General features: G+C 44.1%; 45 protein-coding genes, 1 tRNA gene and 2 pseudogenes (1 of these 48 running past the window's edge). 30 read left to right on the forward strand and 18 right to left on the reverse strand.

Translation table 11 applies throughout. From position 1 onward, the window contains the following. Positions 1 to 40: 40 nt before the first annotated feature. Both F7734_RS25865 and F7734_RS25870 read right to left on the reverse strand, forming a co-directional pair. Entirely contained in the window at positions 41 to 352 is a 312-nt protein-coding gene (locus F7734_RS25865; RefSeq protein ID WP_243147085.1) for a ParA family protein, read from the reverse strand. A gap of 630 nt (positions 353 to 982) precedes the next feature. After that, positions 983 to 1,216: a hypothetical protein gene (locus F7734_RS25870; RefSeq protein ID WP_155747504.1), complete on the reverse strand. Its 234-nt coding sequence runs from the start codon at positions 1,214 to 1,216 to the stop codon at positions 983 to 985. A 1,172-nt stretch (positions 1,217 to 2,388) separates the two neighbouring features. Between F7734_RS25870 and F7734_RS63870 the strand changes: the two genes are divergently transcribed. The 8 genes and pseudogenes from F7734_RS63870 to F7734_RS25910 all read left to right on the forward strand — a co-directional run bounded on the left by F7734_RS63870 (position 2,389) and on the right by F7734_RS25910 (position 12,435). Continuing rightward, on the forward strand, positions 2,389 to 2,724 hold the full coding sequence (locus F7734_RS63870) for a reverse transcriptase N-terminal domain-containing protein (protein WP_243147086.1): 336 nt from the start codon (positions 2,389 to 2,391) through the stop codon (positions 2,722 to 2,724). Between the two features lie 423 nt (positions 2,725 to 3,147). Then, a pseudogene (locus tag F7734_RS25880) lies at positions 3,148 to 3,717 on the forward strand (reverse transcriptase N-terminal domain-containing protein); the annotation flags it as partial. Positions 3,718 to 4,359: 642 nt separating this feature from the next. Further along, a pseudogene (locus F7734_RS25885) lies at positions 4,360 to 5,301 on the forward strand (reverse transcriptase domain-containing protein); the annotation flags it as partial. Positions 5,302 to 6,045: 744 nt separating this feature from the next. Further along, entirely contained in the window at positions 6,046 to 7,776 is a 1,731-nt protein-coding gene (ltrA, locus tag F7734_RS25890) for a group II intron reverse transcriptase/maturase (RefSeq protein ID WP_166482149.1), read from the forward strand. A 5-nt stretch (positions 7,777 to 7,781) separates the two neighbouring features. After that, positions 7,782 to 8,210 carry a reverse transcriptase domain-containing protein gene (locus F7734_RS25895; protein ID WP_243147087.1) on the forward strand — a complete coding sequence of 143 codons (429 nt, stop codon included), beginning with the start codon at positions 7,782 to 7,784 and terminating at the stop codon, positions 8,208 to 8,210. A gap of 490 nt (positions 8,211 to 8,700) precedes the next feature. Further along, entirely contained in the window at positions 8,701 to 9,624 is a 924-nt protein-coding gene (locus tag F7734_RS25900) for a reverse transcriptase/maturase family protein (RefSeq protein ID WP_207714209.1), read from the forward strand. A gap of 693 nt (positions 9,625 to 10,317) precedes the next feature. After that, entirely contained in the window at positions 10,318 to 11,205 is an 888-nt protein-coding gene (locus F7734_RS25905) for a group II intron maturase-specific domain-containing protein (protein WP_207714210.1), read from the forward strand. Positions 11,206 to 11,352: 147 nt separating this feature from the next. Then, entirely contained in the window at positions 11,353 to 12,435 is a 1,083-nt protein-coding gene (locus F7734_RS25910; protein WP_155747508.1) for a transaldolase family protein, read from the forward strand. An 18-nt stretch (positions 12,436 to 12,453) separates the two neighbouring features. Here the strand turns inward: F7734_RS25910 and F7734_RS25915 are convergent, their stop codons facing one another. Then, positions 12,454 to 16,068 carry a WD40 repeat domain-containing protein gene (locus tag F7734_RS25915; protein WP_155747509.1) on the reverse strand — a complete coding sequence of 1,205 codons (3,615 nt, stop codon included), beginning with the start codon at positions 16,066 to 16,068 and terminating at the stop codon, positions 12,454 to 12,456. 375 nt (positions 16,069 to 16,443) lie between these two features. On the opposite strand from F7734_RS25915, the gene F7734_RS25920 reads away from it, so the two are divergent. The 5 genes from F7734_RS25920 (at position 16,444) to F7734_RS25940 (ending at position 20,249) form a co-directional block, all read left to right on the forward strand. Then, positions 16,444 to 17,385 carry an NAD(P)-dependent oxidoreductase gene (locus F7734_RS25920; protein ID WP_155747510.1) on the forward strand — a complete coding sequence of 314 codons (942 nt, stop codon included), beginning with the start codon at positions 16,444 to 16,446 and terminating at the stop codon, positions 17,383 to 17,385. A 173-nt stretch (positions 17,386 to 17,558) separates the two neighbouring features. Then, entirely contained in the window at positions 17,559 to 18,173 is a 615-nt protein-coding gene (locus F7734_RS25925; RefSeq protein ID WP_243147088.1) for an NAD(P)H-dependent oxidoreductase, read from the forward strand. A gap of 210 nt (positions 18,174 to 18,383) precedes the next feature. Next, positions 18,384 to 18,668: a hypothetical protein gene (locus tag F7734_RS25930; RefSeq protein ID WP_155747511.1), complete on the forward strand. Its 285-nt coding sequence runs from the start codon at positions 18,384 to 18,386 to the stop codon at positions 18,666 to 18,668. Positions 18,669 to 18,851: 183 nt separating this feature from the next. Beyond that, entirely contained in the window at positions 18,852 to 19,601 is a 750-nt protein-coding gene (locus tag F7734_RS25935; protein WP_155747512.1) for an SDR family oxidoreductase, read from the forward strand. A gap of 192 nt (positions 19,602 to 19,793) precedes the next feature. Then, positions 19,794 to 20,249: a cupin domain-containing protein gene (locus F7734_RS25940; protein WP_166482150.1), complete on the forward strand. Its 456-nt coding sequence runs from the start codon at positions 19,794 to 19,796 to the stop codon at positions 20,247 to 20,249. Positions 20,250 to 20,300: 51 nt separating this feature from the next. Here F7734_RS25940 and F7734_RS25945 read toward each other — a convergent pair whose 3' ends face one another. Next, entirely contained in the window at positions 20,301 to 20,465 is a 165-nt protein-coding gene (locus tag F7734_RS25945) for a hypothetical protein (protein WP_155747513.1), read from the reverse strand. Between F7734_RS25945 and F7734_RS25950 the strand changes: the two genes are divergently transcribed. The 7 genes from F7734_RS25950 (at position 20,465) to F7734_RS66265 (ending at position 25,576) form a co-directional block, all read left to right on the forward strand. Beyond that, positions 20,465 to 20,764, forward strand: coding sequence for a BrnT family toxin (locus tag F7734_RS25950; protein WP_155747514.1), 300 nt, complete (start codon positions 20,465 to 20,467; stop codon positions 20,762 to 20,764). The genes F7734_RS25945 and F7734_RS25950 overlap by 1 nt on opposite strands. Continuing rightward, the gene (locus tag F7734_RS25955) at positions 20,739 to 21,014 is read left to right on the forward strand and encodes a CopG family antitoxin (RefSeq protein ID WP_155747515.1); all 276 of its coding nucleotides are present in this window, start codon (positions 20,739 to 20,741) and stop codon (positions 21,012 to 21,014) included. Before F7734_RS25950 ends, F7734_RS25955 begins: the two co-directional genes overlap by 26 nt. Positions 21,015 to 21,549: 535 nt before the next feature. Next, positions 21,550 to 22,731 (forward strand): M23 family metallopeptidase, encoded by a 1,182-nt coding sequence (locus tag F7734_RS25965; protein ID WP_166482157.1) that lies wholly within the window; start codon positions 21,550 to 21,552, stop codon positions 22,729 to 22,731. A gap of 108 nt (positions 22,732 to 22,839) precedes the next feature. Then, positions 22,840 to 22,912: transfer RNA gene (locus F7734_RS25970), tRNA-Arg, on the forward strand. 176 nt (positions 22,913 to 23,088) lie between these two features. Then, the gene (locus F7734_RS25975; protein ID WP_155747517.1) at positions 23,089 to 23,316 is read left to right on the forward strand and encodes a CopG family transcriptional regulator; all 228 of its coding nucleotides are present in this window, start codon (positions 23,089 to 23,091) and stop codon (positions 23,314 to 23,316) included. Further along, entirely contained in the window at positions 23,313 to 23,678 is a 366-nt protein-coding gene (locus F7734_RS25980; RefSeq protein ID WP_155747518.1) for a VapC toxin family PIN domain ribonuclease, read from the forward strand. The genes F7734_RS25975 and F7734_RS25980 overlap by 4 nt, the downstream gene beginning before the upstream one ends. Positions 23,679 to 23,911: 233 nt before the next feature. Continuing rightward, the gene (locus F7734_RS66265) at positions 23,912 to 25,576 is read left to right on the forward strand and encodes an IS200/IS605 family accessory protein TnpB-related protein (protein ID WP_155747519.1); all 1,665 of its coding nucleotides are present in this window, start codon (positions 23,912 to 23,914) and stop codon (positions 25,574 to 25,576) included. Positions 25,577 to 25,805: 229 nt separating this feature from the next. Here F7734_RS66265 and F7734_RS25990 read toward each other — a convergent pair whose 3' ends face one another. After that, a complete protein-coding gene (locus F7734_RS25990) occupies positions 25,806 to 26,456 on the reverse strand; it encodes a TetR/AcrR family transcriptional regulator (protein ID WP_155747520.1) in 651 nt (216 codons plus the stop codon). A 117-nt stretch (positions 26,457 to 26,573) separates the two neighbouring features. On the opposite strand from F7734_RS25990, the gene F7734_RS25995 reads away from it, so the two are divergent. Both F7734_RS25995 and F7734_RS26000 read left to right on the forward strand, forming a co-directional pair. Next, positions 26,574 to 27,899, forward strand: a complete 1,326-nt coding sequence (locus tag F7734_RS25995; RefSeq protein WP_155747521.1) for a cytochrome P450 — start codon at positions 26,574 to 26,576, stop codon at positions 27,897 to 27,899. Between the two features lie 852 nt (positions 27,900 to 28,751). Further along, a complete protein-coding gene (locus F7734_RS26000) occupies positions 28,752 to 29,333 on the forward strand; it encodes a WD40 repeat domain-containing protein (RefSeq protein WP_155747522.1) in 582 nt (193 codons plus the stop codon). A gap of 51 nt (positions 29,334 to 29,384) precedes the next feature. On the opposite strand, the gene F7734_RS26005 is transcribed toward F7734_RS26000, so the two are convergent. From F7734_RS26005 to F7734_RS26015, 3 genes are all read right to left on the reverse strand, one after another. Continuing rightward, entirely contained in the window at positions 29,385 to 30,023 is a 639-nt protein-coding gene (locus F7734_RS26005) for a hypothetical protein (protein ID WP_155747523.1), read from the reverse strand. Next, a complete protein-coding gene (locus F7734_RS26010) occupies positions 30,016 to 31,248 on the reverse strand; it encodes an XRE family transcriptional regulator (RefSeq protein WP_243147089.1) in 1,233 nt (410 codons plus the stop codon). The genes F7734_RS26005 and F7734_RS26010 overlap by 8 nt, the downstream gene beginning before the upstream one ends. A 215-nt stretch (positions 31,249 to 31,463) precedes the next feature. Then, positions 31,464 to 32,462 carry a zinc-binding dehydrogenase gene (locus tag F7734_RS26015; protein WP_166482151.1) on the reverse strand — a complete coding sequence of 333 codons (999 nt, stop codon included), beginning with the start codon at positions 32,460 to 32,462 and terminating at the stop codon, positions 31,464 to 31,466. A gap of 205 nt (positions 32,463 to 32,667) precedes the next feature. Between F7734_RS26015 and F7734_RS26020 the strand changes: the two genes are divergently transcribed. Beyond that, positions 32,668 to 33,582, forward strand: a complete 915-nt coding sequence (locus F7734_RS26020; protein WP_155747525.1) for a LysR family transcriptional regulator — start codon at positions 32,668 to 32,670, stop codon at positions 33,580 to 33,582. 295 nt (positions 33,583 to 33,877) lie between these two features. Continuing rightward, the gene (locus tag F7734_RS26025; protein WP_155747526.1) at positions 33,878 to 34,735 is read left to right on the forward strand and encodes an SDR family oxidoreductase; all 858 of its coding nucleotides are present in this window, start codon (positions 33,878 to 33,880) and stop codon (positions 34,733 to 34,735) included. Between the two features lie 213 nt (positions 34,736 to 34,948). On the opposite strand, the gene F7734_RS26030 is transcribed toward F7734_RS26025, so the two are convergent. Together F7734_RS26030 and F7734_RS26035 are read right to left on the reverse strand one after the other, a co-directional pair. Beyond that, positions 34,949 to 35,098 carry a PsaJ protein gene (locus F7734_RS26030; protein WP_155747527.1) on the reverse strand — a complete coding sequence of 50 codons (150 nt, stop codon included), beginning with the start codon at positions 35,096 to 35,098 and terminating at the stop codon, positions 34,949 to 34,951. A gap of 165 nt (positions 35,099 to 35,263) precedes the next feature. After that, on the reverse strand, positions 35,264 to 35,617 hold the full coding sequence (locus F7734_RS26035) for a DUF1257 domain-containing protein (protein WP_166482152.1): 354 nt from the start codon (positions 35,615 to 35,617) through the stop codon (positions 35,264 to 35,266). 1,086 nt (positions 35,618 to 36,703) lie between these two features. Between F7734_RS26035 and tal the strand changes: the two genes are divergently transcribed. Next, positions 36,704 to 37,867, forward strand: coding sequence for a transaldolase (gene tal / locus F7734_RS26040; RefSeq protein ID WP_155747528.1), 1,164 nt, complete (start codon positions 36,704 to 36,706; stop codon positions 37,865 to 37,867). A 332-nt stretch (positions 37,868 to 38,199) separates the two neighbouring features. Next, positions 38,200 to 40,146 (forward strand): amino acid transporter, encoded by a 1,947-nt coding sequence (locus F7734_RS26045; RefSeq protein WP_155747529.1) that lies wholly within the window; start codon positions 38,200 to 38,202, stop codon positions 40,144 to 40,146. Between the two features lie 54 nt (positions 40,147 to 40,200). Here the strand turns inward: F7734_RS26045 and F7734_RS26050 are convergent, their stop codons facing one another. Further along, positions 40,201 to 40,881, reverse strand: coding sequence for a LuxR C-terminal-related transcriptional regulator (locus F7734_RS26050; RefSeq protein ID WP_155747530.1), 681 nt, complete (start codon positions 40,879 to 40,881; stop codon positions 40,201 to 40,203). Between the two features lie 361 nt (positions 40,882 to 41,242). Between F7734_RS26050 and F7734_RS26055 the strand changes: the two genes are divergently transcribed. From F7734_RS26055 to F7734_RS26065, 3 genes are all read left to right on the forward strand, one after another. Next, on the forward strand, positions 41,243 to 41,947 hold the full coding sequence (locus F7734_RS26055) for a DJ-1/PfpI family protein (RefSeq protein ID WP_155747531.1): 705 nt from the start codon (positions 41,243 to 41,245) through the stop codon (positions 41,945 to 41,947). A gap of 5 nt (positions 41,948 to 41,952) precedes the next feature. After that, a complete protein-coding gene (locus F7734_RS26060) occupies positions 41,953 to 42,108 on the forward strand; it encodes a hypothetical protein (RefSeq protein ID WP_166482153.1) in 156 nt (51 codons plus the stop codon). A 248-nt stretch (positions 42,109 to 42,356) separates the two neighbouring features. Continuing rightward, positions 42,357 to 47,810 carry a filamentous hemagglutinin N-terminal domain-containing protein gene (locus F7734_RS26065; RefSeq protein ID WP_166482154.1) on the forward strand — a complete coding sequence of 1,818 codons (5,454 nt, stop codon included), beginning with the start codon at positions 42,357 to 42,359 and terminating at the stop codon, positions 47,808 to 47,810. Positions 47,811 to 48,045: 235 nt separating this feature from the next. On the opposite strand, the gene F7734_RS26070 is transcribed toward F7734_RS26065, so the two are convergent. From F7734_RS26070 to F7734_RS26100, 7 genes are all read right to left on the reverse strand, one after another. Continuing rightward, positions 48,046 to 51,279, reverse strand: a complete 3,234-nt coding sequence (locus F7734_RS26070) for an efflux RND transporter permease subunit (protein WP_155747534.1) — start codon at positions 51,277 to 51,279, stop codon at positions 48,046 to 48,048. Between the two features lie 3 nt (positions 51,280 to 51,282). Next, positions 51,283 to 52,623 carry an efflux RND transporter periplasmic adaptor subunit gene (locus tag F7734_RS26075; RefSeq protein ID WP_155747535.1) on the reverse strand — a complete coding sequence of 447 codons (1,341 nt, stop codon included), beginning with the start codon at positions 52,621 to 52,623 and terminating at the stop codon, positions 51,283 to 51,285. A gap of 149 nt (positions 52,624 to 52,772) precedes the next feature. After that, positions 52,773 to 53,459, reverse strand: a complete 687-nt coding sequence (locus tag F7734_RS26080) for a methyltransferase domain-containing protein (RefSeq protein ID WP_155747536.1) — start codon at positions 53,457 to 53,459, stop codon at positions 52,773 to 52,775. Positions 53,460 to 53,477: 18 nt separating this feature from the next. Next, positions 53,478 to 54,809: an amino acid permease gene (locus F7734_RS26085; protein ID WP_243147090.1), complete on the reverse strand. Its 1,332-nt coding sequence runs from the start codon at positions 54,807 to 54,809 to the stop codon at positions 53,478 to 53,480. A 321-nt stretch (positions 54,810 to 55,130) separates the two neighbouring features. After that, positions 55,131 to 55,724, reverse strand: coding sequence for a cytochrome b/b6 domain-containing protein (locus F7734_RS26090; protein WP_155747538.1), 594 nt, complete (start codon positions 55,722 to 55,724; stop codon positions 55,131 to 55,133). A gap of 115 nt (positions 55,725 to 55,839) precedes the next feature. Continuing rightward, positions 55,840 to 56,964 (reverse strand): AI-2E family transporter, encoded by a 1,125-nt coding sequence (locus F7734_RS26095; RefSeq protein WP_166482158.1) that lies wholly within the window; start codon positions 56,962 to 56,964, stop codon positions 55,840 to 55,842. Positions 56,965 to 57,139: 175 nt separating this feature from the next. Beyond that, complete coding sequence (locus tag F7734_RS26100) at positions 57,140 to 57,322, reverse strand: hypothetical protein (protein WP_155747540.1); 183 nt, start codon at positions 57,320 to 57,322, stop codon at positions 57,140 to 57,142. A 263-nt stretch (positions 57,323 to 57,585) separates the two neighbouring features. On the opposite strand from F7734_RS26100, the gene ftsH reads away from it, so the two are divergent. Beyond that, positions 57,586 to 57,671: the 5' portion of an ATP-dependent zinc metalloprotease FtsH gene (ftsH, locus tag F7734_RS26105; RefSeq protein WP_155747541.1), read on the forward strand. Its footprint extends 1,852 nt past the window's final position; the window shows 86 of its 1,938 coding nt (coding positions 1-86); its start codon is at positions 57,586 to 57,588; the stop codon falls past the right edge of the window.

Below are 57,671 nucleotides of genomic sequence, written 5' to 3' on the forward strand. Positions count from 1 at the left end.
TCTGGGGTTAGGGTTGTGTAAAAAATATTTGATACATCAATCATGACTTTTCTAACATCCTCTTAGGATAAAGTTTTACCTGAAGATTTTCCGCAATTTCCGGTAGATGCTCTAAATACTGGCGGTGCATGGCACCCTTCTCATCATACATACTAGGAACAAATCCCAAAATTGTCGATTTGGGGTCGAGTTGCAGTTCGTCAGCTATAGTAATGCACCATTCTATCAACTCAGCCGAACCGGAGATAGCTTTCATCTCCAATTGTACGGGGATGATAACGTAGGTTGCCCCTGCAATCGCATTGGTATTAAGCATACCCAAAGTCGAGGGGCAATCTAGGATTTGAGTCAACTTTTGGTTGAATTGTAGTAAATATACTGCCTCACCAATGCTTTGTCCAGTAGTTTTTCCTAATATCAGGAGACCGAAAAGTTTGGCGAACGCCAAAAAATAGTAGTCTGTGATACTGTTTTTTGAGAATTCAAAAAAGTTGATTGCTTTTGATAAATTATAAAGAAAATTCTTAGAAATGTATTCAAAGATACAGTTAGCTAAACAAAAGTCTGGTTTTGAGTTTGTTTTTTAGAACGATCTCAAAAGTTTTCGGTCTACTGAATGTCGTATTTCTAAGTTTGACGAAATTTATAATGAAAAATCAGTTGTGAATGGAAATTAGCTGCACTTTCAAGACCAGATTTGAAATTTTGGCAGTGAAGCTTCCTAAATTAATCAATTACGACTTACGCCAATGTTCGCTCCAGTAGTCCTTTCCCAAGCAAGATCGCGAAGAAAGCGCCCGCCGGAGGCAGATTGGCTAAAATTGATGGATTAGTAACATAAGAATAAAATTCAGCCAAAACTTGAGATGATATACACAATATTTCTCTTTCACTAGGTCTAAATATTTCTCATGCCGCTCGATACTGCGCCGCTTTGATATTAACAACATAAGCTAAAACATTAGTGTCAAGATAAATTTGTTTAGGTTCTTTGTTCATAGAGCTTACTGCGGTCAAAAGGTACTAAAATTTCACTAGCAAAAAATAAATCGTTCATATTAACATCTTCATCATGATTGGTGTAACTTGATTGTTCTTCTTTACTATTCTGATTACGAATCAGTTGATTTTTAGCGTGAAATGCCTCAATTATTGCTTTGATTTGCTCAATTTGCTCTGGAGTTAATCCAGTAACATTAAGTGTTTGATTGGTCATAGAAATTGATTGGTTATCTTCAATATTCTAATTATACCGCTTTATAAGGTGTTTTAAAAATCTAACTATTAAAGAATTAAGGTTTTAAAACCCACGTAGGTGGTGAATCCAGCCCTGTAGCAGCCCGTAGCGGATAAATTTGTACTTCGTATAGGAGATGGCTATCTGTACGTCATATAGAAGAAGGGAAAAAAAATTTTGTTTCCAATTGTTACCACATGGTTGTCTACATATTTTCAACCAGACAAACTGATTTATGTAGTCATCGATACGGCTTTAGCCGTTAAGTGCGATTCGTTCACTCGAAATGAGTATTTATACTCAAGGATGAGTGGCAGGGGATAAAAACCGGGCAACCGGAACAGAACCTTGACAACTGAATGACCAGTGCGATTCGTTCAGTCGAAACCTTTTTTTTAAGGGGGATGACTGGCTTTTGTTGGGTAACCCAAAACCGGGTTGAGTTCGCACTTTAAGCCCCCAACAAATGATAACTCATTATTCATGTAGGTGCGGAAATCTAGCCAAGCCATAAGCCAAGACAGCTAGAGGAACAATGGGAAAGACTAAGGGTCACCCCTAGAACATAACCTAATTCCGCAAGACACCAAGTCCTACTGTCCCGGTGCGGGATTAAAAGCACACAGCCTACCAAAGGTAAAACCTCGGTAGCCCCCACGCCCAAGACTGATTATCACACGGCGTGTAAGCAGGGGGTGAAAGCAGTCAATGCGGTAATTGCTGAAAGCGTACACTGCTAGCAAGAATCCCATGGGTAGAACAAGCAAAGTGTCGTCTGAGCCATCGTCATCAGTTACCAGGGGCAATAAGCAAAGCGGATTTTATCCATACCCCCTGGGTCGGAAATATCCGACAAAGGCAGAGTCCATCAGGTTCTGGTTACCGTGATGGCGCACCACTCAAAACCTCGGTGGAAAGGCACACCCTAAAGGATTCCAATATGGATAATGGGAACGAAACAACCCCTCATACTCTCCTGAAATTAGTAACAGGTAGGTATCAACCATAAGACATGAGGGAGCAGGATGGTTCAAGAAGCAAAAGCCCAACCTGAAACACAGGTAACGCCTGAAAAGGGATGGCGTAACTGCCGGGATAAGCAGACGTGAACCGCAGTGTGGGAAAAGCTAGAGGTAACAGTAGCAATTAATATGACTAAAGCCGAACAACAGTTCAGGTTGGTATGGGACAACGATATACCTGTATGCCTTGGTTTTGAAATTTCTGACTGGAAAGATATAAACTGGCGCAAAGCAGAGAAACGTGTGTTCAAGTTGCAAAAACGCATCTATGCTGCTTCCCGCCGTGGTGATATCAAGCTATGCCGCAAACTCCAAAAGACGTTGATGAGGTCTTGGTGTGCGATTCGTTGGTCGCTGAATCACGGTATAAGTCCGTACATAAGCTACCCAAGGCGAAACCCTAGAGTAACCTTGAACTTCCGGTGTGATGTGGGTGAAAGCCCCACCTACCAGACTCAGGTATGACTCCCTATCTGCCCACACTGACCGAACTCGGTTTTCGGAGGGTGAAGCTGGGAACAGGGCACAATCAGACGGCTGTTATGGGCTGACACTGGTGCTAAAGGGGCGTTCTTACGGTGAAACCGAGCCTAGAAAAGCAACCCACCTCAGAGCGGGGCATAACATAACACCCCCGACTCCACTGGAGATAATTCCCGTCGCACTTTGCCAAGGATAGCGGCTTGAGTCTAGGGGATTCAGTGGTTGAAGTGGCTACACCTAAAAGAACAAAGCAATCTCACTGGAGGAACGAAAAAAAACGGATTGAGGGTCAGAGGACAGGTCGAACCCCCTGTAGGCTAGACGAGTAGCGGAACTCCTTCAATTCGGATAGGATGCGACGTAATTGTTGCAAGGTGTTCAGAGTAAACTTGTTGGAGTCAGTGTATGATTGGACACAGCAGTAATGCTAGTGAATCTTGGATAAATCTACCGTGGAAGAAATTCCGCCGCGATTTATTCCGCCTACAAAAGCGTGTTTACAAAGCTGTTCAAGCAGGCGACTACCGGAAAGCGAAGTCCCTACAAAAGCTCATAATGAACTCCACCGCAGCGAGATTACTGGCTATCCGTCAGGTATCACAGCTAAACGTTGGGAAAAGGACACCCGGAATTGATGGTAAAGCCAAACTCACAATTGAGGAAAGGTTTGAGCTTAGTGATGAACTCAAGCACCATAGTAATAACTGGCACCACCAGGGGTTACGAGAAATTCCCATTCCAAAAAAAGATGGGAAAATCAGAATTCTGAAAGTCCCCACTATCGCGGACAGAAGTTGGCAGTGCCTAGTGAAGTACGCCTTAGAACCAGCGCATGAAGCAACCTTCCACGCCAACAGTTATGGATTTAGAACCGGACGCTCGGCGCATGACGCACAGAAAATCCTACAATTAAATCTACGCTCAAGTTGTAATGGAATAGAGAAACGAGTCATCGAACTTGATATCGAAAAATGCGTGCGCCGCGACGATTAACGCGGTATTCCCAACCAAGTTGGGAGAGACTAAGAAGAATGTCTCTAAGTCAACCAACTTACCTGGAGTCGAAAGACAAAAGGGACAACAGCATGTTGGTAAAGCCGGAAATGGAGAGAAGGCGTTAAAACCATTGTTCGGCAAGACTTGTGTGACAAGGTGAAGATTAAACTATCTGAAGCCCAATTCTGACGGTATACTCGATTACCTATTCCTACAACGCCTAAAAGGAATAATCGTTTGTGTGTAGTTTTAAGCATTTGAACCACACAACTTCTTTAAACGAAGTCAGCCACCGATGAGATGGCTTAACGAATGAGTGGGACACCTAAATCACACTGATACGTACCGAGTTGATGAAGCGCGGGATGGTCTATGGGACGCGAGTCCTATGACTACAGAGTTCCCATAGTAGTCCGAGGGCGGGAAAGCCGTCCACATGGCAAAGGGGAACAGGTATTTCTTACATTGTTACCGAGAGGTACGCGAGATGCGAAACGCCGAAACGGTGTTAAATGTAAAATACTGGAGAGCCGTGTACCTGGAAACTCGTAAGCACGGTTCGGCGGGGGCTAGTTGGAAAAGGAGCCAATAATTGGAAACCTCGCTAGCTAGCTACCCACTTTCGACAGGATAAGCCACTCGGCAATAATGGATAGGCTCATTGCTCCTGTGAGCATAAAGACCGGAATTTTCCGATGTTTAAAAGCCGGAGTTAATCCAGAATTTCCCGAACAAGGAACGCCACAAGGCGGCGTGGTAAGTCCCCTATTAGCGAACATTGCGCTCAATGGAATAGAGGACATACACCAATCGGTGCGGTACGCAGACGATATGGTTATTATACTCAAACCCAAAGATGACGCAACGAAAATACTTGACAAAATTAGTCGGTTTCTTGGCGAAAGAGGGATGAATGTAAGCGAGAAAAAGACCAAGCTAACCGCTACGACAAATGGCTTTGATTTCCTCGGCTGGCACTTTAAGGTGCAGAGCAACGGGAAGTTTAGGAGTACTCCCTCAGTGGATAACTTTAAGACATTCCGTAAGAAAGTAAAGGCGATTGTCGGCAACTCGAACATTGGTGCCACGGAAAAAGCCGCAAGACTAGCACCCGTGGTTAGAGGCTGGAGGAACTACCACCGCTACTGCAACATGAATGGGTCACGGTTATCGCTATGGCACATCAACAACAGAGCGTTCAAGGTATTTAATCAGGAAGCCAAACAAGACCGCGAATCTGTCAGAAAACTGATAAACAAAGCGTTCCCAAAGGTTCCCCACTCCGAAAATAAGCACGTCAACGTCAAAGGTGAGAAATCGCCTTTCGACGGGGACATCGCCTACTGGAGCGAGCGAAATAGCAAACTCTACGACGGTGAAACCTCTTTTGCCTTAAAACGGCAAAACCATATATGTGCCGCCTGTGGGCTAAAACTCCTGTCTGATGAACGAGTACAGCTCCACCACATTGACGGGAACCATGCCAACTGGAAGAAAACGAATCTGATAGCTGTACACGAAAGCTGTCACGATTATCTGCACATGAGCAAAAGCGAAAGCTAAGAACGTCGGAAGCTGGGTGCGGGGAAACTTGCACGCCCAGATTTAATAGAGAGGTGCGGCGGATAATACCGCCCATCGACTCTACCCTAATAAGGTTTTAGCGGTACGACGGGTCACACAGGATAACCAGGGTGTGCGACGTGAAAGTTGTACATTAGGCGCATCCGCGCCTTCAAAACTGGAGAGCCATCTCTCCCGGAGAATTCTCTCTCTCCGTCCCCACATAAAAAGGTGGTTTCACCCCGCCTACAACAAAATTAAGTAATGAATTTGTTGGAATGCAAGGCATGAAAACCTGTTAGCTGAAAGCCTAAATCAGTAATACGGGTAAGGGGAAGACCGATTCGGGTTAACTTAAAGTGAATCACTGTAAATTCCGTTATATCTGAAGAGTGAAATAAGGCTGATACACTCTAACCAAAAAGGTAAGTGAGTAGGTTATTAACAGTTCCTTGGGTTAATAACGAGAGAACATAACTCTCACCGGAGTATAGGTGGAACCCAAAGCGGTCACTAGTTAAATGTACGAAACACGGTAAGCCCTATAGATTCTCAAACAGGTCGATGATTTGAGTAGGTAGACCGCAAGGAAAACGGAACTATCTAGAGGGTAAAGGATGCTGGAGAAAGCAAAAGCTCCTAGTAACGTGGGAGATAGGGATTCAAAATTTGTCCCACATTGAAAGATGGCAAACTTCCAGCGGGTCTTCAACGATAAACAAAGTAAAAGGAATCGAACCGAAAGTGAAAGATAGAGTCAGCAATGACATCGGAGCCAAGGAACCGCTGAATAATTGGGCTGAAATTAATTGGAAGCTGGTTAAAAAGCGGGTTAGAAACCTAAGACAGAGAATTTATCGTGCCACCCAGAACGGTCGGTGGAATCAGGTTCGGAACCTGATGAAACTGATGATTCGCAGTTACTCCAACCTGCTATTGTCCGTGCGAAGAATCACCCAGGAAAATGATGGAAAACAAACGGCTGGCATTGATGGTCAGACGGCAATAACTCCAGAACAAAGGGTGAAGATGGTCAAAGAGATGAAGGAATATTCCTTATGGAAAGTTCACCCTACTAAAAGGGTTTTTATTCCCAAACAAAACGGGAAATTAAGACCATTGGGAATCCCTACAATTAAAAATCGCATAGCACAGGCAATAATCAAAAATGCCTTAGAACCAGTCTGGGAAACTAGATTTGAAGCCAATTCTTACGGCTTTCGCCCTGGTAGAAGCTGTCACGATGCCATTGAGCAAGTCTGGATTAGACTCAACGCGCAAGGAAATGACAGATGGATATTGGAGGCGGATATTCAAGGAGCATTTGATAATATTAGCCACGAATATTTACTCAATACCATAGGAGAAATCCCCGGTAAAGAGTTAATTAAACAATGGCTAAAAGCAGGATATGTAGAGGCTGAAATTCTCCACGAAACTCTCAGCGGAACACCACAGGGCGGAATTATTTCACCCGTACTTGCGAATATAGCCCTCGACGGAATGGAGAAGCTCCTAAGTCAATTTCAAAAAACAAAGGAGTACCAATATACCGATTCTAAAGGTCGGAAAAGAACAGAGAGGGAACGTAAACCTAGATACGGATTTGTCCGCTACGCGGATGACTTTATCATCACCGCAGAAAGCAGTGAAGAACTGATAGTCATACAACCCATCATCTCAGATTGGCTGAAACAACGAGGGCTGGAATTTAATACGGATAAAACCAAAATCACCCACATTAATGATGGGTTCAATTTTTTAGGGTTTAATATCCGACATTACAAGGGTAAATGCTTAATTAAACCGCAGAAAGAGAAGGTCAAAGAATTCCTAACTGGGATTCAAGAGTGGCTGAATCAACACAAAACTGTGGAAACAACAGCAGTTATCCAATACCTCAGCCCAGTTATCCGAGGATGGGGAAACTACTACAAGCATAAGGTCAGTAAGGACGTGTTTTCTTATGTAGACTACAGACTATGGCAAATGCTATGGAAATGGTCTCTCATGAGACATCCAAACAAAGGGAAAAAATGGGTAGCGCAAAGATATTTCAAAACCATTAATGGAACAGCATGGAACTTTGCTCAAACCATAAAAGACAGAAACGGTAAGGATAAATTAATCACCTTACCTAAATTGTCACACATCCCGATAATCCGCCATGTCAAGGTTAAAGGCACGGCATCCCCTGATGACCCAACACTCTCCGAATATTGGGAAAAACGACAAACCAGATACGGCAAATCATACTTTGCTCAAGGTTCAAAACTCTATCAGGTAGCCCAGAACCAAAAATGGAAGTGCCCAATATGTGGAGAAAGCTTGTTTAATGGAGAAGACTTGCACACACACCATGTAGTGAAGGTGACAGATGGAGGGAAAAATGAGGTGGACAACCTTGTACACCTCCACAAATCCTGCCACTTACACTTACACACAAGTCAACGTACTGGAAAGCAGAAGGCTTGAGCCGTATGATGCGTAAGTGTCATGTACGGTTCTTAGGGGAGAGGGACGCGGCGACGTGCGCCCTCTTACCCGACAAAAAGACGGCAGGTGTGGATGGTATAAAATCACTATCCCCAGTAGAACGTCTTGAACTGGTAGGGCAATTAAGAATCACTGGCAAATCCAAACCTACACGTAGAGTATGGATTCCGAAGCCTGGTAGAGACGAAAAGCGCCCATTAGGAATTCCCACTATGTACGACCGCGCACTACAAGCTGTAGTAAAAGCTGCACTTGAGCCAGAATGGGAGGCGGTTTTTGAACCAAGTTCCTATGGTTTTAGACCAGGGAGGTCATGCCATGATGCAATCAAACACATTAAAGATGCCATACAAAATCAGGCAAAATTCGTACTTGATGCGGATATATCGAAGTGTGTGCGCCGCGATGGTTAATGCGGTATCCCCAACTTAGTTGGGAAAGACTGAGAAGGGAGTCTTGAGGTCAACCAACCTACCTAGAGTCGAAAGACGAAAGGGACAACAGCATGTTGGTAAAGCCAGAAATGGAGAGAAGGCGTTAAAACCATTGTTTGGCAAGACCTGTGTGACAAGGTGAAGGTTAAACTACCAGAAGCCCAATTCTGACGGCATATGCGATTGCCTATTCCTACAACGCCTACAAGGAATAATCGATTGTGCGTAGTTATAAGCATTGGAACTATGCAACTTCTCCAAACGATGTCAGCCATCGATGAGACGGCTCAAAGAATGAATGGGACACCTAAATCACACTATTACGTACCGAATTGATGAAGCGCGGGATGGTCTACAGGACGCGAGTCCTATGACTACAGAGTTCCCATAGTAGTCTGAGGACGGGAAAACCGTCCACATGGCAAAGGGGAACAGGTATTTCCGACATTTTAACCGAGAGGTACGCGAGATGCGAACAGCCGAAACGGTACTAAGTGTAATCCGAGACAGAGGCTACCGGGGTTTACCATTAGATGATGTTTACAGGCAACTGTTCAATCCCGATTTGTTCCTCCTAGCGTATAGCCGCATTTATAAAAATGCAGGAGCAATGACGAAAGGAGTAACAGAGGAAACTGCTGATGGAATGTCCATCAAAAAGATTGAGAATCTGATAGAAGAGATTCGATATGAACGATTTCGATGGACACCAGTGAGGCGAATTAATATTCCCAAGAAAAACGGGAAAACTCGACCATTAGGTATTCCTACTTGGAAGGACAAATTGGTTCAAGAAGTAATACGTTTAATGCTAGAGGCATATTATGAACCGCAATTTTCCGACAGCAGTCATGGTTTTAGACCCCAACGCGGATGCCATACGGCTTTAACAATAATAGACCGCACATGGCAAGGAACCAAGTGGTTTATTGAAGGGGATATTCGGGGATGTTTCGACAACATAGACCATAAAATCTTAATGTCAATACTACGCGAGAAAATCCAAGATAACCGCTTCCTGAGATTGATTGAAAATTTACTCAAGGCAGGCTACTGCGAGCAATGGAAATACTCTTCCACCCTTAGTGGAACTCCACAAGGTGCGATTATTTCACCACTACTCGCTAATATTTACCTTGATAAATTGGATAAGTTTGTGGAAAATCATCTAATTCCAGAGTATACACGGGGTAACAAAAGGGCAGAAAATCCGGAGTACTCAAAACTCCAAAAACTTGCCTGGTATTTTCGGAAAACCGGACAAATAGAAAAAGCACATCAACTGGAAATAGAATACCAACGTATGCCTTCTAAAGATGTCCGTGACCCTGAATACAGAAGGCTTAGTTACGTGCGTTACGCTGATGATGTGCGCCATTTTACCAGGCGCTAGACCCCTTTCATAGAAAGGAGAGGTACGGAAAAAGTGACCTCTGGGTCAACAACTTACCTAATTGCGAAAGCGAGAGGGGACTGTAGCATGTTGATAAAGCGGAAGTCATTAGAAGACGCTTATGGTGTCGTTCCGCAAGACCCGTGCGATATGGTGAGAGCCAAACTGCCCAAACCTCAGTTTCCAATGATGCAAGCGTACATCCCCCGATGACAGCGTCTCAAACGCGGGGTCACAGTGATAGGGTGATTAAATCGTCGTCATCTGAATTTTCCGCACTGTGAATGGTGAGGAACGACCTCACTCAAGGAAACGGACGAGGCACCTAAGTTGCACTATATACATCTAGCATCTAGGGAATATGGGATTGCCCGACGTGTCGAGAGACACAGGGTAACGGAGCCACCGTAGTACTCCGAAAACGGGAAAGCCGTTTACATGGGGAAGGGTGGCAGGTGTTAACAAAACCCTATCAGGGAGGTACGCGAGATGCGGAACGCCAAAACTGTATGGGTGAGAAAGGTAACACTGGAGAGCCGGGTACTCCGAAAGGCGTAAGCCCGGTTCGGGGAGGGGCGGACAGAAAAGTGCTTATTGTAACTCGCTGGTCGCCTACTCTACTTTGTAATTCTCCATGATGATATAACCGTTGTCCAAAGATGCCAGATAATTATATCTGAGTGGTTAAAAGGCATGGGTTTGGAATTGAAGCCATCAAAAACACGCCTAACTCACACTTTAAATAAGTATGAAAATGAAGAACCAGGATTTAACTTCCTTGGTTTTAATGTTAGGCAGTTTCCAGTGGGTAAATACGACTCAAAACAAGGCTTCAAAACAATCATCACCCCAAGCAAAGAAAAGCAAAGGATACACTACGAACGAATAGCTAGTATCATCAACGACCATAAACAAGCGCCACAGGAGGCGTTAATCAGCCGACTTAACCCGGTAATTCGAGGATGGTCAAACTACTATTCAACGGTAATAAGCAAAGAAGCTTATATATCACTAGATAATCTCATGTATCCGAAACTAAAAGCTTGGGCAAAACGCCGTCATCCAAATAAATCAGGAGAATGGATAACCAAAAAATATTGGCGAACCATTGGCGGTGATAATTGGGTATTTGCCACACCGAACAAAGGTAACAATCTCATGCGATTAATTAATCATACGGATATGCCTATAGTTCGGCACATAAAAGTGAAAGGCGATGCCAGTCCATACGATGGCAACCTAATTTATTGGAGTTCAAGAATGGGTACACACCCCGAAGTGCCAAAAAGAGTGGCAACACTTTTAAAGCAACAAAAAGGAAAATGTGCTCACTGCGGATTGTACTTCCGAGAGGAAGATGTACTGGAGATTGACCACAAAATACCATTAAGTCATGGGGGCAAAGATGAATATAAAAATCTCCAGCTATTACATAAACATTGCCATGATGTCAAAACAACCGAGGATGGTTCGGTTGGGGGTATGCAATTGGACAAGCACCAAATTACTGAGGAGCCGGATGAATTGAAAAATTCACGTCCGGTTTTGAAGACGAGTCGCTCCGGTAACGGAGCGGCTTAGTTTAATGCGAAGCTTATCGCACTGCTTGGGGTTGTATTAATCTATTTGTAATTAGCTTAAGTGGTGGATCTTGAGTGGTGAAATTTAAAGAAGTTTCATAAACTGGTTCATTAGATGTTTAACCTTTGAGCGTGAAGGTCATCAGCGATGAATATGTTGCTATCACTCCGTCGATATGGACAGTCAGTTTGGCTCAATGGGTTTGAGCGAGGCTGGATTAGCCGTGGTGAGTTGCAACAGTACATTGAGTCAGACGGTTTAACGGGCGTTCGCTCAAACTTTCAAAGCTTGCAAGTGGCAATTGAGAGACACGAGTACGATCGCGACTTCAGTATACTGGCGCAGCAAGGGATGAGCAGGAATGCTCGCTCAGACTATAACTATTTGATTGTGCGAGATCTACAATTGGCGGCTGATTTGCTCAAACAAGTTCATTCTCAGACTCAGGGATGCAATGGCTATGTTCAAATCGATCTTCCGCCTGATGCACTGCTTTCACCTCAAACAGCGATCGCAGCAGCGCAAGACATCTGGCAGTCAGTTGGATGGAGTAATTTGTTGTTGAGAATCCCAGCGACTCAATTGCTGCTACCAGTGATTGAACATCTAATTGGCAATCGTATCAATGTGAATGCAACGTTAGTTTTTTCTCCAAGTATGTATGAACAAGTATTCGATAGTTATAAAAGAGGGCTGGAGAGCCTGATTCAGCAAGGAAAACCGATGAATGACGTTGTTTGTTTTACAACTGTCCCCATTGGTCGTTTGGATAGAGCGTTTGATCCACTTATTACCGATACAGAAACATCTTTCAGTGTGATGCAAGCCAAACTTCTGTACCAGCATTATCGAAATCTCTGTCAAAGTGTTGACGAAGCTTTTCCCCTGGAAACACGCTGGCAATCGCTCCCAGAAGGGGTAAAACCGCTGCGTCTGGTATGGGATTGTACAGATATTCCGCCTGAATCCGCGTGGCGCTATATTCCGACTCTCGTGGCTCCTGAAACCGTCATGATGCTGGAGCCGTCAACGCTCTTAAAGTATCGTGAGGTTTCTTTGCTGCCGACGAGGTTGACAGAGGATGAACAAGCTGAACAACATGTGACAAACGGATTGTCAGAGATATCTTTGGATGAACGAGTTGACCAACTTGTGAACGAGGAAATGGCGCGATCGCTCAACGCCTTTCAACAGTTGCTAGACACGATTGAGCAGAAGAGAAGGCGCTGAAGTTGGATGTGCATCACTTCAGCGGTCAATTGCTCCTAGCGCTTTAAGGGTAGCTCTTTGAGCCACTGTCAACCCGGTTACTCCTTGAATATTCATACCTTCATACAGGCGCTCGATCGTTAGCGTGCTGATACAACTTCCTGTCTTTACATCCCATAGTTTTATCGTGCGATCGTAACTGCCGCTCAGTAGGATTTGACCGTTGGAGCTAAAGAGGACTGAGGTGACCCAACTGGTGTGTTCGCACAATATTTGGAGGCAGTGTCCCGTTTGCAAATCCCACAAGCGGATGGTTTGGTCATCACTGCCACTTGCTAAGATTCGACCATCTGAACTGATGGCAAGCGTCCACACAACTCCTGTATGTCCCTGCAATAGTTTCAGACATTTTCCGGTTTGCACATCCCACAAGCGAATCGTTTGATCGTGGCCACCGCTTACCAATCGTTGACCACTGCCATCAAATACCAGCGTGAAAATGGCACCCGTATGCTCCTGCAATACCCTCAAACATTCTCCAGTTTGCACATCCCACAAGCGAATGGTATCATCAAAACTACCACTTGCCAAGCATTGACCTCTCTTGTCAAACGCGATCGCGAGAATACCGCTCTCATGCCCGCGTAACACCCGCAAACAATGATGTGTCTCCACATCCCATAGTCGCACAGTGCGATCGTAACTACTGCTTGCCAAAATCTTTCCCCCTGGACTGAACAACACTGTCCAGATGGATTCGCTGTGCGCTGACCACTCGTCGAGATGTCCGGTTTGAATATTACACACGGCGATCGACTTATCATGTCGATTGATCGCCAGCATTTGACCATCAGGACTAAAGCTGACGTTGCTTAATGATGAAATCCGACGGGTCGGGCTGGAAAAAGTTTTGTAGGGGTGAAGTTGTGGCAGATTGCTATCGGGCTGCAAACTCCACAACTGAATCGTTTCATTTTGACCACTACTGGCAAGCATTCGATCGTCCGAACTGAGGCTCAGGGAGTGAAGCCCACCAGTATATCCACGCAATGTTTTCAGGTTTCGTCCGCTTTGCAAATGCCACAGCCGCACCGTATGGTCTTTTCCTGCACTCACCAACAATTGACCGTCGGCACTGATAGCAAGCCCGTGAACATCATGCGTATGACTGTCGAGCACGTGGGTGGATTGCCCATCCTGGACACTCCAAAGGCGCAGAGTGCCATCGCGACTGGCACTGGCTAACAAAGGACCATCCGGGCTAAAGGCGATGTCCCAAACCCAATCGGTATGTCCCTGTAGCACCTTGAAATTGAGCTTTGACGAGCGCTCGCTAGCGAGATAATCGCTCCACAGTCGAATTGACCCATCACGACTTCCGCTAGCAAGCAGTTGACCATCTGGGCTGTAGCACACACACTGAACCCCGCTGATATGTCCCTGTAAGATACTCAAGCACTGACCGTTGCTCACATCCCAGATCCGAATGGTTGTATCATGACTGCTGCTGGCTAACGTTTGCTGGTTAGGAGCGAAGTGGGCAGCATAAACACTCTGGGTGTGCCCTTTCAAGACACGGAGACACTGCCCTTGCAAATTCCACAAACGCACGGTTTGGTCGTCGCTGCCACTCGCTAATTGCTGACCATCGGGACTAAAACTCACTGACCAAACACAGCTTGTATGCTCTGTTAGCACCTGCAAGCATTGCCCACTTTGGACATCCCATAAGCGCACCGAACTATCAGTACTACCACTGGCTAACGTTCTGCCATCCGGACTAAAAGCAACCGACCAAACCCACCCTGTGTGACCTTCAAAGGTGGCTAAGAGTTGGGTTATGGTGATGTTCCAGAGATAGATGTTGCCATTGGAAGTCCCAACTGCAACGATCTGAGCGTCTGAACTCAGGCCAATTGACATGGCATTACTGAGTGTTTCTGAAAAGATGGATTTGGCTAAATTGGCATTCTGAAAATTGACTCTTGCTAAATTGACTTGTCGTAAGTCGGCTTGTTGCACTATGAGATTAGAAAAGTCAGAGCCGCGCAAATCCACTTGAAACTGTACCAGCAGGTTAATTAAGTTTCCTGCAACGTACCCTGGTTTCTTCCCCTGTTGCATCAATAAGTGCCTTGCTTGCGCCTCGATTGCCGCCACACTGTCAAAGCGAGACAGAAGCCGCTCCATCACGGGTTGCATAATTAAGCGCGTCTGAATCTCTCGAATGTAATCTTTTGCCTGTACTCGCAATAAGGGATGCGTTTGCCAAAAGTTAAGCTGCTGCGTCTCAAATTCTATGCAAAGAAGCTGCACGAATCGTTCTGTGACATATTCCATCACTACAGGTTGCAAGAAGAATAACCCATCGGTTTTTTCAATTAGCGATCGCCTCAGCAGTGAGTTGATCGAATTAGGTACACTTTGTTGAGCAGCAGGATCGATCGCGTTCTCTCGAATATCTGCCATTGAGACTGGCTCCCGATAAATTGCAAACCAGGACAGTGTTTTCTGTTCAGCTTCAGACAAGCGATCGAACTGACGGTTTAGCAAATCGCGGATGTCTTCGAAAACAGCCAATCCCTGACTGAGATAGGGCAGCACCTCGGTAATACTGCCGTTAAATAAATCTTTAATTGCGGCAGCCACCAGTTTTAGCGCCAAAGGATTGCCGCCATAGTGATGGATCAAAGTCTGCCATTCGGATTCCGATCCTGTAAACGCTCCTTTTTGCCGAAAGATAGCGCGTCCGTCATCAGGTGTCAGCCCGCTCAAGGTCAACGATCTTACTAGCACCTGTGTACCTTCCATCAGTGCTATTTCGCGTGGCTTTTCTCGACTAGTAACCAACAAACAACTTTGGTGGGATGCTTCGCCAATGGCTCTGAGCAACTGCCCGTAACCTTCGTAACCCGTGAGCCATTGTCCCACTGGCTCACGCTGCAAAATGGTTTCAGCATTATCCAGTATCAATAAACACTTACGTGACCGCAGATATTGCATCAGTTTGGAGATCTGTCGATCGAGCGTGGAGGGAATGATAGGATCTTCCCCATAAAGCGGCATGAGAAACTTCAGCAGGCTTGACAGGAGTTCATCCAGTGGTGGTGCATTAGCCAAGGAGCGCCATACGACAATCTCAAATTCTGTTTGCATTTGAAGCGCAGCCTTGACCGCGATCGTACTTTTGCCAATGCCGCCAATGCCCAATACTCCAACCAAATGACAGCGCTCGGACACAACCCACTGCCACAGTTGCGTTAGTTCTGCCTCACGCCCATAAAACACTGAGGCATTCACCGCTGTGTCCCAGTCGAGTTGGGGATTTGTCCATCGGATCGGAGTCTCTTCAGATAAGGCAGGGGATATCAGGTCTGTTTTCGTCAATTCCAGCCCAAACGCCCGGAACAGATACTCTATTGACTGACGATCGACCCCCAGGTCGCGCTTGAAAATGCGAGCGAGGGTATTGAGGGAGAGTCCGGTGCGATCGCTGAGAGCTTCCTGAGTGAAGCGCTTACCCCAGGTTTCGTCGGATTCCGCCTGCTGTTTTGCCGTCTGAAACTTTTGCCACCCTTGAGGCGATAGGATAACTCCTCGCACTCGAAAAGAAGTGGAGTGACCTCGTCTAGATTTTGATGGGTTGGAATCCATAGAGCAGCCAATGGTACAAAGGAACTGGCAAATCTTTTCTTGAAATATCGAGCGTTTCTTCAATCTTTGACTGACGGGGAGTTTCAGCAACACAGATTGACAGGCAAAGGATTTTATGTTGGTTAAAGTATACCAGGTTTTATTGCTTGTGGCTCACTAGTGGTAACGTTCCTCAAGTACAGAACAATTAAATTGCGTTTTAACTCAAATAACTTGAGTGGTCTAAATTGAGCGATCGTAGAAGAATGAAGTTAACCGAGGTGGATATTAAAGAGGACTTCCGGGTGGTGCAGTTTACCCCTCAACCCCCTTACCCCTTCCGCTATTAACGCAATGCACTGCCGTACTAGCCAACAAGTCTTAGAGGAGTCACAAATGAGGATTTTTGTTGCTGGGGCAACAGGAGCGATCGGTCGCCCGCTACTCGACCAATTACTTGCCAAAGGACATGACGTTGTAGCTATGACCCGCTCTCCAGAAAGAGCACAGTCATTAGCGGCACAGGGAATAGAACCTGCGAACGCGGATGTATTCGATGCAGATTCAGTTAAAGTAGCGATCGCCCACACTCAACCGGAGGTGGTGATTGAACAACTCACCGCCCTACCCAGGACTTACACTCGCGAATCTATGATTGCAGCAGCGCCTTTGAATACGCGAATTCGGTTAGAAGGGGGAGCCAATGTGCTGGCAGCAGCGCAGGCAGCAGGGGTGCGCCGTTTTCTAAGGCAGTCCATCGCCTTCTGGGGAATTCCCGGTGCTGGATTGGCAGATGAGGAAACACCGTTATCGCTTGATGCCTCCCCCGCCGTTGCCGCAGATGCTCGTCTCGTCACTGAGATTGAACGTCGTTTATTGGAAACGTCAAATCTCGAAGGAATTGCCTTACGCTATGGTTTCTTCTACGGACCGAGCACTTGGTTCAATCCGGATGGTGATGTGGGGCAACAAGTACGGCAGCAACAGTTTCCGATCGTCGGAAATGGTGATGGCGTCTGGTCATGGTTACATATTGAGGATGCAGCGATTGCCACCGTTACCGCTGCAGAGCAGGGCAATCCTGGTGTTTATCTGATTGCCGACGATCGCCCTTTAGCAGTGCGCGACTGGCTCCCTGCGTTTGCTCGATGGCTGAATGCTCCACCCCCACCACAGGTATCGGTTGAAGACGCTTTGAAAAGGGAGGGTGGTGCGGATATTGTTTACTACGGCACTCAGATGCGAGGCGCATCGAATGCCAAGGCAAAACGCGAACTGAATTTTCAGCCTCGACCGTTGGAATGGCTGGTTGGCACCACCGTGGCTCATACCGGTTAACAAGTTAAACTGAACTTTTACCATTCAAATGTACTATAAACCTCTGAAACTGTTGAGATATATGGTTTTGAGTGCATGTGGTTTTGAGTGAAAAACACTGCCCAGCAAGGTAAGTTCTTGTGTTTTCATAACTCACTGTAGATAGCTCAAAACTCAACAACCATAAACTCATCATGAAAAAACTAGAAGGAAAGGAGGAATTTATGAGCGCTGCTAAAATTCTCGCTTTTGCCGGGAGTGCTCGTCAAGATTCGGTCAACAAAAAACTGGTGAAAATTGCCGTTGAAGGAGCTAAAGCCGTAGGTGCAGAAGTGACTTACCTAGATTTCCGCGATCTGCCCTTACCGCTCTATGATGGGGATTTAGAGGAGTCTGAGGGACTGCCAGAGAATGCCCTTAAGCTCAAGGCCCTAATGAAAGCGCATCAAGGATTCTTAATTGCCAGCCCAGAGTACAACAGTTCGATCTCCCCACTGCTGAAAAATGCGATCGATTGGGCATCACGTCCTGAACCGGACGAACCTTCATTAGTGTGTTTCAAAGAAAAGGTTACCGTGTTAATGAGTGCATCCCCTGGATATTTGGGAGGCTTGCGAGGATTAACTCATGTCCGTTCTATTCTTGGCAACATTAAGGTTCTGGTGTTGCCAGATCAGGAGGCAATTGGGAATGCTTATCAAGCATTTGATGAGAATGGCAATTTGAAGGATGAAGCCCAACAGACAAGTATCCTGCAACTTGGCAGCAAACTTGCAACGGTGATTGCCAAACTCAATCTCCCTATCTAAACAAAGTAGAGCATTTCAACGTTTAGCGATCCAGACGGTAAAAGTTGAGTGCTCCAGAAGGTGCGCCTTCCTGGGTTGACACCACCATGGCTCTTAGTTAAAAAGAAATGTACTACTTGCCTATGCAGCATGGTTTCATCGCAAATTAACTGCGTCTGAGTATGAAAAAGTTTGACTAGTAAATTTCAACAACATTGGAGAACAACAATTATGACTCAAGCAAAGCATCCTGCCGATCCAACCCCTCCAACCTTGGAAGGAAAACTAGCTCTGTTACGGAAATTAAGGGATGAATTGGGCAGCGGTGATACCATTCGTCGTCTCTTTTTTGGCGACCTGGAACCCATTGCCCTTCAACCGGGAGGAGCGGGCACGGTAGTTCATCTTTACAACCAAGTTAATGATGTCACGATTGCCTATTGTGTTTCTTACGATGTATTTCTGGCTGCCCGTCCGGGACGAGTTATCGAGTTCGATCCAGCTGAGATCAAATAAGCGACTGGACTGACCAGAGGCAAAATTTTCGGTTCTGTTGCAAGAATCGTTGAGCACGACGATCTCAGGCAGAAAGTGTCGCCACTTGAAGAAGGTGGAAACAGCCATTTAAGTTCAGAACAACTCACTGCGAATGGCTCAAAACTCAACAGCCATGTTCTTTAAATTATCAGAGGTGTTGTCATGAAAATTGTTGTCATTGGTGGCAGTGGGCTGATTGGTAAAAAACTTGTGAGGAAGCTACAGCAACTCGGACATGAGGCGGTAGCAGCGTCCCCTTCTTCAGGTGTTAACGCTGTTACAGGTGAGGGACTGGCTGAGGTGTTAGTGGGTGCTCAAGTTGTTGTCGATGTGACGAATTCACCCTCCTTTGAGGATGCGGAGGTGTTAGAGTTCTTCGAGAAGTCATCTCGGAACCTGTTTGCGGCGGAGGCAGACGCTGGTGTGGCTCATCACATTGCACTATCAATCGTCGGTGCCGATCGCATCCCTGATAGCGGCTATATGCGTGCGAAAGTCGCCCAGGAAAAGTTGATCCAGTCCGCAGGAATACCCTATACAATCGTCCGCGCTACGCAGTTCTTTGAGTTCATCGGCACAATCGTGGCTCAATTTCCCACCGATGGGCAAACGGTTCGCCTGCCCCCTGCCTTTATCCAGCCCATCCTGTCGGAGGACGTTGTTGTCGCGCTGGTCGATATCACACTGGGAGTGCCAGTAAACGGCATTATCGATTTAGCTGGTCCAGATCGGTTCCGTTTTGAGGAAATCATCCGCCAATTCCTAAGTGCAACTCACGACTCACGTCAGGTGGTTGTAGACAGTCACGCCCGTTACTTTGGTGCGGCGTTAAACGATCAGCTCGTTCCGGAGGGCAACTCGCTCATCGGGTCGAACCGTTTCGAGGACTGGCTCAACCGTTCTATCGCTTAAAGATCGGCAATGAGAATTCAATGCTGACATAGGTTGAGTTGAGGACACAAAGCCCAACGTTCTGCAACTGCTGAGTTTTACAAAGCTCAACTCAACCTACACCCGTCTAAGCCGCGATCTGCTTGATTCAGCATGAGGGCACATTAGACGGATTTATATCCACCAGTTTGCATTCACGCAAGGAGAACGGAAGTGTTTACTAGATTTTTCTCGCAAGTTGCATTCATGAGTCTTTCCATATTCATAGCGCTCTCCATATTCGCAACTCTCCCCGTATTCGCAGCTTCAGCCAATGATTTATCTGCTGATACGTCTAAGGTAACGCTGGTATTCGACCGCGCCCTTCCTAATGTGCCTGGAAAGAGTGTCAAAAGCTTGCTGGTCGAATATGGACCAGGTGGCTCAACACCCCCACATACCCATGCAGCCTCAGCTTTTGTCTATGCAACAGTGCTGGAAGGTGCGATTCGTAGCAAAATCAATGATAGTCCGGAGCAGGTGTATCACGCTGGTGAGAACTTTTTTGAAGTACCTGGCGATCGTCATCGTGTTAGCGCAAATGCCAGTGACACTCAACCTATGCGTATGCTAGCCGTCTTTATCGTCGATACCAATGCAGAGAACCTGACCACACCGGACGACGAGTAAGACAGCTAAATCGATAAGAAAATCATCATCTGGGTCGCGTGCTAGGGGTCGCTATAGATAAAAAATACTACATCGGTTGGCGATCGCTAAAAATGATTTTGCACGATCGATTGCTCCACCAAACAACGCTTCCCCTACTCCCACACTGAAATCTGTACTGGCGTAGCCAATCAGCGCTGTGCTAATATTGAGTTGATTATACTTGCTGAAATGCAATGCAACTGGATGAAATTATTTGGAAAGACAAATTTGTTGAAAAACTAGCAGTTAAGCACAGTGTTACCACGGATGAAGTTGAGCAAATTTTATTTTCCAGACCTCATGTACGGAAAGCACAGAAAGGTCAAGTGAAAGGTGAAGATGTATATGTAGCTTATGGTCAGACTTACGGAGGCAGATATTTAGTTGTATTTTTGATTTATAAAAGGCAAATGTCAGCAGCATTGCCTATTTCAGCACGGGATATGACTACATCAGAACGGAGATATTATGAGCGACAAGCAGAAGCGGATTGACCCAATCCCCAATGAATTTTCAAGTTTAGAAGACGCAGCAGAATTCTGGGATACTCATGACACAACTGATTATTTAGATAACTTTGAGACTGTCCCTATAGAAGAAACTCAGTTAAAGCAGCGACACTTTGAAGTTGAAGTAGATATGGATTTGATGAAAGTGCTGTATGAGAAAGCACAACAGAAACAAGTGGGTATTCGTCAATTGGTGAACGAAATGCTCAGAGAGCAACTGCGTCACGTCGCCTAGTAATTCCTTCTCAAACGCCCAGACGCACTTTCTATCATTATAATACTGCTGGTCGCAAACAATGCTAGATTCCCTGTTTGCATAAGCCACACCAATTCTTGGTCATTTCCTTTGAGATGCGATAGCGTAAGCGCTAACGGCTAAAGCCGTATCGCTTCGGCGCAAGCTGTAGCCAGCTTATCGCCAATCGAAAAATTGACCGAGACTGCTCATGAGAGGTTAGGCAATATTTTGGGAACAATACACCTGATGTTTGCAGCCATTTTGTGGCTCGGTCAACAGCATGAGAGTGCCATTTCCCAAAAAACACCAGAAATATCCTCCTTCTCCCCTGCTTTCTAAGCTGCGGTGTACACACAAGTTGAAATTACCACCCTTAGTCCCCCCTTGGAAAGGGGGGAAACGCAAATTGAATTCCCTCCCCTTTCCAAGGGGAGGGTTAGGGTGGGGTAAAACTGACGCTCAAATCTTCATTCGTAAAATTTCAGACTTCTGTGTACATCATCAGCTTTCCCAGGGGGGTTGGGAGAATCGTATCGGTCAATTTATATTGATTCTTGCAGTTTTCTGCATTTTATGCATTAGCTTGATATTTATACCAGTACAAACTCATGCGGCTACTACAGAAGCCAATAATACAATTAACACGTTGCGCCAACAGCAACAAATGGTTGACCAACAGCGCCAAAGCTTTACTCAAGAACGCCAACGCTTGAATAATTTGCAAAACGCAGCACAAAATCGCCTCAACGGTTTGGAGCAAAACCTACAAACAACCGATGTTCAAATTCAAGATAGTGAATTGCGATTGCAAAGGGCGATTCAAAGGCTACAGCAACTACAAGCCGATCTAGCGACAGCTGAAGTTTCCTATCAGCAACGCCAGGAAGCAACAATTGCTCGTTTGCGCTTTCTCCAACGGAATCATTTGAACCAAGGATGGGGAGTTTTGCTGCAAAGCCAGGACTTGAATGATTTTTTAGATCGTCGCCGTCAGTTGAAGTTAGTTTATCAAGCCGATCGCCACGTTTTGGCTAAACTGACGAAAGAAGCAAATCGGCTGAACGCTCAAAAAACACAGGTAGAAGAGCAAAGAAATGAAATAAACTTGATTCGTCAGCAATTATACGCCCAAAAAGCTGATTATCAAACACAAGCACAGTTGCAGGGAGACTTAATCCAACGTTTGAGCAGCGATCGCTTAGCTCTATTAGCAGCAGAAAGTCAGCTTGAGAGAGATTCTCAGGCATTGGAGTCCTTAATTCAGAAAAAAGTTGCAGAAGAAGAAGAGAGACTGAAAACAAACAGCCGGAACAGCGTGATTATTCGTGGAACTGGTATTTTTGCTTATCCTAGTAATGGTTCTACAAGCAGTCCCTTTGGTTGGCGGACACATCCGGTGCTTGGGTATCGCCGCTTTCACGCTGGGTTAGATTTTGCTGCTAGCTATGGTAGTACCATTCGTGCTGCCGATTCGGGAACAGTCATTTTTGCTGGATGGTATGGTGGTTATGGTAAGGCTGTGATTGTTAACCACGGCAAAGGTATCACAACTCTTTACGGTCATAGTAGCGAGTTGTTTGTTTCGGAAGGACAAACAGTAGAGCGAGGACAAGCGATCGCGGCTGTGGGTTCTACGGGATTATCCACCGGACCCCACCTCCACTTTGAAGTGAGAAAAAATGGTACCCCAGTTAACCCCATGAATTTCCTTTGATTTGGGTTCGTAGTTGCGCTTCAGCGCATGCACCGCAACTACAAACCTTTCAACAATCTTAAATTAACTGCACAGTTAACATAAAAATGCTATATTAAGAAAAATCGTGGGCGTGTAGCTCAGTGGATAGAGCAACAGATTCCGGTTCTGTTGGTCGGGGGTTCAAATCCCTCCACGCTCGTTTTTACAATGACCAGTCATCATTTGCCACATTATTTGTCCTTCTTGACAAATCATTGTCTGCATAAACAAATTAAGTTTTGGTGCAATCGAGTAAAATGTTTTAGCACCAAATATTTGATGCGCTAACATCAGGTTAACGAATAGCACGTTAACGGTAATTGAACGGAGAAGGGTATGCGTACAACGCTTGATATCGAAGAAGATGTACTCCTTGCAGTCAAAGAAATAGCCCGCCACCGAGGTGCTTCAATTGGCAAAGTACTTTCGGATCTGGCGCGACAAGCTCTATCTCGACAAGATGCTGGAACGGCACGCAATGGTGTACCACTCTTTCCAATACAGCCCGGAGCAGGTGTCGTCACGCCAGAACTTGTCAACCAACTGCGCGATGAAACGCCATGACCACTTACCTTCTGGATGTAAATGTCTTGCTTGCCCTCTGCGATCCGATGCATATTCATCACGAAATTGCTCATAGGTGGTTCACTGTCAAAGGACAGCCCGCATGGGCTACTTGTCCAATTACAGAAAACGGTTTTGTTCGGATCGCCAGCCATCCCAACTACCCAAATCGGCCAGGAGATGTCCCGGCTGTATTACTTATCTTGCGTCAATTTTGTGTAATGGCAGGTCATCACTTCTGGAGTGAAGATTTGAGCATTCGCGAGTTGCTTCAACCCAATTTGCTTATTCCCCATTCCCAAATCACTAATGTTTTTTTACTGGGTCTTGCTGTTGGTTCTAGAATGCCAAAAAGCTGGTAATTTCTTGTAAAATACTGTAAAAATGGTAACTTCCCTACTTAAATTTTAACCATCAAAAATCAAGCAGTTTGATGGACAATTTCAAAAAGAATAATGCCTAAGCGATTCATTCCCATTGTCCACAGTGTTAAGAATGATTAAATAGCTGAAATAATCTTTAAGAAAAGCCACTAAAATTCTATAAATAAAATCTAATTTTGTCGAAAAATAAATCCATTAGTTAGGTCGAAACTGTGGCGAAAAAGAAATCTCTGTATGCTGAGTTAACACATCGAAGTTACTCTCGTCAAAAAGATGATTCTGGTAATCGTATACCTCAATTAAGGCGAGGAATAGAAGCTCAATTGCCATTTCATCCATTTCTAGAAGATTGGGGTTTTTACTATCAATCTTTCTTCCATAGCGCAGTTAATCAATTACAAAAAGGTCAAACTGAAGACCAAATAGAAAAAGAATTTCAAAAACGATTTGGGATTGAATGGGCATGGGCTGATTCCTTAGCAACTGATGCTAAGTCAACATATGACCAATTGGTAACAGCTAGAGAGAATCGAATTTTAGAACTGAGTAAAGATATAGAAAGTGGGTGGAAAGCTGTATCCGAAGGAATAGAAGATTTAGAAAATAGATTAAAAAATCCGACGCGTCAAAATTTCCAGGGATTTGAGAAGAAATTACTGGGACTTGAGTCTAAAACATCTAGGCTAATACGCAAGCAAGGCGATTTAGATAGATTGCTATCACAAAAAAGGTTGCATATCTGTTTTGGAGGAGTAAAGTTATTTAATAGCCAGCATCATTTAGAAGCCAATAATTATAAATCTCATGACGAATGGAAATCTGATTGGGAAAAATATCGGAGTGGCAATTTTTATTCAATTGGGAAAGGAAGAACACCTGGGAATAATAGAGTTGCCGGAATATTTTATCAGGGGGATGACAACTTTACTGTTCGTTTTGCTGTTCCGGGTTTCTTAAGAGAAGATTATGGTCAATATGTTTATTTAACGTTTGAAGTCACAGGGCAACGTAAACATGACTTGTTATATGCTTTAGAATCTAATAAACCAGTTACAGTTCAATGCTTTAGACGTGAGCATAAATCCGACCAATGGTACATCCACCTGACAACTTATGTACAAGATGTGCCCAGAATCAGTAGCTTACAAAATGGTTGTATTGGCATTGATTTAAATGCAGAAACTATTGACATTATTTATGTAAAACGCGATGGCAACCCCGCACGCACATCTGGTAAGCAGATCATCTTAAGTTTTCCCATCCCAACAGGCACAACTGGCCAAAATCAAGCGGCTCTCAGAGATATTGTTTGTGAAATAGTTAAATTAGCATCCATCTATCAATGTCCGATCGCCTGCGAAAATTTAGATTTCTCACTCAAGAAAGCTCAACTACGTCATAGTGGTTCAAAACACTATAACAGAATGCTTTCAAGCTTTATATATGACAAATTTCGGAGTTTTTTAGTTGTCAGAGCCGAAAAATCTGGAATAGAAGTCAAATTTGTGAGTCCATATATGACCAGTGTCATTGGAATGGTCAAATATATGGCGAAATATGGTTTAAACAGCGCTTCGGCGGCGGCAATGGTTATTGCTCGTAGGGCTTTGGGTTTTAAAGAGTATATCCCCCACTTGTGGTTAAAAACGCTTTCTCCATTTTTTGAACCAGAGGATTCAAAGGATGGAGGCTTTGGGGGAGGATGGGGGAAAATTTCATACTGGTTAAAAATTTATTCTATCCGTAGACCCCGATTGTTTCAACCTGATACCGTGTTGCGGTTCCTACTGGATTCCTTGACTGTGGCTAGTCCTAAAAAACCTAGACGTAGAAGGGGAAAAGTTACTGCAATTTCTACAAGTGTAGAAACAGCTTGAAGCTTTTGTTACGTTACAAAGGGGGTTTCACCGATACGGCTCGCCTCCGGCACTGAGAAGCTACTGAATATACCAGTTATGAGTAGATTTTTTCAGGTTATTTGTAGGTGTTCATAAAGGCGGTAAGTTAGCTACTTTCGACCAACGGATTTTCACCTCTGCTATTCAGGCAGGTAGCGAAGCGTTGGAGTCTATTGTTCCGTGAGAATCAGCAGTAGACTCTAATAATTTAAAGTGAAATTTTACCATCTGGAAAATAGCTTTGCAGGTAGTTCAACACCAATCGTTTAGTTTCTGCTACTAGCCGTTGGCTGAATGGTTCCTCTTGGCTCAGCGATAACCACAAGAGTGTACCGATCGCTTTCACCAGTACAAATGCCATTGTCTCACAATCAGCACGCTCTAAATTTGAGTCGCGCTGAGATAAGGCAGTTGCTAAATCCTGAATGAGTATAGCATCGCCTGCGCTTTCAATTTCTTCCAGTTCTGGCATGGTTCCTTGCACCTGCATATAGATTGCATGATAGCCAGGATAATCGGTAAAGAATCGATCCACTGCATCAATGACCCGGTCAACATAGGTTGATAAAGGCAGATTTACCATTTCAGGGGTATGTAGCTCCACAAAGTGTTGGTGCAGCCGCTCGTTGTAGCGCGTCGCTAAGGCTTGCAAAATTGCCCCCTTGTCAGGAAAAAACTGGTAGAGCGAACCGATCGCTACTTTAGCACCAGATGCGATCGCGTTTGTTGTGGTGGCATTGTATCCCTCTGCAATAAACATCTGTTCAGCCACATCTAAAATCTGGTTCACCCGTTCTTGGCTGCGAGCTTGTCTTGGTTGTCGCCGCATTCCAGACGGCTTTGATGAGTTCGCTGTCATTTATATATTCTTCCTTGACAAAACGTGAGTATCGCTCATATTATCAAAACATGAGCGATACTCATATTTTAGAGAAATTGATGTCGCTTGGAAAACTTTGTCTGGGAGAAAATTGTTATGAGTCAGGATTTGCTCACACTATCCAGCCCCGCAGCAAACCGAGTGCTTGCAGAGTACAGTGAAGATCCGTTGGGATTTATGACTCGATGTGCTCGTGAATTCGGGGAGATTGTCCCATTTCGCATTGAGGATCGGCTAATCTGTTTGCTCACCAACCCTATGCATATCACTGAAGTTTTGAAAGATCCGCTCTTGTTCATCAAAGCAAAAGACTTACAGATTTTGCATGGTTTGCTTGGCAATGGCTTAATCACCTCTGAAGGGGATTTTTGGCAACGACAGAGACGGCTGACTCAACCAGTGTTTTATCACCAACGTATTAATAGTTACGGAGCCGTGATGGTGGACTATACGAAACAAATGTTGCAAACTTGGTGCGAGGGTGAAGTTCGCGATGTACATGATGACATGATGCGTCTCACGCTCAATATCGTCATGAAAACAATTTTCAATCGGGATGTGACAGATGGTGAAGCTAGTTATGTGGCTCATGCTTTAGATGAAGCTATGAATTGGTTTGTATACCAAATGAATAACTCTTTAGTGGAGGAACAAGATAGTAATGTCGATAGGCGATACCAAGACGCGATCGCGCTTCTTGACGACACGATTTACGCTATGCTTAAGCACCGTCGTTCCAGTGGTGAAGAAGGCGAGGATTTGCTAGGGATGTTAATGCAAGTCCAGGATGCAGACGATGGCAGTCGCATGAGCGATCGGCAGCTGCGCGATGAAGTGGCATCGTTAATGTTGGCAGGACACGAAACCACTGCAAACTCCCTGTCCTGGACATGGATGCTGCTCGCTCAACATCCTGAAGTCCAAGCGAAACTCAAACAAGAGTTGAAAATGGCATTAGATGGACGCACTCCAACCGTCTCATCTCTGTCCCAATTGCCTTACACCCACATGATTATCAAAGAGGCGATGCGACTTTACCCACCAGTTACTGATGTGAGTCGGGAAGCAACCAGAGATTGTGAAATTGGTGGATACTTTATCCCGAAAGGTTGCACGCTGATTGCAAGCCAATGGGTTATGCATCGAGATCCGCGTTACTTCCAACATCCAGAGGTGTTTAACCCAGAGCGATGGGAGAACGATCTGGAGAAGCAATTGCCACGCGGTGTTTATTTTCCCTTTGGGGATGGTCCGCGCATCTGTATAGGTAAGAGTTTTGCTCTTATGGAGGCAGTTTTGATTCTAACAACGATCGCTCAAGCGTTTGAATTAGAGCTTGTGCCAGATCGAGCGATTGAACTTCAGCCCTCAATCACTTTGCGTCCCAAACACGGCATTCAAGTGGTACTGAAAAAAGCCTAGACCGTGAAAATTCACTAACGCTCGATCTTCCGTTTTTTTATATCGAGCGTTTGAAATCCTATTGTTTAAGCTCACATCTTAACTAATTACGATCTGCCCAAATTTCATGAAGTGCTGCTACATCGGATTTCGCTTCTTGCGCTACAAGTTTTATCCCTGGATTGTACTGCTTGTCGCGCCGCTCAAATTGCTTACTTCATCAGGCGTTAACCGCACACACGAAATAATTCGCTGCTTAATAGCAATGAGCAAAATTGATTTTGCTAGTTTTTACGGATTAATCAACGATTTGTTATGGTGAGGTAGCTTGTGTTTTTTACAAATGATTTAGGAGCGCTATAGCAGTCTTAAATTATTCGTGAAAAATTTTAAGTACTGTAGGTAGGGCTAAAGCCCACCTAGCTCTGTCAAGGTAGATAAAAACTTCAGGAAATCAATAACCCTCTCACCTCTCACCTCTGCGTACTCTGCGCCTCTGCGGTTAAATAAATGATTTTTGAACCGCAGAGTACGCAGAGAACACAGAGAGAGAAGATGAGAAATTGCCACCTGAATCAAAATTTTATTTCTAAATTCATTTCCCTTGAGACAAGGAACTTTGATTAATTTTTCAGTGTAAATGCTATTACGTATGAGTTCATATATATTTATTATTTATACAAGAATTAATACAGTGAAAAAATGATAAGAATTTCTTGTCGCAATATGAGAGCGATCGTTCAATGGTTTGGAACCGTCATGCTTGTAGCTATAAGCATTCAGTATATTCACTGTCAAATAAAGCATTTTTCTAAGTTAACATATAGCCTGATATATAACTCATTACATCACAAGCCTGAGTTGCTTTGAAAAATGAATATTAAAAAACTTTTGGTAATAATTCAGTGCTGGGATTTGCACCAACATCGTCTTCTTTGGACGCAAACTGCTAAAACTAAAAAATTAGGAAATCGAAGCCTACATTTTGGCTTTATTGCAGTTGCACCCGATGGCAATAAATTAGTAACACTGTCCCATAAGGTTGAGAGAAAAATTGCCATTTGGGATGCTAAAACTGGTTTACAACAAGGAAGTTTGGGTATTCCTGGCGACTGGGTTATGTCGGCGCAATTTGTTGACAACCATGTCATGGTTCTGGTTTCTGAAAGTAAGGAAAGTACGTTTTTGTGCCGCATCAACATTGAAACCAAACAAATGTTAGACACCACTCAAATTCATCTAGAAGACTTGCGTTCTGTCAGTATTGCAGAAAACGGTCAAACCGTTTTAGCTGCCTTCAATTGCTCGTTACAATCCATTAACATCGCCTCAAAGACAGTCGAGGACACATACAATGGATGCGTGAGGTTCTATGTATGCGCCCTTTCACATGATGGACGTTATGCGATCGCTGGAGATTCTAGCGGTGGAGTTCACCTGTTAGCTAGGGCTTAATCTGTTGGAATACAAGCCTCACATTAAGTAAATTATATTGTTGGGTATCTTTTAACTTAGATCGTACAAAATAGCCAGCAATTGCTGATAAAAACTCTCTTGTAGTCTAAAAGACGCATTACGCATTCCGTCTACCAACTCCTGTAACAAAGAGACAGATGGACGTGCGTGGCGTACCCATGCACTTAGGATATCTGGAATTGTTAGATAGGAAATGCCTAAAGTCCGAGCTACCGTACAAGCACCTTCATCACTTGAAAGAAACACAGCTGTTAGAGCATCTCTCTGGGCTAAAACTAAACAAGCAGCCTCACCACTACCAATGCCATAGGTATTCCTTAATTCTTCCCTTCTTGGAAGCTCTTTTAACTTTAAAGGTTCAATAAAAAGGCTCCCCGCCTGAATGTAAAGCTTAAGTTGAGTAGCGTTTTCTAAACGAGCTTGAAAACGCTCTCCTTTAAGTCCTGGTAAAGTTTGAGCTTGACGACGAGCATAACGTATGCCTGTAGCCAATTCACTCAAATTTTCATCTGATGAATTGAGAGGAAGATTGTCCTCATCTTGGTTGTACACCTCACAAGGAAAACTTGCTCGTGAAGCGTTGAGAGCCTCCAGCAAGATATTAATTCCTTGAGGATGAGCAAAAGCAAATACTCTCAACACCACTGTATCGAGAACAAAGTTAGACATAAACCTCTTCGGATTCTTCAGTATCGTCTCCGTAGAGCCTGTCTTCTAGTTCAATATCGCTGATTCTTAACATCTCAGCTACCCGCCTTAGAGAAAGAAGATTTTTTGATAAGGCACGATAGCCTAGTTCCAAAAAAATTCTTGGTAAGCGTTTTTCAAGTGGCAATGGGCGTGATTCTAACTCATAAAGAGATGGAGAGTACCCTAATGATTTAGCGATCGCAATTGGTTTCACGCTATTTTTAAACGTTTCTATAGGAGCGCCTAATTTCCGATCTGCTTCTAGTCGATAAATAGTAGCTTGATAGCTAACTCCAAAGTAGCAGGCAATATGAATGACTTCTTCAGGTTTCTTGACTGTCTTAATTCCTAAAACTTCTAGTCGCTCTTGTAATCCTTCCTGGGGAATTAAAAAGTAGGACGCAAATCGATGTGCAAAATTTTCTAACAAGTTTGTTTTCTCTGAATCACGACAAAGAATTGCTGGACGATCCCAGTGAAAAAGGTTGTGAGCAATTTCGTGACATAGCGTGAAGGAAAAACAACTAGAAGCCCGGTCTTCGTTAAACACTACAACTGCTCCTAGTTGTGGATGCAAAAAGAAAAGACCAGAGAGATCCGTTTTATCCTTTCCTAGGGAAACAGCAAAAACTTGATAGCCTTGTGCTTCAAGAAATTCCTTTACATTAAGCAATGGAGCAATTCCCAAATTATAGTAACGGCGTACTTTTTGAGCAAATTCTGCTACCTCATAGTCAGTGTAATTTTCCTTGGGAAGAGCAGGAAACGTGGGATGTCGCTTACCTGGAAAAGGTGTTTCGGTAAGGCGGTAAAGTTCCTCCAAATCATGAATTTGCTGGATTAGCTTTATAAGTCCGGTCTTGCCTGTAGTAGAGAAATGACTCCCTAGTGTCCGCAGTACAGTTTCCCAATCTGGCTGCTGGGGATACTGGTTAGATGCGCTAACATCTGCAAAAAAGTAGGTCACAGGGATACCGTACAGACGAGCGATTCGATCCAGAGTCAGTGCCTCGATTCTCCGCTTACCACCTTCATACTGACTGAGTGCAGCATTCGTAATACCTAATGATTGAGCCGCTTCACCTTGGGCAAACCCTGCTATTTCACGAGCTAGCCGCAGTCGTTCTCCTAAACAAATCTCTGGTGAGGGACGGTCATTAGAATTCAGCACAAACATCACCTCAAAAGTTGTAAAATTTAACAAATTGTTATTTTTTGATTTCCACTACTATTATTTTAACATTGGGAAGATTTTTTCGCTTTTCGACTAAAGCCAGCATGCTTACCGGAAATCCGATAAATGACTGCTTGTCCAGTGGTGCAGCAAAGGTATTGTTTCAGCCAGAGATGTGAGGAAAGATGAATAACCACGTTTGATGACGTTCAATTTTTGCGGTGCAAGATATAAATCTAGCAACTTTACAAACCATCAACCGTAAGAATGACTTTGCCGCTTGTTTCACGATTGAGGATAGCAGTGTGAGCAAAAGCCGCATCCTTTAAGGAAAAGGTTGGATTGAATACTGGGTGCAACTTGCCTTCGAGCGACCAGGTAAAAAGTTGCTGTAGCGATGTATTGAACTGCTCGGGGTGTTGTTCGATCCAAACATCGACGGCGAAGCCTGTAATGGACTGGTTCTTAAACAAAATACCTTTCATTTGCTCGGAGGTAAAAACTGGGAACTCTCCGGATAACCAACCATATGTTACAAATCGTCCTCCGGTAGCAATGCAGTACAAGTTGCTACTGACCATTGATGCTCCCACCGAATCCAGAATTATATCCACTCCTTGACCTTGCGTTGCTGTTAACACTTCCTGCGACCAGTTCGGATCTGTATAGTTGACTGCACAATCAACACCAATCTCGTACAGACGAGAACGCTTTTTCTCACTGCTTGCTGTACCGATGACTAATCCTGCGCCCATAAGTTTGGCAATTTGGACTGCCATGTTACCAACTCCACCAGCTGCTGCATGGACGAGCACACTCTCTCCGCTTTTAAGGCGTCCCGCTCCATTCAGTAAGAAGAATGCTGATAGACCTTGAACAAGCAGTGCTAAGGCAGTGCGATCGCTAATTCCATCAGGAAGTGGTACGAGTTGTTGTCTGGGAACGACAGCATATTCAGCGTAACCACCAGCAAAAGCAGTTATAGCAGCAACACGACTGCCAATCAAAGTGTTGGAAACTCCTTCACCAACGTCTGCTACAATACCAGCAACTTCCATACCGGGGATATAAGGAGTGGGAAGCTGACGGGGATAAGAGCCTTGGTGCTGCATGATGTCCACAAAATTCACCCCAGCTGCTTTTACCTTTAAAAGCACTTCACCCGGTTTTGGTATCGGTTTGGCAACATTTTGCAATTGTAGAACACTAGGATTACCACGCTCTGACACAACGATCGCTTTCATTGAAAACTCCTTAGATTTGGACATCTGGTGGTGAAGAAAGTCATGACGCACTTGCTCCGAGGGATCGCTCAGAGGTGAGGAGTTTGTTCAAGCTGCGGCACTCATCTCAACCATAAATTGACGATAATTCATGATTTAACTTAGATAAAGTAGGTTGGTTTCACTTTACTTGTGAATAAATTTCATGAATTAAGGATTCTGTTGTATGGACAAACTCAACAGCCTGACCATCTTTACTCGTGCAGCGCAAACACGTAACTTCGCATTAGCTGCTCAGCAACTTGGTATTTCTCCCTCTACCGTCAGTAAAGCAGTATCGCGTTTGGAAGAACGCCTGGGGACGCGTTTACTTCAACGCACTACCCGCAGCATTACCCTGACGGATGATGGAACACGGTTTTACAATCGGTGTTGCCAGATTTTGGAGGATATTGAGGAAGCTGAATCGGAACTCAACAGAGCGCAATCTCATCCCTTTGGAACGTTGCGGATCGGTATGGTTCCTTCATTTGCTAGAATCCATGTTATGCCAGCTTTACCAGAATTTGCAGAACGCTATCCTGATGTAAATTTAGAGCTTTTTCTCAGCGATCGCTACGTGGATTTGATTGAAGAAGGTTTTGATGGAGTCGTCAGAGTCGGTAAGAGTCCTGACAGTAACTTTGCCATGCAATCCCTTGCATCCGCTCGGTTGGTTGTTTGTGCGTCTCCAAATTACTTCTCGCGCTATGGAGTTCCCCAAACACCAGAAGACCTCTTGCATCATAATTGTATCAACTATGTTGTGCCGCAGACCGGACGAATTCGTGAATGGACATTTCAAAACGGAAAGAAAAGGTTGCAATTGCCTGTCAATGGACGGTTTTGTATTGACAATGCAGAGGCAAGTGTGGAAGCCGCGATCGCCGGAACCGGAATTATCCAGTTATATAACTTTGTTGTGGGTCAAGCTATCAATCAAGGACAACTTGTGCCTATTTTATCAAACTATGCACCTGCCAAAGTGCCGATATCACTTATCTATGCTCAGAAGCGATATTTATGTGCTAAAGGACAAGTGTTTATCGAGTTTCTTCAGAAATTAATAGCACAGTTAAAGCGCGAGCGGATTGTGGAGTGAGTTTCACTGTCAGCAAAATTGGTATCAGGTAACACAGAAAAAGCTTTAACCCGCCATTCATCCCCACCGTAAGACGGATGAGGTAGCCCTGACAGCTTGATTAAATGAATTCAGCCTGACTTTTAATGGCACCACTTACAGCATGAAGCAAGAAACTCTCATTCTAAGTGGTGAATATCTGCTATTGCTTGCTTGTGAAAAGCTAATGAAAGCGCTGACACAAAAAAGTGTATTGAATGAAACATAGGCTACGCAAATTTTTTGGAATTAGCAAACAAAAAACGGTGAAAATATTATGACTCAAACACAAGAATTACAACCACCACAACATCAGAATCCTCCCGGACGAGAAGGCGAAATGACGCCAAAGCCCCAATCTCAAAATCCTCAATACAAAGGAAGTGGCAAGCTAGAAGGTAAAGTCGCGTTGATTACAGGTGCCGATAGCGGTATTGGTCGCGCAACAGCAATCCTCTTTGCTAGAGAGGGGGCGGATGTGGCTGTTGTTTATCTGAGCGAACAGCAGGATGCAGAAGAAACAAAGCGACTGGTGGAAACTGAAGGTACGCGCTGTCTGTTGATTAAGGGAGATGTCGGTAGCGAATCGTTCTGCAAGGAAGCCATACAGCAAACGGTTAATCAGCTTGGACATCTAGATATTCTCATTAATAACGCAGCAGAACAGCATCCACAACAGAGCATTGAAGACATCTCAGCCGAGCAATTGGAGCGGACTTTTCGCACCAATATCTTTGGTATGTTCTTTATGACTAAAGCAGCTCTGCCACATCTTAAAGAAGGTAGTGCTATCATCAATACCACTTCAGTCACCGCCTATAAAGGTAGTCCCCAACTGCTAGATTACTCAGCAACTAAGGGTGCGATCGTTGCTTTTACTCGTTCTCTCTCGCAATCCCTGGTTGAGAAAGGTATTCGAGTCAATGGCGTTGCACCAGGTCCCATCTGGACTCCCTTGATTCCCTCAACTTTTCCTGAAGAGAAGGTAAAGAGTTTTGGCGCTCAAGTTCCTATGCAACGAGCCGGACAGCCAGAAGAAGTTGCTCCTTGTTATGTATTCTTGGCTTCTCATGACTCTTCTTATATGTCAGGTCAAATTTTGCATCCCAATGGTGGCGAAGTGGTCAACGCTTAGTCTCTAGTGCATTTGGTCTTGGTAATTACTTTCTTTTTCTCAAAGCTTCTGAAATATCTCAGAGGCTTTTTTTGTACTTGCAATACAAAAAACCCCCGATTGTATCGGGGGTGAATACAAACTAAGATTTGCTCCTCTTATCTATTCTGCTAGGGAGTAAATTATTGCACCTCACTCAGAAGATGTAACCGGAAATAGGTAACCTTGTATACATTACGGTATTGGATGAAAGAGAAGGTCTGGAAAAACGTAGTTAAACAAAGCCCAAGTCGTAAAAGCAACTGACACTGAAACAACAGCAAGAACTGGTGCTAGAGAAAGATATTGAACGAAATAGTTTACTTGGTCGTTTTGTTTTTGCATGATGAAATACTCCTTCAAGAACTAATAACTGTTAACTGAAATGACTTATAGCCTTTCTCAGGCTAATGAGGTACACCACCCTTTCATCCCCCCTTACCAAGGGGGGACAGAGGGGGGTAATTTTTGTACCTCACCAAGTTGAAATTTGCTATAGCTATAAAGCCGCTAATTTTGCACTATCAGCTTGACATTAGAATTTTGCAGACCTGGTTGCTTGATTTGGCAAATGGTCTTATTAATTGCGTACTTTTGATTGATAGAATTAATCAGCTGAGCCTGATTGTGTTTAATAGCAACACCTGGTATGTCAGCGATTAGGTCAAAAGTCCCATCAGCATTGCGAGACCAGCCAAGGTCACATTCTCCATCAAGTACAGCCACAATATCAGCAGAAACTCGCTGACCATTAACGCCACGGACATTACCATCTGTAATTGCACGGATACCTAAATCGCGTAGCGTTGTTTTTAAGATTTCAAGATCGGTGAGTTTAGTGGGAAAACTACAAAAGTGAGACACAGTTATTTCCTCCTAGAAAATTTTGAGAAAAACGACTTTTGAACAGGTCTATTTTTGACGCAAAAATCAGAGCAATTGATTGCTTCTTCAGTTAAGGCAAAAATTGGGTTTATGGTACACTTAAGACGATAATCGCCTGTAAAAAATCGACAATCTGGGCACTTAATTTGATGCAACCGTTTGACAGTGGCAAACCCAATGCCTGCAGCCCGCCACATAGACCACAACATAAAAACAATTAATGCCCAAATAGCGATAAAGCAAAGAAGGCTTACAACAGGTGGTAAAGCCTGAGTTTCGGATGACAGTGGTTGAAACATAGTTGGGCTTCAGCAACAAGAAAACTTTAAGCAGTTACTTTAATTGGCATTGTTAATGTTCCTAAACAAATCTCAATATTTATGCGATCCCTTCGATAGTAGTTACCTTAAACACGACAATTCCCTGTCTGTAGTTTTAAACTGTAGGCAATCTTAAGGACGATTCTCTCGCTAAAAAAGCTGTATCCTGGAACACAATCAGTCAAGTTAGCAGTTAAATATTAACAGTGGATATTGTTCCAGTATTGTTGAACCATCTGCTCATATATTTCCACAAGGCGCAAATACGCACTGGTGGCAGCTAAATGGGCTTGTAACGCCTGCACAAAAAAAAACCTGAGTATTTCCCCCCCCCGCAAAGTTATAAATAAAACATAATTTTTCGAAACTTCCATAGAGTACTTTAGGAATGTATAGTACTCTTCAATAAATTCGCTATACTCAGGAGAAACAGACAGATTGTCTTGAGGACTGCTGAACATAACTGTTTGCAGGTTTGATACTTCACAACAAGGTAAACACCTTTATTTCCCTAAAACATCCCTCATTAGAATTAGTGAAGATTACGATTCTCTGTAAACATAGCTACAAGATAGAATTTTAACAAAAAACTTTGTAGAGTTTTATACCATTTAGCAGAGGAAAAACGACTGAGTTTGAAATAGAAATTATGTATCTTTTGTAAATGCCTTCTACCCTCTGCTTTTCTTCAAGAAGAAACGCGTAAATCCTTGCCATATTTTACACAATTTATAGGAAACAAACAATGACTGATAAAGCAACAAAGCCAAAGAACCATCTCGTCAAGATTAAAGATTACGGTCAAAGTATTTGGATGGATAATTTGACCCGTGACATGATTCAGTCTGGTGAACTCAAACAACTGATTGAAAATGGTGGTATCCGTGGGATTACCTCTAACCCATCTATTTTTGAAAAAGCAATCAAGGGTAACGCAATTTACGATGCTGATATTGAAGCTGGGGTTAAAGCTAAGTTACCGATTGATAAAATTTACGAGTCACTCATCTTTGATGATATCCGTAATGCTTGTCATATCTTGAAACCTGTCTATGAAGCGTCGAATGGTTTGGATGGCTATGTTAGTATAGAAGTACCACCAGTGATTGCCCACGACACTGAAAGGACAATTGAGGAAGCTCGACGCTACTACCAAGAGATTGGGCGAGAAAATGTGATGATTAAGATTCCTGGTACAACTAAGGGTTTGCCTGCAGTGGAACAAGTCATCAGTGAAGGAATCAATGTCAATGTGACTTTGCTGTTCTCAGTTAACAGCTATGTTGAGACAGCGTGGGCTTATATTCGAGGTTTGGAAAATCGGTTAGCAGAAGGAAAGGATATTAGTCAAATTGCGTCGGTAGCGAGTTTTTTCCTGAGCCGAATTGATAACAACATTGATAAGCGCATTGATGAAAAACTGAAAAAAGGCGTTGATGATATCGCCATGGAAGCAAAGTTAAAAGCTGTGAAGGGCAAAGTCGCGATCGCTAACGCTAAAATAGCATATCAAAAATACAAGGAGATTTTCGCAAGTGATAGATGGCACGCTTTAGTGGCAAAAGGTGCTAAAGTTCAGAGGTTATTGTGGGCTAGTACTAGCACAAAAGATCCTAACTATAGTGATGTCATGTATGTAGATGCGTTGGTTGGTCCCGACACTGTTAACACTTTGCCACCAAACACTATTGAAGCTTGTGCTGACCACTGCGAGCCAGCAAATCGCATTGAAACTGACGTGGACGAAGCCTATAACCTCATCGAGAACCTTAAAGACCCAGATATTAACATTAATCTGGATCAAGTGATGAGCGATTTGCTAGAAGAAGGAATTGACAAATTTATTCAGCCTTTCCAATCTCTCATGAAATCTTTGGAGGAAAAGGTGAATCGTTTATCTCCTGTTTAATTGGGATTTAAGAAAAACTTTGTTTTACCCCACCCTAACCCTCCCCTTAGAAAGGGGAGGGAACTTGATTTTTTGTTTCCCCCCTTTCTAAGGCTTGATTTCTTGTTTCCCCCTTTCTAAGGGGGATTAAGGGGGTAAATATTAAAGTTCTCCTTTTTAAAATGTGAAATATACGTAGGCTAAGCATTGCTTACCACATATACTTTTTGGTGAGTAAAGTCCTACCTATAGGATTAAAAATTGTTTGGAAATGATATAGTAAGATTCCTAGAGTAAAATAAACTCGAAAGTGCATTGCATCTACAACTATTAATAGAAGCAGCAAGCGTTTGATGGCTAAACCAATCGTTCTAACAAAACGGCTCGGCAGACAGATCATCCACTGGCTGCTCCAAGAAGACCGACAAAAAAAAGACGGTCCTTACCGTCAGGAAGAAGCACACCGCAGTCACCCTTGGTGGCAGGTGATGTGTCTGACTGGGGTAGATTATTTCTCGACACTGGGCTATCAACCAGGTATTGCAGCCGTGGCGGCGGGTGCGCTCTCTCCCCTTGCCACCCTCATTCTAGTTCTGCTGACACTCTTTGGAGCGTTGCCGATTTACCGACGGGTTGCGACTCAAAGCCCCAATGGTGAAGGGTCGATCGCAATGCTTGCAAACTTGCTTCCCTGGTGGCAAGGAAAATTCCTCGTGCTTTGTCTGCTTGGTTTTGTGGCAACGGACTTCATTATCACCATTACCCTCTCAGCTGCTGATGCTACAGCTCATATCATCGAAAATCCCCTCGTACCAAGTTGGCTTCACCATCAGGCGATCGCTATTACTTTATTACTGGTGGCAATGCTAGGCGCAGTGTTTCTTAGAGGTTTCCGAGAAGCGATCGGCATTGCAGTCTTTCTAGTTGTTGTTTATCTATTGTTAAACTTCGTTGTCATTGGCGTCGGTTTCTATCAAGTCCTAAATCGCCCATCGGTTATTACTGACTGGCAAACTACACTTTTTACAACTCATCAGAACCCCGCACTCATGCTGGGTTTAGCCATTCTGCTATTTCCAGAGTTAGCGTTGGGATTATCCGGCTTTGAGACTGGGGTTGCCGTTATGCCCCTAGTGCAAGGCAGTAGCAAGGATGCTCCAGAACACCCTAAGGGGCGGATTCGCAATACGTATAAGTTGCTCACATCTGCTGCATTAATCATGAGCTTCTTTTTACTTGCTAGCAGCTTGATAACCACTCTACTGATTCAACCAGAAGAATTTAAAGCTGGGGGCAAAGCAAGTGGGCGTGCTCTTGCCTATTTAGCACATACGTACCTTGGTAATGGCTTTGGCACAATTTACGATCTCAGTACCATTACTATTCTATGGTTTGCAGGTGCATCTGCAATGGCAGGCCTGCTTAATATCGTACCCCGCTACCTACCAAGATATGGTATGGCACCAAGTTGGGCATTAGCATCCAGACCACTAGTATTAGTCTATACAGTCATTGCTTTTGTGGTCACAATTATCTTTAAAGCAAATGTAGAAGCTCAAAGCGGAGCCTATGCCACAGGTGTGCTTGTATTGATAACCACCGCAGCATGTGCAGTCACTTTATCAGCCTATCAACGGAGAGCGAAGGGAAGAGCCTTTGCTTTTGCAATTATCACACTGGTGTTTATATACACGACTATTGTAAATATTATTGAGAGACCTGAAGGGATTAGAATAGCTACGTTCTTTATCGTTACTATCATCGTCACCTCATTGATATCACGCGTTTGGCGTTCAACTGAGTTACGTGTGGAGCGGGTTGAAATAGACGAAAATGCCGATCGCTTTATTACAGAAGAAAGCCAAGGTACAATTCGACTCATTGCAAATCGATTGAATGCAGGCGATGTGCAAGAGTATTTTTTAAAAGAGAAAGAGGTGCGCGAAGACAACCATATTCCACCAACCGATCCCATCCTCTTTTTAGAGGTTTTGGTATCCGATGCTTCGGAATTTGCCAACATTATTAGAGTCAAAGGGATAGACGTTGGTGGCTACCGGATTCTACGTGCAGAAAGTGCTGCTGTACCTAACGCTATTGCTGCTATACTTCTTTATCTTCGCGATCGCACGGGTACAATACCGCACGCTTATTTTGGTTGGGCAGAGGGTAATCCAATCAAATACCTACTGCGTTTTATTTTATTTGGTGAGGGCGATATTCCTGTTGTCACCCGTGAAGTGCTGCGTAAGGCTGAGAAGAACAGCGAAAAGCGTCCTGCTATTCATGTTGGAGGCTAATGGCTAATGGTTAATGGCTAATGGAACAATTAGCTATTAGCAATTAGCCATTAGCTATTTATTAAAAATAGTACTCGCAGAAAGTTGAGCTATCATTTCAGCACGTGACGAGACTGCAAGTTTGCGAAACATCCGCTTGAGAGCCTGCTTCACAGAGTTTTCTGTAATCCATAAAGACGCGCCAATCTGGGCGCTAGTCAGTCCCTGTGCGACTAGTTCGGCAATTTGAGCTTCTCGCGGAGTTAGGCGATCGTAATTTAATCTAAAGGCAACTGGGTTTGAGCGCAACACTGCCACCCGCGTAGAAAAATGTATACATAAAGCACTTAAATCTGCTAAATCATCTGCATTAAACGCGGGATTGCTGCGGTGGCGGGTAAAGGCAATTCCGCCTACTAGCCGACCGTTGCTCACAACCGGACCCACCATCACATGCCCGTGATCTGCACGAGGACAAATTGTTTGCCAAACACCAGGAGGCAAAATCACTTCATCATGCACAGCAGCATGGCGCTTAACCAAATAGCGCAGGACAGGATTGTAATCTAATGATAACGCTAGTTTGATGGGGGCTGGAGTGTTAGCATCCACAGCAGGAAACTCATCTAAAAAAGCCAATTTACAGCGTGTAGCAGCAAAATATTCTCCCACTTTCGCCACGATATGCTGTCGAAGTTCTTGCTCGTCCCGAGCCTGAGCGATCGCATGAAATAAAGACTGTAAAGAAGTTGCCATAATTCTTACTGCTCGTTCTGGCTATTGCTACTGCGGCAAAATGTACTCGATCGAGGTCTATTCGTCGCTTAAGATAATGTACTATCTTAGCTTTGTGAAAACACAAAAGTTACTTCAGAACTTATCTCATCTTCGGGTAAATATTGATACTACGTTTGTAGTTGCGCTTTAGCGCATACATTGCAACCACAAACGTAGTAGGGTGGGGCAATGCCAACCCTACGCCCATAGGTAATCTTTACAGCACCGAAGGGAGTAATAGATTTGTACTTGCGACACATGCGCTAAAGCGCAACTACGAACTTATTAAGTCATGAGCTGAATATGAGATGAATTCAAACTTTACTTAAGCTTGCTTCAAATGAATACTCAAAATTCAAACAAACTACAAATTGGTATCTTTGTCAGCCCCAACTGCTATATTCCAGACATTATTGGAGTCTATACCGTGTTTAGCGTTGTCCCTGACTGCGATATCCACTTCATCTGGGAGAATACGGATCTCATCGTCGGGTATCCAAATTTCCCGATGCATGCTACAACAACCTTCGCGGAATGCCCGCCAGATCTTGATGTCCTCTGTATTGGAGCTTCTACAGGCACATTGTCAGATGAAGCTTTAGAATTTCTAGTAGACCGAGGTAGTAAAGCAAAGTACTTGATTGGGATCTGCGGTGGTAGCCTCATCTTGGCTGCTGTAGGTTTGTTAAAAGGGTATCGCGCTACAGCAACTTTCTCACTTGTTGAAGAACTCCGTAATTTTGGGGCGATTCCAGTGACGGGAGGTGAAGTTGTCGTAGATAGAAATCGAATCACAGCAAGCCCAGTTTCTGGTTCATTTGATGCGGCGTTAATTGTTTTAGGAAAGCTACGCGGTGAAGATGCTGGCAAAGAAGCGGAATTGACGATTGAGTATGCTCCTCATCCACCCTATGGTACGGGTAGCCCAGAGTTAGCTGGGCATGAACTGACTCAAAGGGTGCTTCAAAAGTACGCGTTAGCCTTTGATGAATTCCGCAAAGCCGCACGACAGGCATCAGAACGTCTAGCAACTGTTAAGGCTTGAGTTCATTGGCACAGCAATATGCCAACCTGTTAGCCTCCCCACTTATATCTACCCTGAGTACTGCCGAACTGGCAATCTTCAACGTGAGATATGTCATTTCGGCGTTTCAGGTGAACTGCGATCGTCGTTCGCGAAGCCTTCCCAAGGAAAGGCGGACTTAGTCTAATTTATTAGCGTACAAAAAACGTATGGCACAGCCCCGCTAATTTCAACATTGCACTTTTGTGCCAATGACTTGGTAATTTTTTGCAATCTATTAGCGACTCGGTAAGGGTAAACTAAATAAAACGTAGTTAATTTTACTTGTGTTGAGAGTCAATAGGTGATAAATTGAACAAAACAAACAGTATAAATACTAGTCTTCTTATTAAGTTTTTTTGAAGAATTGTTAGGTGTGGGAGAAGCGAAGGTGACAAAATTGGGCTGGGGTGGAAAATTTAGGCGATCGCATGGTAGTTATTTTGCAGCATCGCGTCACTCAGTTTTTTGGAAAAGCATTCTGGCGATCGCAAAGGTTACCGTTGGAATTGCGGCTTTCATCAGCCCAGCTTTTGCTCAAAGTAATATAGTACCGGATAACACACTGGGTTCTGAGGCATCTAGGGTAATATTCAACTTTAACGGCACTTCTAATGAAGTAATTGAAGGTGGAGCGCAACGGGGACAAAATTTATTTCACAGTTTTCGAGAATTTAATGTTGGCGAAAATCGAGGCGCTTACTTCTTTGTTTTCGATACAAGCATCCAGAATATTTTGGCGCGGGTGACGGGAAGTAATCGCTCGGATATTTTAGGTATGTTGGGAACTCGTCAAATCATTGGCAGTAATCTTGTGCGTTCCAATGCCAACCTATTTTTGATGAATCCCAATGGTATTGTTTTTGGAGAAAATGCTCGTCTAGATGTCGGTGCTTCGTTTATAGCGACAACTGCAAATGGGGTTCAATTTGGAAATCAAGGAAATTTTAGTGCGATCGCCCCTCAGACACCAGGAGTGTTAACTATTAACCCTTCGGCTTTATTTTTTAATCAGATTAATCAGAATGGGACAATAGAAAATCGAGGATTATTGAGAGTTCCCAACGGTGAGAGTTTATTGCTTGCAGGTGGAAATGTTCGCTTAGATGGAGGTGTTTTAGCGGCGTTGGGTGGGCGAATAGAGTTAGGCGGATTAGCAGATACAGGTAGTATAGGCTTAGATTTTGCCGGCCAAGGATTAAAATTACAATTTCCAGAAGGAGTGCAAAAAGCAGATGTTTCTCTGGTTAATAATTCGCTCGTTAATGTTTCGGCTGGTGGTGGTGGAGATGTAGCAATCAACGCTCAAAATTTAGAGATTTTGGCGGGTAGCAACATTTTTGCAGGAATTATTGATGATTTCGGTTCAGCAAACAATCAGGCGGGAGATATTACTATAAATGTTTCAGGCACTGTGAGGATTGAATCTGATAGTTCTATTCGCAGCGATGTTAGTCCAGGTGAAACAGGTAATAGCGGCAATATAAACATCACATCTGCCTCGTTGTTTGTACTGGGCGGTTCAAGTTTGATAAGCAGGACCTCTGGAGTGGGAAATGCTGGTAACATCACCATAAATGCACGCGATCGCGTTGTATTTAGTGGTGATGACACGACTGTTGATAGTGGTGTGCGGCTCACTGGTAGGGGTCAGGGAGGTGATATCCTCATTTCCACTAATACCTTGGAAATGTCGGATGGCGCTCAATTAATTACTCCCGCACTTGGTATTGGAAATGCAGGAAATATTGTAATTGAGGCACGCGATCGCATTTCTCTCACAGGTAATAGCGCAACCAACTTCAGCAATACAGCTATTTTTAGCAGTGTAGGGGGAAATGATAACCGACAACAAGCAGAGGGTCAAGGAGGTGATATTCGTATCTCTACCAATATCCTGGAACTCTCTAATGGTGCTCAAATGGCTTCTAGCACGTTTGGTATCGGCAATGCAGGCAATATCATAATAGAGGGAGGCGATCGCGTAACATTTAAGGGCGATGATACTGGTGTTTTCAGTCGTGTGGAACGAACTGGCAGAGGAAAGGGAGGCGATATCCGCATCTCTACTAAAATTTTAGAATTATCTGATGATGCAACCCTCAATGCTAGTACCCTTAATTTTGGAGATGCAGGCAATATTTTGATTGAAGCGCAAGATAGAGCTTCTTTTGATAATGCCTATGTTTTAAATAGTGTATGGGGACCAGCCTCTGGGAACGGTGGAAATATTAATATCAAAACGGGAAACCTCTCTCTCACTAATAGAGCAGTACTCTCTACCACTACATATGGCAACGGCGATGCAGGAAATATAACGATTGAAGCGAAAGATAACGTCTCTTTAGATAAAGGGGGGCGTATACTTAGTCGGGTCGATGAAAAAGCTACGGGTAAGGGAGGTAATATTCGTATTACTACTAACTCCCTTTCGTTAAATGTGGGAGAAATAAAGGCCGATATATTAGGAACAGGTGATGCAGGAAATATAACTATTGATGCGCGGGATACTGTATCAGCCGATTCAGCAATTATTACTAGTGCGGTTGATAAAACTGGCACTGGTAAGGGAGGAGACATTAGTATTTCAACAGGTTCTTTCACTCTCATGGATTATGCAGTTTTAGCTACTGCTACTTTAGGAAAGGGAGATGCTGGTAATGTTGTAATTAATGCAGATAACACTACGTCTCTAGATACGGGGAAGATTTTTAGTGGTGTGGAAGCAGAAGCAATTGGACAGGGTGGAAATATTACTATCTCTACGGGCACACTTTCTTTAACAAATGGAGGAAGTTTATCATCTGGGACTAGCGGAACGGGTAAAGCTGGTAATGTGATTGTTGAAGCACACGATCGCGTTTTGTTAGATGGTTTCGATCCCGATGAACAAAATTCCAACAGTGCCATCTTTAGCAGCGTAGGAAATAATGGTATCGGACAAGGTGGAGATATTCGCATTTCTACAGGTACATTTTCTCTAACAAATGGAGCGCAATTGCTTGCTGTTACCAGAGGAGAAGGTAATGCAGGTAATGTTCAAATTCGTGCTTCTGATGCTGCGAACATCGCTGGTAGTACTGTTGCAACAGGTCGTCCTAGCGCAATTCTAACTTTTACTGAATCTGGAAATTCGGGAGGAAATATTACTGTTGATACTTCCGCTTTCCGTATTTTAGAAGGAGCAGTTTTAGATAGTCGCACAAGCGCTACCGGAAATGGGGGTAACATCACCATCAATACGAATTCTTTGGAAGCTCTTAGCGGTGGACAATTGCAGGCAAGTACTGACGGGAGCGGACAAGCAGGTAAGATAACTGTTAATGCTGACGCTAGCGTCACTATTTCAGGTAGCGATCCAACTTTTTCTGAACGTGCAGCTATAATACCCGAAATTAGCTGGCGTTACAATCCCAACAGTGGGTTTTATAATCGCTCCATTGGCTCAGGTATTGCAGGTGACATCAAAGTTAATTCAAGTTCCTTATCTCTATTTAATGGGGGACAAATTCAAGCTAGTACATTTGGAGAAGGAAAAGCAGGTAACGTGTGGATTACTGCTCGCGAGCGTGTCACGATCAATGGTGCAAGTGCAAATGGGTTATTTCCTAGCGGTATTTTTAGCGAGATTTTCAATCCTCAAGTATTGGGTAAGGGTGGCAACATTGCAATTGAAACTAGCTCACTTACACTAACTAATGGCGCTCAACTAAGAGCCTCTACCTGGGGTTTAGGAGATGCAGGTAATATAACTATCAATGCCAAAAATACAGTATCCTTTGCTGGAACTAGTGAGAATGGTAACTTTTTAAGTGGGCTATTTAGTACTGTCGAATTAACTGGAGAAGGTGACAGTGGTGATATTAGCATCCAAGCAGGTTCGCTATCAGTAACTGATGGCGCTCAACTTCAAACAGTTACTAGAAACAGAGGTAATGCTGGCAATATCTTGATTAATGCTCGTGATTTTGTTTTGTTTGATGGCACAAACTCAACAGGACAAATTCCTAGTTCTGCCTTTAGTAGTGTAGAGCGAAGAGCAGTAGGTCAAGGTGGGAATATTGAGATAAACACAGGTCGTCTTTCCGTTGATAATGGGGCGCTAGTAATTACAAGTAATAACGGTGGAAAAGGTAACGGCGGAAATATTCGTATTGATGCAGCATTACTATCTCTTACAGGTAATTCTCAACTCAGAGCTAGTACTCAAGGGGAAGGAGATGCGGGCAATATTTTTATCAATACCCGCGATCGCATATCCTTGGATAAAGGAGCAATTATCTCAAATATTGTTGGCGATGTTTCTAATCCTGGGCGTTTTGGTAACGGCAAAGGTGGAATAATTCGCATTGATACTGGTTCGCTATCGGTCGCTAATGGCAGTCAACTTCAAGCTAGTACTTTTGGAACAGGCGATGCTGGCGATCTTATTATCAATGCTCGTGAAAACATATCCTTTGACGGCTTCCGAAGCTTTGAAAATAGCGTATTGAACAGCGCAGCTTTTAGTATTGTTGCAAATAATAGTACTGGAAATGGAGGTAATATTCGTGTTAGTACAGCATCATTAGCTGTTACTAATGGAGCATTACTTAGCACTACTACCCTCGGACAAGGTAGAGCTGGAAATATTAATATTGATGCTCGAAATGGCGTTTTTTTGAATGGGAAGAACAATATCAGTGAGTTTTCGAGTGGACTGTATAGTGCAACTTTAACGAATGCACGAGGAAAAGGTGGTTCAATTAGCGTTAACGCTGATGCTTTTCAAATTACTAACGGTGCTGTAGTTAATGCTCAAACCTCCTCTGCTTTTCAAGGTGGTGATGTCACAATTAATTCTAATAGCTTTGAAGCCATCCAAGGCGGACAAATTATTACAACAGCAACCAATCAAGGGCAAGCTGGTAGTATTCACCTGAATAGCGATCGCGTAATTCTCTCTGGTATCGATCCAACTTATCAACCATCACAGCAAAATAAAACATTTGAGAATCAAGGCGCAGCTAGCGGACTATTTGCCAACACAATCTCAACAGCTTCCGCTCGCGGTGGCAATATTCAAATAAATGCTAGGCAATTAAATGTGAGCGATCGCGCCCAAATCTCTGTCAACAGTCAAGGCAGTGGTGTTGCTGGCGATATTAATATTGATGCCAATAGAGTCGAACTGAGAGACAACGCCAAAATCATCGCTGAAACAACATCCCAAGATGGTGGTAACATCTTCATCGATAATGCAAACCTACTGCTACTACGTCATGGAAGCCTTGTGTCTGCAACCGCCGGAGAACAAGGCAATGGTGGGAACGTAAATATCAACTCAAAATTTATCATTGCCATTTCCAAAGAAAACAGTGATATCACAGCCAATGCCTTTGAAGGCAATGGTGGCAGAGTTCAAATTAACACTCAAGGAATATTTGGTACGAAATTTCGTTCCCAAGAAACAGATGAAAGCGATATTACTGCTAGTTCGAGATTCGGTGTTGCTGGCATTGTTAACCTTAACTCTCCCGACAATAGTTCGATTCAAAACAACCTCAGCAAACTTCCTCAAAACGCCATCGACACCAATGCCCTTATCGCCAATAGTTGCATAGCCCGCAGAAATCAACAAAACGGTTCCTTCTTCATCACAGGTTCTGGTGGTTTACCAACACGTCCCGGTGATACTTCACTTTCTTCCTATTCCACTGGAGATGTGCAACCAGTACCTAGCGCAATAGAGTTAACAAAATTACCGACACAACAACGACCTTGGCAAATTGGCGACCCAATTATCGAACCATCTGGAGTATACAAACTCCCAAATGGGAAGCTTGTACTTAGTAAGGAATGTTAATTTGATACAAGCCCTGTCAAGTGGATAAAAACCTCAGGAAATCAATAACCCTCTCACCTCTTCCCTCTGCGTACTCTGCGCCTCTGCGGTTAAATAAATGACTTTTAAACCGCAGAGTACGCAGAGGGTGCAGAGAGTAAAGATGATGAGGAATTGCCACCTTCACAGGGCGCTTCTGTACCCACCCTACGTGTTTAGGCAATCTTCTGGCGGAAAGGGAGTAATGCGAAATCGGCTAAATACCAACTTTGCTGTTGTTACTAACAACTACAGCTTCTTTCAATTGTTGACCTGAACTTGGTGATGATGGTTTGCGCCCGGAAATATCACGCAACAATCCCATAAGGGCGGGAACTACTGTTGGTGTCAGAATAGTGGAGAACGCTAAACCACCTGTGAGCACAACGCCCAACCCTTGATACAGTTCCGCACCTTGACCTGGTACAACTGCTAGGGGTAACATACCAAGCACACTGGTACCTGCTGACATAAAGATAGCTCGCAAGCGATCGCGTGTCGCATTGTACAAAGAGTCATCGTAATCTTGCCCCTCGTCTTGCTGCAACTGCAATGCCCTGTCTACCAGCAAAATTGCATTGTTCACTACGACACCCGTTAGAATAATAAAGCCCAGTGCCGTAATCATATCCATAGGTACAATCAAACCGGGAATGCGGTTGGCAACCACCAAACTCAACAATGCACCACTCATCCCCATGGGTATAGTTGCCATAATCACAACTGGGTAAAGGAAAGAACGATACAGCGCTACCAGCAACAGGTACGTAATCAACAAGGAAAGTACAAAAGCAGCTGCCAACTGAGAAACTGTTTCTGCCAATCTATCTGCAGAACCAGCGAGTTCTATACGAAACCCAGCAGGTAAACTAGCTCGTAAGGGTTCTAATATTTCATCCTCCGTTCTCTGTACTAAAGCGCCAAGCGGTGCATCTGATGCTAGGGACACCGTCAGGGTAATGGAACGCTCTAAGTCCACGTGGTTAATCACGTCAAACCCTGTTGTCTCGTTCACTTGTGCAACATCACTGAGCTGTACCTGTTGACCGCGAGTTGTGTAAATGGGCAGTTGGCGCAGTTGTTCTGGTGTCTGCACAAAAGTATTCTTTAACTCTACCGATACATCTAACTCTTCTTTCCCATCAATAAAATCTGAGGCAATACGACCGCCCAATGCAGATTCTACCATTGTTCCGACTTCAGCCTCAGATAAACCTACCTCAGACAATCTTTCTCGATTGGGAACAACTTGAAGTTCTGCAGAGCCAGCAACAAAGTTGGTACGAACGTTCCGAACTCCTGTATAGTCTCGCAATTTTGTCGTAACTTGTTTTTCCAACTCGCTCAATTGTTCCAAATCGGAACCAACAATTTGAATTTCAAACTCCTTTCCCGGATCTTGAAAGATGGAGAACCGAGTGGGAATCAGGAAGCGATAGCCGACAAAGTTGTTACTTTGAGATCTCATGCGCTCCACCATTTCAGCCAGTCCACTGCTTGTCGCAAATTCTGGCTTTAAAGTTGCTGCAATTCCTCGTCTTCCAGGACGCTCAATAAATAAGACGTTCTGAATTTCTGGTTGCGCTCTAAGAAAATTTCTCGCTGGTTCTGAAATGCGGATGGATTCTTCAACACTTGTACCAGGTAGCGGCTCCGCTATCCAAAACACTAAGTTCCGGTTTCCTTCAGGCAAATAGTCAGCAGGTGGTAATAGAAAAATACTGGTTACCAATAAAGCAATTGGAATAGATAAAATCAACAACCTTCTTCCCAATCTTCTTCGCCCTAATGACCAACTAACAGTTGATGCAAGGAAAGATTCTAACTTGCCTTGTAGAAGGCGAAAAATTGCCGATGTATAAAAGACAGCATATTCAATTTTGGAAACCGCGCTGACAGTTGACTGTTGACGGTTAACCCTTAACAGCGAACTGTCATCCTGAAGCATTTGCATCGCCTCTGACTGTTTGAGGAACAATCCAGAGAGCATGGGTACAAGGGTTAGGGCTGCAAAAAGGGAGAATAAAGAAGAACAGGAGAGAGCGATCGCCATATCAGCAAATAATTGTCCGGCTTCCCCCTGAACTAACACCAGTGGAAAGAACACCACCACGTTTGTGAGGGTAGAACCGAGCATTGCACCCCAAACTTCCTGCGTTCCTTCAATCGCAGCTTTCATGGGAGTTTTACCCCGTTGCATGTGAGTAAACACGTTCTCAATCACAACAATGGCATTATCTACCACCATCCCCACAGCAAACGCTAACCCAGCCAAACTAATAATGTTGAGCGATCGCCCCAACATTGCCATCACTATAAATACTGTCACCAGTGTGGTAGGAATGGTCAGAGCAATTACTGCAACTGTTCGCATGGAACCGAGAAACAGCACGAGAACTATTGTTGCTAGCAATGCACCACTCACCAAGTTCCCCTGTACTAGGGCAACCGATTGATTGATATATTCGTTCTCATCGTAGTTGTAGACAAAACGAATCTCTTCACCAGCACGGTCAAATTGCTGTTCCAATTCTGCTAGTGTTGCCCGAATTCCCTTAGAAACTTCCGGCACATTTGCTCCTACTCGCCGGATAATGCCCATGGCAACTGTAGAATTGTTGTTAAATACTAGAGCGCTGTCTAGGGGCTTGCGACCCATTTGTACTTGTGCGACATCTCGCAAGTACACTGTACCTGAGTTGTCTCGTCGCAAAATGAATCCCTCGATTTGCTCCAGTCGCTGCGAACGACTCACGGTACGAACTCGATATTCTCGCCTACCGAGAACTAAGGGACCACCTCGGATATCGCGATTGTTCTCTCGCAAAACTCGAACAACATCACCAATTGTGAGATTGCGATCGGCTAGGGCTTTGGGGTCAACTCTGACCTCTACTTCTCTTTCTCTTCCTCCGGGAATGATGAACTGCCCTACCCCTTCAACTCGCCGCAGTCGGGGTACAATTGTGTCTTCCACAAGGTCGCGATAGTGGTCGGGGTCACTCTTGAATCCGGGTTTAGGAGTGAGAGCAACCCACATCATTGGTGAATTGTTACCGCCTACGAGTTCCACATCTGATTCATTGGCTTCTTCTGGAAGGTCTTGTACTTGCTGCAATTTGTTAATGACATCGACAAGACGCCCGTTCACATCACTGTTCCATGTGAACTCCAAAGTGATGCTGCTAATTCCCGCACGCGAACTACTTGTAATTTCCTGTACCCCTAGAACTTCCTCCATCCGTTCCTCAATCGGTCGGGTAATGAGGTCTTCCACTTCTGAGGGAGCTGCACCAGGATATGAGGTCGTGATGGTAATTTCTGGGCGATCGCCTCCTGGTTGTAATTCTAAAGGTAGATTTAAGAGCGAAAGCACGCCAAAGAGGGCTAACAAACAAAATAGTACAAAAGTACCGTGACGCCAGCGAACAGCAGTTTCTATGAAGTTCATGTCCTATCGCTCCATAACCTTTACGGCTGCACCATCACTTAAACCATCCCCACCTTTTAAAACAATGGGTTGTCCGGCTTTCAATTGTGGGTGAGAAATAGCAACTTTTTCTCCCATGTCAGTCACCAGTTCCACTTCATGCTGCTTGGCTTTACCATCAGCAACTGTAAAAACAAGCCACTGGTTTTGACGGCGTGTAATAGCATCACGAGATACAACAAAGCTCGGTGTATTTGCTGGTAATTCCAGATTTCCTGTCACCGCCATCCCCGGTAACAAGCCAGAAGGCGGATTGTTCAACCGTACTCTCACCCGTTGGCGTCTTGATGCTGTATCAGCTGCGGGAACGACTCCTGTTATCTGAGCGCGACCCCGCCATTGAGGTAAAGCTCGCGCTGACAGTTCTACCGTATTTCCAGGCGTAACGTTACCACTAAGTTCTTCTGGCAATTCTAAGAAGATATCAAGTCTATCTCCTGCTACTAAGCTGACAATTTGACCTCCATTTTGTACTAAGTCGCCAGAACTCACCAATCTTTGTTGTACGACACCACCTGAGAGTGCTTGAATGCGCGTTCTTTGCAGGGCAAGCCGAGCCTGATTGAGGACTGCAGTAGCGGCGGCTACGTTGGCTCGTTGCGCGTCAATTTCTTCACGGGTAGGACCTGCTTTTGCTTCTGCTAAAGTTGCTTCTGCTGCTAGCCGTTCGCCTTTTGCATTATCCAATCCTGCTTGAGCTTCTACTAACAACCTTTTAGCAAGAGCACCTTGTTGCACGAGATCGGTGGAACGTTGCAGGTTATCTTGTGCTTCTTTCTCTCGTGCTACGGCAGAACTTAAGGCTGCTTGACGCTGGGCAACGATTTCAGGACGAGTCCCTACTTCGAGTCTTGCGAGGGTACTGCGTTGTTGTGCTAACTGTGCTTGTGCTTGTGAAACCGCAAGGCGCTGATCGGTATCATCTAATATAGCTACAGTCATTCCAGGAGTAATGCGATCGCCTGGTTGCACTAACACTTGTCGAATCACACCGCTTGTCTGTGCTCGAATAGTTGCTTGTTGGGTAGACTCTACCTGACCCAAAAGTTGAATGCGTCTTGTTCCTGTCCCTGGAGAGAGTTGTACAACTTCCACTGGACGGGGCGGTGGTGTTTTAGCAGCTGGTGGTTTGGATGCAACAGTTGCAGGAGAAAACACTCGCCAAAGCACAAAACCAGATCCTGTTAATGAAAGTACTAGCAATATCCACAGCCAATTTCTTTTAGGACGAGAAGACTTCGGGTTGAGTTGTGCGGGAGTATCTGGTTGATTATCTGTAGTAATTTCAGGTTCAACAGTTTTCATAATTTGTGAGTGGTTAGTGGTTAGTGGTTAGTGGTTAGTTGCTACTCACTGGTCACTGGTCACTGGGCACGAAAAATTTTGAGTAGGTAGGGCATTGGCCACCAAGCAAGACTCTGTGGTGGCCAATGCCCTACCTACTGGGTTACGAATTAACTGCTAAGATTTCCTTGGGGGTTAGTTGTGCTTTTTGCTGGAATTGTCCAGTAGTAAATGGTTCTACCATCCACTTGCAATGTTTTCTCTGGTTTCCAGTCACCCATATCGAAGGCATGAGATACGATGCGGGTACCGGGTTTGAGTTGCTTAAACAATAGCGGTCTTAACTTAACATTAAGTTCGGGTAACAAGTAGAGAGTTACCACTGTTGCTTCACTAAAGTCAGTGGTAAAAAGGTCTTCTTGGCGGAACGTTACCTTGTCGGTTACTCCTGCCTTTTTCGCGTTCTCGTTAGCCTCTTTGATACGTTCTGAGTCAATATCTATACCAACGCCTCTGGTTCCAAATTTTTTGGCGGCGGTGATGGGAATCCGTCCATCACCACTGCCTAGGTCATACAGAACGTCATTTTTAGTTACCTTTGCGACTTCCAGCATTTTATCTACCACTTCTGGTGGTGTCGGTACATAGACCACATCAGGTTGCTTTTGTGCTGTTTCAGTTGTAGGAGAGGACTGCTGAACTTCAACAGCAGAGGAAGATGTCTCGCTTTTTTCTTGAGAACTGATTTCTTGCGGACTACAACTCGCTAGCATTAGGCTACTGACACTAACAGCTGTTAAGAATACTTTGAAGAACGATTGCGATTGCCCAAAGGGCAGCAGCAAAGCTGAACGCATAATACTTTCTCCATTCGCTTACAAGTTTGTGGAAGTAGAACGTTTGCGGTTAAAAAACAACAACGGAATACCCGTTAGTAGGACTACGACACCAAGGGTGCCTCCAATACCTGCGTAAGTTACGCTTGAGTAAAGTAGGTAAGCACAAATGACGCAAAATAGCAACGGTATTAAGGGATAAGCAGGTACGTGGAAAGGACGGGGCACATCTGGTTCTCTATAACGCAGGACAAGCAGTGCCACTCCAGACAGCAGAAAAAAGAACCAAAATACAGGAGCTGTATAGTCTACCATTGTTGCAAATCCTTTGCGTGTTGCCGCACCAAGTATGACTAGCCCCAGAGAAATTGCCCCTTGAACTAATAATGCATTAATTGGGGTACTTCTGTGCTCTTGCCACCGTCCCATAAAGCCAAATATGGAAAAGTCCTGCCCTAAGGCATAGTTCGTCCGTGCTCCAGTAAAAATAGTTGCATTGGCGGCACCTAAGGCTGAGACTGCAACGAGAACACTCACAAACCTTGCGCCATTTTCTCCCACAGCGCGACGCATCAAATCGGCGGCTGGTGCTTCCGATCCTGCCAAGCCTGCCAATCCCAAACCTTGTAGGTATGCGAAATTAATTAACAAATATATCACTGTGATGAGAGCAATACTGCCTAAGAGCACCCGTACCATGTTACGTTTGCCTTGGCGTACTTCTGCTGAAATGTAGGCAGCTTCATTCCAGCCACCATAAGTCAGGAGTACAAAAACCATTGCCAACCCTAATTGCGTTTGGGGAGGTGTTGCTGTTGTATTGCTTGCTACCACAGGTTTGGCGAAAGCAATACCAAAAATGACAACGAGCAGCAACCCCAAAACTTTTGCTATTGTGAGCCAGTTTTGTGTGCGCTTACCTTGCTGCACGCCGAGAACGTTCAAACCTGTAAGACAAAGGACTACCCCTGCGGCGTAAATTGCTGACGAGTATTCTCCCAAACGCAGCAATTGTGAAGCATAATCCCCAAACACAAACGCCATGAGAACAATGGAACCTGTTTGGATGACAGTCATTCTTGCCCAAGCAAAGAGAAACGCGGGGATTTTACCAAAAGCACGCAGTAGGTAATGATAAGTTCCACCAGCATGGGGATAGGCTGTTGTCAATTCCGCATAGCAAAGAGCACCTATGAGGGACATCCCCCCACCAAGTAACCACACTAACAGTGCGACTCCTGTATTTGCCGTATTTCCCGCCACTAAGGCAGGGGTTTGAAAGATGCCTGCACCTACTACCATACCTACAATCAAGGCGATCGCATCAATGGTTGAAAGTGTAGGTTTTGGTGCTGATACTTTTGTTACCATAAAATCCGTAACCTGGATATTTCCGGTCATCAACCAGAAAAAAACATCTTTAAAGCTTAGGTTGCTATGGGACTCGTTTGCAATCTATCTTCATAGAGACTGGGGACTGGGGGCTAGGGATCGGGAAAAGCTCATTTTGATTTACCTAAGTGTACGAAGATTTCTCGTGATTGTTTAAGTATGGTTAAGCTATATGAAATTGTAGTGAAAGTTTTGTGAAAAAAAATTTATATTTAATTTATACTACAAAGCAGCAACTGAGGAGGCGGAGCCTCCTTTAAGGCATTCCCAGCCTGAGGCTGGGAACGAGGTGACAGCCCTCTAATCCCGAATCGGTCGTTGATTTTTCAAAAAGTTCACCAACCTCCGGTAGTTTGCCCGCACGACTTTCCACTGGCTGGCAGTATGTAAAAGGATGAATGCTAAAAATGTGTAAGCAACCCAGAAATGCGAGCTTCGTGCTATACCGATCGTGGCATTATTTTGCGGGAACAAGTCTGGTAAAATCAGACCAAAGAATTTGACATTATCACTTTTATATGAGTTAGAGAGAAAAAATCCAGTTATGGGAACCGCCCACATAAAAATATAGAGACTGGTATGGAGAGAGACTGTTTTGAACCATTGTTTGCTCAACTTCGGCGGACGCTTTGTGTACTTTTTCCACCAAACTTGTAGCAGGATAAATATCCGTAAAGTCAAGAATGCCATCGTTAGTACTGCAAGAGTTTTATGAAAATCGTAGAGAGAATTTCGGAAAAACACTTCTCTCGGTAGTCTTGCCATAAACGAACCACTGACAAACAGCACTAAATAGCTACCTGCCATTACCCAGTGCAAAGACATCAGTTGTTTAAACGCAGAGTTGATTCTGGATGGAGCCGTAATTTTTTTAGCTGGCTGTAGCGTACTCATAATATTTAAATATTAATACTTATATGCAGTTATGCTTTACATTTCTTAGTATGTTCGCACTGCATGAATGAGTTATGAAACTTTTATGAATATTTTTTTATAATTTCTTGATGTATTACTGGTTTATCGTTCGATCTTCGCCATCTGCTGGGTTTTCTTCGGGTTCTTCGTCTTCTGCCTTCTCAGAAACCATCACAAACTCAGTTTCTCTCTTGGAATCGTTACCCCATCGATCCAAAACGTCTTTAATCAGGACTTCCTGCACCCAAATTTTAGCAACAACGGTTAGGGGTAATGCCAAAAACAATCCCAGGAATCCAAAAAATGTGACGAAAAATAACTGGGAAATTAAAGTGATTGCAGGTAGCAGCGAGACTTGATGTGCCATGACAACAGGCGTGATAAAGTTACTTTCTACTTGCTGAATGATAAAATAAAGGACGAACACAGCAAGGACTTTCCACGGAGCATCTAGCAGAGCGATCGCCATAGCAGGTATAACGCTCATGGTAGGGCCAAGGTTGGGAATTAAATTTAAAAATCCTGCTAAAACGCTCAAAGCAAGAGCTGAACGCACGCGCAATATTGATAAGCCAATGACACTCATTAGCCCCACGACACTCATGGCAATGAAAGCACCTGTCACCCATCCCTCTAGAGAGACTTCACATTGATCTAAAATTCCATCAACGCGCCGTCGGTAAAAAGAAGGAAACAATCTTACAAAAACTTTGCGGTAAGCTAAAGGCTCAGATAAAAACATTCCTGTTAGAACTAACACCAGCAAAATCTTCAGTACAACCTCTAAAGAACCGGAGACAAAAGCGAAGGAACTTCCTACAACACGATTAATTATGGGCTGTGCTTCTTTAATTAAGGTGTTAATGTCAGGTATATACTGAGTCAGTTGTTGGGGAAGACGATCTCTCAATTGATCCAACCAGGTGTTAAAAAGCTCCAATCCTCTGGGAACTTGTCTTGTCAGTTCTTGAAACTGGTCTGCAAATGGTGGGACAATTAGCCAGAAAAAGCCGATGACTAAAGCTATAAAGACACTAACCGAAAGCAGTACAGCGATTCCGCGCTTAATTCCTGACTGTTGGAATCGGCGAGCCAAACGATTTAAGGTAGTTGCCAATACAACCGCAGCAAATATCAGTAACAGAGCTTCCCGAATTTGCCATAAAATATACAAAGCAAGAACAATGGCAATTAAGCCAATCCACTGACCTAAATTCACTCCCAACTCCTGGCCCGTTACGAGCTGTTGTACCATTTAAACAGTTAGTTTTCCAATTCAGTAGCTCAAACAAATGAAACTTAAAATACTTTTAGGCTTGTAGTTGCGCTTTAGCGCGCTGAAGCGCAACTACGAACATTTTATGTTTTTTTAGCAAGTCCTTTGACGAGCCGTGCTAATTTTCTTTTTGCCTCCAGAGTAAAAAACCCGCCATAATGACGGATGGCAAGAAAACGATAATCAAAGCATTAGTCGCTGTCGCCGGAATCAGTGGACTCGTAGAAGCGTACTTAATCAAAACGGAAAGCACGGCGGAGAGAAAAAATACCTTAAACACAAATCCAAGCTGATTTTGCATAATCATGGCACAAGTACGGCAATTTGCATTGATTTTGTCGTGAAGATACGAAACAAGAGTTTAGCACAATATTAGTTAATAGTTAGTGGTTAGTTGTTAGTGGTTGGTGGAACAAGCACTGGCTACCGTAGAGCCGGTATTACGGCTTAAGAGTTGTCAGTGAATCAGCTAAATTTACCCACTACTAACGATGACAGGCGAGACACCTGTCCTACACCACTAACAACTAACCACTAACAACTAACCACTATCAAAAAATAAAAATGCCAGTAGAAACTAATAAAAAACGTCAAATCAAACCACCGAGGATACGTCAATTTGGTGGTAGCTTGTTGATTCTTTTTACTCT

It is taken from the genome of Scytonema sp. UIC 10036, assembly GCF_009725235.1.

What these genes read in the sequence shown, in the direction of transcription:
- F7734_RS26030 (WP_155747527.1), bottom strand. Translation starts at nt 35,098, where the DNA reads ATGCAAAAACAAAACGACCAAGTAAACTATTTCGTTCAATATCTTTCT.
- tal (WP_155747528.1), top strand. Translation starts at nt 36,704, where the DNA reads ATGACTGATAAAGCAACAAAGCCAAAGAACCATCTCGTCAAGATTAAA.
- F7734_RS26005 (WP_155747523.1), bottom strand. Translation starts at nt 30,023, where the DNA reads ATGTCTAACTTTGTTCTCGATACAGTGGTGTTGAGAGTATTTGCTTTT.
- F7734_RS25995 (WP_155747521.1), top strand. Translation starts at nt 26,574, where the DNA reads ATGAGTCAGGATTTGCTCACACTATCCAGCCCCGCAGCAAACCGAGTG.
- F7734_RS25870 (WP_155747504.1), bottom strand. Translation starts at nt 1,216, where the DNA reads ATGACCAATCAAACACTTAATGTTACTGGATTAACTCCAGAGCAAATT.
- F7734_RS25980 (WP_155747518.1), top strand. Translation starts at nt 23,313, where the DNA reads ATGACCACTTACCTTCTGGATGTAAATGTCTTGCTTGCCCTCTGCGAT.
- F7734_RS25915 (WP_155747509.1), bottom strand. Translation starts at nt 16,068, where the DNA reads ATGGATTCCAACCCATCAAAATCTAGACGAGGTCACTCCACTTCTTTT.
- F7734_RS26050 (WP_155747530.1), bottom strand. Translation starts at nt 40,881, where the DNA reads ATGGCAACTTCTTTACAGTCTTTATTTCATGCGATCGCTCAGGCTCGG.
- F7734_RS26090 (WP_155747538.1), bottom strand. Translation starts at nt 55,724, where the DNA reads ATGAGTACGCTACAGCCAGCTAAAAAAATTACGGCTCCATCCAGAATC.
- F7734_RS26080 (WP_155747536.1), bottom strand. Translation starts at nt 53,459, where the DNA reads ATGCGTTCAGCTTTGCTGCTGCCCTTTGGGCAATCGCAATCGTTCTTC.
- F7734_RS26055 (WP_155747531.1), top strand. Translation starts at nt 41,243, where the DNA reads ATGAATACTCAAAATTCAAACAAACTACAAATTGGTATCTTTGTCAGC.
- F7734_RS26015 (WP_166482151.1), bottom strand. Translation starts at nt 32,462, where the DNA reads ATGAAAGCGATCGTTGTGTCAGAGCGTGGTAATCCTAGTGTTCTACAA.
- F7734_RS26085 (WP_243147090.1), bottom strand. Translation starts at nt 54,809, where the DNA reads ATGGTAACAAAAGTATCAGCACCAAAACCTACACTTTCAACCATTGAT.
- F7734_RS25900 (WP_207714209.1), top strand. Translation starts at nt 8,701, where the DNA reads ATGCGAACAGCCGAAACGGTACTAAGTGTAATCCGAGACAGAGGCTAC.
- F7734_RS25990 (WP_155747520.1), bottom strand. Translation starts at nt 26,456, where the DNA reads ATGACAGCGAACTCATCAAAGCCGTCTGGAATGCGGCGACAACCAAGA.
- F7734_RS26075 (WP_155747535.1), bottom strand. Translation starts at nt 52,623, where the DNA reads ATGAAAACTGTTGAACCTGAAATTACTACAGATAATCAACCAGATACT.
- F7734_RS25975 (WP_155747517.1), top strand. Translation starts at nt 23,089, where the DNA reads ATGCGTACAACGCTTGATATCGAAGAAGATGTACTCCTTGCAGTCAAA.
- F7734_RS25930 (WP_155747511.1), top strand. Translation starts at nt 18,384, where the DNA reads ATGACTCAAGCAAAGCATCCTGCCGATCCAACCCCTCCAACCTTGGAA.
- F7734_RS26100 (WP_155747540.1), bottom strand. Translation starts at nt 57,322, where the DNA reads ATGCAAAATCAGCTTGGATTTGTGTTTAAGGTATTTTTTCTCTCCGCC.
- F7734_RS25895 (WP_243147087.1), top strand. Translation starts at nt 7,782, where the DNA reads ATGATGCGTAAGTGTCATGTACGGTTCTTAGGGGAGAGGGACGCGGCG.
- F7734_RS25955 (WP_155747515.1), top strand. Translation starts at nt 20,739, where the DNA reads ATGAGCGACAAGCAGAAGCGGATTGACCCAATCCCCAATGAATTTTCA.
- F7734_RS25910 (WP_155747508.1), top strand. Translation starts at nt 11,353, where the DNA reads ATGAATATGTTGCTATCACTCCGTCGATATGGACAGTCAGTTTGGCTC.
- F7734_RS26025 (WP_155747526.1), top strand. Translation starts at nt 33,878, where the DNA reads ATGACTCAAACACAAGAATTACAACCACCACAACATCAGAATCCTCCC.
- F7734_RS26070 (WP_155747534.1), bottom strand. Translation starts at nt 51,279, where the DNA reads ATGAACTTCATAGAAACTGCTGTTCGCTGGCGTCACGGTACTTTTGTA.
- F7734_RS25905 (WP_207714210.1), top strand. Translation starts at nt 10,318, where the DNA reads ATGGGTTTGGAATTGAAGCCATCAAAAACACGCCTAACTCACACTTTA.
- F7734_RS25950 (WP_155747514.1), top strand. Translation starts at nt 20,465, where the DNA reads ATGCAACTGGATGAAATTATTTGGAAAGACAAATTTGTTGAAAAACTA.
- F7734_RS63870 (WP_243147086.1), top strand. Translation starts at nt 2,389, where the DNA reads ATGACTAAAGCCGAACAACAGTTCAGGTTGGTATGGGACAACGATATA.
- F7734_RS26000 (WP_155747522.1), top strand. Translation starts at nt 28,752, where the DNA reads ATGAATATTAAAAAACTTTTGGTAATAATTCAGTGCTGGGATTTGCAC.
- F7734_RS25925 (WP_243147088.1), top strand. Translation starts at nt 17,559, where the DNA reads ATGAAAAAACTAGAAGGAAAGGAGGAATTTATGAGCGCTGCTAAAATT.
- F7734_RS25935 (WP_155747512.1), top strand. Translation starts at nt 18,852, where the DNA reads ATGAAAATTGTTGTCATTGGTGGCAGTGGGCTGATTGGTAAAAAACTT.
- F7734_RS26020 (WP_155747525.1), top strand. Translation starts at nt 32,668, where the DNA reads ATGGACAAACTCAACAGCCTGACCATCTTTACTCGTGCAGCGCAAACA.
- F7734_RS26045 (WP_155747529.1), top strand. Translation starts at nt 38,200, where the DNA reads ATGGCTAAACCAATCGTTCTAACAAAACGGCTCGGCAGACAGATCATC.
- F7734_RS25920 (WP_155747510.1), top strand. Translation starts at nt 16,444, where the DNA reads ATGAGGATTTTTGTTGCTGGGGCAACAGGAGCGATCGGTCGCCCGCTA.